Genomic DNA, 57,671 nt, shown 5'->3' on the forward strand with positions numbered 1-57,671 from the left:
TGGTTTCGCCACCTGTTGGTGCCGTCTGCTCATGGGCGACGCTGTCACGGTACCAGGCGCGTAACGTGTGGTGGGACACGCCAAGGAGCTCTCCGACTTCCTCGTACGCGCGTTGCCGTGAGCAGGACTCCAGACGGACCATCTCTAGGACTTGATGGACCGCCTTCTCCTTGAATTCGGCGGAATACTTTCTGGGCATAGTGCCAATCCTTCCTTAGCAGAGGTAGGAACTAAACCCAGGACGCTTCAGGGGGGTGTTCCTATATAGGTTGTCAACTCCGCGGGTGGGCTTGTTGGGGGTGTGAACGGCTTCTGCTTCGTCTCGTAGATGTTGTTTTGGGTACCTTGAGGAGCCGATTGGGCTTGCTGTGCAATCGGCTTGGATGGGGGTCTGGTGGCTTTAGGCTGCTGCGGCCTCCTGGATTGTGGGGATGTCTCGGTAGAGCTCGCCGTTTCGCATCATGGCGAAGAGGACGTTGAGGCGTCGGCGTGCGAGTGCGACGACTGCGGCGTTGTGTCTTTTGCCTTCTTTGCGTTTTCGTTCATAGAATTGCCGGGAACGCTCGTGGAATCTGATCGATGCAAAAGACGATTGCCATAGGGCGTTCTTTAATTTTTGTTGCCAGCGCGGTTGGGCGAATTCGACATAATGGACGTTCCTGATTGATTTGTCCGTGGTGATAGGCCTGCATAGGACGCTAGGTGCGCTGCATCGGGGAAGTCGGACATATCGCCAACGGTCATGAGGATCTGTGCTGCGCTACGTGGGCCGATGTCGGGCATGGATAAAAGAATCTCGGTTTGAGGAATGTCTTGAATGAGCTTGAGTACCTGTGCTTCTATTTCCTTGCGATGCTCTAGTTTGGCCAGTGCGTCTTTGGCGGACATTGCTACGCCAAGTTCGGCGTATTCTGCGCCGGCAATGGACACGGTCTGTCCGTGGATGGCAGCAAGCATGGCATCGATGACAGGCTCGGGATTGCGCGCTTTGTGACTGCGCGCAAAGGCTGCTAGGCGTGTTTTACCGATGCGTCGAATCTTGGTGGGGTCACCGTATTTCGCAAGTAGGTGGAGGATCCATTTTCGGTGAATCATCTGTCCGCGCAGAACATGTTCGAATGCAGGATAGGTTCCTACGAGCGCGGATCGCATCTGGTTAATCAGGCGTGTGTAGGCCCGGGCGAGATCTTCGTCAATACCGTTGAGTACTTTCAGCTGGATAAAGACTTCCTCAACGCGGTCGACACTGCGCAAGGAATCTGGAAGGTTAAGACCGGCATGGGCGATGACGTAGGCGTCGCGTACATCGGTTTTGGAGTTGCCGACGTGGATGCGAGAGAGCTGTCGCATCGCAAGCCCTGGTAGATAGCGAACATCTGCCCCCATGTCTTGGGCGACTGCGACGGTTAATCGGCCGATGTTGTTGGGTTGATCGACAATGACCAGGACCGAGGCGTTGTCGGTGAGGAATTTGCCGAAGAGCTTGCGTAGTGAGCCTTCATGCTGGTTGATGCGTTTGGATAGGACTTGCCTGCCTTGGGGATCGAGGACGCAGGCGTGGTGGAAGTATTTGCCGACGTCTACGCCAATGACGAAGTCATAGGCCATGGGTGTGTGCCTCCTAGCGATGAATGAGAAGTTGGACTATTTAAGCTTCATCACTGGGGTTGGTCGGACATACTTGGACTGGCACCCACATTACTGTGAGACCTCATACCACCTGGGCTGGGTCAGGTTCCTATTAGCAGTTTGAGTATGTCACTGTCTTCGGCGACATCACCCCCCGGATCATTTTCTTAACAGGGCGAATATAAGCCATACCGAAGCCAGTGACTAGTTCCCCTGTCCTTTCAGACGGAGGGAACGGAAGTAAACATAGCCCGCCCAATCGGGCGGACAGGTTATGAATCTTCGGTGCCCTGGGGTGGAACTGCTAACAACGTAATGGGCATCCTAAAGTGGGCAGGTAGTTCCAAGGAGAACGCGTGGTGAACACTTGGTGAACCGTGCGGGTGAATGAAAACTGGCGGCGATAGCCCGCGCGAATACCTGTTCACGGATAGACTTGTCCACCATGAACGCAGCCACCGAGCACAATGAACAGTCAACGAGCAACTACCAACCGGTCCACGCTGCCGACATTCAAGCTGCTCAGGCGAAAATTTCCTCGGTGATTGAGCCGACCCCGCTGCAGTACTGCCCGCGGCTGTCGCAGCAGTACGGCGCAGATGTGTACCTCAAGCGTGAGGATTTGCAGGACGTGCGCTCCTACAAGATTCGCGGCGCTTACTACAACATCTCTCGCCTGTCCGCTGAGCAGCGCGCAGCGGGGGTGGTCGCGGCGTCGGCTGGCAATCATGCGCAGGGCGTCGCGTACGCCTGCCGTGCGCTAGGGATCCAGGGCAAGATCTTCGTGCCCAAGCCCACACCGAAGCAGAAGCGCGATCGGATTATGGTCCACGGCGGCGACAACGTCGAGCTCGTCGTGACGGGCAATACGTTCGACGAGGCGGCGGAGGCGGCTCGTGCCGACGCCCGCGAGCGCGGGGCAACAATCATCGAGCCTTTCGACGCCCGCGATACCGTCATCGGGCAGGGCACGGTTGCCGCCGAGATCCTCGCTCAGCTGACGGGGCTTGGCCGGGAGCTGGACACCATCATGGTGCCCGTCGGCGGCGGCGGCCTGCTCGGCGGGATCGTGTCGTACGTGGCAGACATGTCGCCGCGCACGGCCGTGGTGGGGGTGGAACCGCGCGGCGCGGCGTCGCTCGCCGCAGCGCTCGAGCACGGGGGTCCGGTGACGCTGACGGACATTGACCCGTTCGTCGACGGTGCGGCGGTCAAGCGCATCGGCGCGTTCCCGTTCGAGGTGATCGAGCACAACCAAGGGCGCACGCACCTTTTGCGCGCGGACGAGGGCGCGGTGTGCACCGAGATGCTGGCGCTGTATCAAAACGAGGGCATCATCGCCGAGCCCGCGGGCGCGCTGTCGGTGGCGGGACTGGCCGGGATGAAGGTCCAGCCGGGGTCCACCGTCGTATGCGTCATCTCCGGCGGCAACAACGACGTGCTGCGTTACGCGGAGGTCATGGAGCGCTCCCTGGTGCACCGCGGGCTCAAGCACTACTTCCTGGTGAACTTCCCGCAGGAGCCGGGACAGCTGCGTACCTTCCTCACCGACATCCTCGGCCCGGACGATGACATCGTCCTGTTCGAGTACCTGAAGAAGAACAACCGCGAGACCGGCGCGGCGCTGGTCGGCCTGGAGCTCACCCGCGCGAGCGACCTGGAGCCGCTGCTGGAGCGCATGGATGACTCCGTCATCGAGTGCCGCCAGCTCACGCCCGGCACGCCTGAGTACGAGTTCATCGTCTCCAGCTAGCCGAGCAAGCCCAGTGGGCCGAGCTAGCCCAGCGGGCCAAGCGGGCGCTGCCTAGCGCTGGATGTAGGCGATGCCCCAGGGGTCCAGCACCGTCTCGTCATCGCCGACCTGCGGGTGGGTGAACGAGTACAGCAGGGTACCGCCGACCGGCACGGTGACCGGCTCGTCGCTGAAGTTCGCAGCCAGCACGACCGTTCCGTCAGCGCTACCGTCCGCCATGGTCAGCCACTTCTCGCCGTTGTCCACCTGCAGCGTGCGCAGGTCCTCGCGGTTGCAGCCGTGCTCGCGGCGCAGCTGGATCAGGCGCTTGTAGGCGTCGTGGACCTGCTGCTGCTCGTCGGTAAAGGTCCAGTTCAGCTTCGCGGACGTGTAGGTCTCCTCGTTGCCCGGGTCCGGCACTTCGTCGTGGTCCCAGCCCTGGCGGGAGAACTCGTGGAGGCGACCCTGGCGGGTGCCCTCCAGAATCTGCTCATTGGAGTGGGAGACGAAGAAGGGGAACGGGGTGTCCGCGCTGAACTCTTCGCCCATGAACAGCATCGGGGTAAACGGGGAGTGCAGCAGCACCGCAGCCTTGAGCACCTGCTGGGTCGGGGTGAGGTTTTGGCTCGGGCGGTCGCCCGCAGCGCGGTTGCCGGTCTGGTCGTGGTTGGTGGTGTAGGACACCAGGTGCCACGGAGCGACGTGGGAGAGGTCCAGCTCGCGGCCGTGCGTGCGGGCGCGGTACTGCGAGAAGGAGTTGCGGAACCGGTAGCCGTTTCGCAGCGTATCCGCGAGGATCTCGGTGGTGCCGTAGTCCGCGTAGTAGCCCTGCTTCTCTCCGGTCAGCAGCGTGTGGATCCCGTGGTGGAGGTCGTCGAGCCAGTGCCCCTCGAGCCCGTAGCCGCCGCGCTCGGGGGCGCTGATCAGGCGCGGGTCGTTCTGGTCGGACTCGCCGATCACGGTGCGAGGCACGCCGGTGTCCGCAGCGAGGTCGTCGCCGATGCGGGCGATTTCTTCCATGATGGAGAAGGCGAGGCGGTCGTCGTAGGTCTGCACCGCGTCCAGGCGCAGCCCGTCAGCGTGAAACTCGCCGAGCCACTGGCGCACCGCATCCAGGATGTAGGCGCGGACCTCGTCTGAGCCGGGGCCGGAGATGTTGATGACCTCGCCCCAGGCGGTGAGCCCGTCCGTCAGGTACGGACCGAACTCGTCGTTGTAGTTGCCCTCCGGGCCGAAGTGGTTGTACACCACGTCGAGGAGGACGGCGATGCCGCGGGTATGCGCGGCGTCGATAAGCTCCTTGAGCCCCTGCGGGCCGCCGTACGTCTCATGGATGGCAAACCAGTCGACGCCGTCGTAGCCCCAGTTTCGGGTTCCGGCGAAGGGCTGCAGCGGCATGAGTTCGATGGTGTTGACGCCCAGCTCGGCGAGGTAGTCCAGCTTCTCAATCACGCCGGCGAAGGTGCCGGAGGGGGAAAAGGTGCCCACGTGGAGCTCGTAAATCACCATGTCCTTGGTGGGGATGCCGGACCAGTTGTCATCGTTCCACGCGAAGTCGGTGCTCACGACCTCGGACGGGCCATGCACGCCCTCGGGCTGGAGGCGCGTGCGCGGATCCGGCATGGGGATGGACCACTGGGTGCCGTCGAAGAGCGAGAAGGTGTAGTGCTGACCCGGCTGCGGGGCGATGGTGGCGGGGTCGAGCGCCCACCAGCCTGCGCGCTCCGTGTCGGGCTGCATGTCGTGGTCCTCGCCGTCGACGGTCACGCGCACCTGCTGGCCCTTCGGGGCCCATACCTCAAACTGGGCCGGGGTGGTGTGGGACGCAGCATTATTCGCAGTGTTTGTGCTGTGTGATTCACTCATGTTCCCCAGCCTAAGGAGGCGACTCGAGCACTGCAATGACGTCCCCTGCCGGTAGACTTCACCCCTATGCTGAGCACCTACGAGCTGCCCGCCGCGGGCGCGCCGACCACCCACGAACTTGAAATTAAACGTTCCCGGTTCATCACCTGGGTGGGACGCGTCGAATCGGAGGACGAGGCGCGCGAGTTCATCCACGCAGCGCGCGAGGCGTTCCCGGATGCGCGCCACCACTGCTCGGCGTTCATCGTCCACGTCGACGGCGCGCAGCCCATCGAGCGCTCGTCCGACGACGGCGAGCCGTCCGGCACCGCGGGCACGCCCATGCTCGAGGTGCTCAAAGGCTCAGGCCTGGTCAACGTATGCGCCGTGGTCATCCGCTACTTCGGCGGCACCAAGCTGGGCACCGGCGGGCTCGTCAGCGCGTACACGCACGCGGTGACCGGCGCCCTCGAGGACCTGGCGCGCGCCACCCGCAACCTCCGCGAGCTCATCACCGTCAACCTGCCGCACGCCGAGGCCGGACGCATCGAGTCGGAACTGCGCAACGCGGGCATCGAGGTCGTAGACATCGCCTACGGGTCACTGGCCACGTACACGCTCGGGTTCGCCCCGGGGCAGCGCGAGCTTGTCGACGCCCACCTGGCAGCGTCCACCCAAGGCACCGTCGAGTCGAAGGAAGCCGGGCACCGGTGGGTGGAAACGACCGACTGATCCGCGGCAAACGCCGGCTGCGTGTGATCCCGCGATAGACTGTGCAGCATGACGATGCAGCCTCGCCCCAATAACCCCATCGCGCGCCGCAAGGAAGCTGTGCGCAAGTACAGCCGGAACGCCGTCCTCTGGGCCGGCGGCGGAGTGGTCGGCGGTGTCGCCCTCGGCCTCATCGCGAGCTCATGGTCGCTGCTCATCCTCGGTTTCGTCGTCGCCGTGGTCGGCGGCGTGGCCAACTGGATGAAGGTACAGAAGATCGTGAACCACAAAGACGAGTACTAAAGGCGCGGGCGAATGACCCAACCCGACGGAAGGCCCGACGGAAAGGCAGTGCGGATCGACGCCTGGCTGTGGGCCGTCCGCATCTTCAAGACCCGCACCCAGGCCGCGGAGGCCGTGCGCGCCGGGCACGTCAAGCTGAACGAGCAATCGGTGAAACCTGCCGCGCAGGTCGTGCCCGGCGACGCGGTGCGCGTGTGGAAGGACCACCGCTACCGCGACCTGGAGGTCACAGCAACCGTGCGCAAGCGCGTCGGGGCGCCCGTGGCCAAGCAGTGCTACCTCGACCACTCGCCGCCACCGCCCCCGATGGATATTTTCGCCACGATGCCCAAGCGCGAGCGGGGAGCGGGGCGCCCGACGAAGAAGGAGCGGCGCGAGACCGACCGCCTGCTGGGCCGGCGCCGCTAGTCCGCCGCGCGGAGCTGCGCCAGCCGCTTGGTCAGCCGCGCCCGGCGCACCTTCGGTCGGTTGCCGGCGTCCCACGTGCGCTCGATGTGGTCGGTGCCGTAGCGGTTGAGCAGGAGGTCGTCGACAAGCCTGACTTGCCCGGGCACGAATGTGTAGCGCAGGCCGTTGGTTACCGCCTCAAGGTCCGCCGGGTTGAGCAGCTCCGCGACCTGCGAGACCCGCTCGAGGCCGTGCGCGCGCAGCAGCTCGTTGAGGAACCGGTAGTCCGCCGCCCGCGAGAGTGGGTAGCGCGAACCGAGCAGCACCGTGAGGATGCCCGGCAGGGTCTCCGGCGCGATCTGCGCCTCCACGTCCGCCCCCTCCGCAGGTTTCACATCCGTGATCCCGGCGATCTGGTCAAACTGCTGATCGGCCAACTCGATGAGCCCGGCCGCGAGCGTGAACGCACGGTCCACCTGCGGGTCGACGTCCTCAACGGCCCGCTTGTAGCGCACATCGTGCTCGAACTCGGCCCAAGCGTGCTGGAGCACCGTGCGGATTTGCACCTCGAAGGCGGTCCCCACATACTCCTCGAGCCCCTCGGAGCTCTCCTGCACCCGCAGCACCAGGTGGTGCGAGCCGTAGCCGAATCCGCCGGCCACGCGCGTCTCCTCCGCCTTATCCACGCTGCGCAGGACCTCAAACTCCTCCGCCAGCAGCGTCTGCACCGCGGGGATCTCGGTGGAGTGCAGTACCGTAATGCGCGCCCCGATGATGTCTTTAATGTCCGTCCACGGTTCCGGGTAGACGGGTTCGCCGTCGCGCATCTTGCGCGCCTTTTCCTTCAGCGAGGGCCACGTCTTGATCCGCACGTCCACCCGGTCGAAGTTCACGGCGGCATCGCGCATCAGCTCGTGTAGCGCGTGGCGGAACGCCGTCGCCGGGTCCTCGTGCGCATTGAGCCAGTTGAAATAGGTAGAGCCGAGCCGGGCGATGGTCGCGTCGGGAACCCTCGCCTCAGCCTTCCGCGCCCCCTTGCCCGCCCGGGCGCGCTTCTCCTGCTCGTTGCTCATCAGAAGCTACAGCATACCCCGCTGCATGCTTATCGACGCCCCCACAGTCCCATCCTCACGCCCCCGCACGCACGAACAGCGCCACCGGCAGCGCGGAGAACACGTCGGCGACCTGCACAGTCCCGCGAAACTCCCGCCTGCTCAGGCGCTCGACCCACGTGCCCTCCGGCAGGTCCACCGTCGTTTCGCCCCAGCCGCCGGTCCTGGCCAGCTTGAGCGGCTCCCGGGTGGCGAGCCCAATCACCTGCGCGTCCTCGCCCTGCATACCTCGCGCCATGCCGACGAGGTGGTGCTGCGCGGGACCCAGCGCGAACACGGCCCGGTACGAGCCCTCCGAAAATACCTCCGGCCGCTCGTGGCGCAGCCGCAGCGCCTCCGCCGTGACCGCCTGCTTCGCGTGGTTGCCGCGCTCTGCCAGCGCCTCGGGGGTCGGCGGAACCTCGCCGTACAGGAACCGAGCCACGTCGAATGACTCACCGCTGCGGGCGGCGTCGTACTGTGCGAGCGTTTGCGCCCGGGCCGTGTAGTCGACGAAGGCCCTGTTGTCCGGGTCCACGAGCGCAAGTTCCACGAACTCCTGGCCTTGATACGTATCCGGAATCCCCGGCCCGACCAGCTGGAGCAGCTTGCGGCCCAGCGACACCTGGACCGCCCCGATGTGCAGCTGCCGGACGAACGCGCTCACCCGCGCGGCGGCCGGTCCGTACAGGACAGCGTCCACCCAGTCCAGCACCCGCTGTTCGTAGCGCGCATCCGGGTCCACCCAGGTGGTGTGGAGCGCCGCCTCGCGCACCGCCTTCGTGGCGTAGCCGTGCAGGCGCTCCCGCAGTGCGTCCGTCACCTCTCCGTCCTCCGGCCAGACGCCGATGATGTTCTGCAGGAGGAAGTGGCCGGTCGCGCTGTCCGGAGGCGGCACGAGCGCAACAATTTGCCGCACCAGCTCGGCGAAGTCGTTCGGCACCTCGGTGAGCTCGATGATCCGCGCGCGGGTGTCCTCGCTGCGCTTTGTGTCGTGCGTGGACAGTGACGTCATCGCGTGCGGCCACAGCCCGGCGCGCTCGTCCTGCAGCAAGTGGAACTCCGCCGCCCCGACGCCGAAGCGCCCCGGCGCGCCGCCGACTTCCTGCAGCGCCACGAGCCTGCTCGCGCGGTAGAACAGCGTGTCCTCGACGCCCTTGGCCATGACGGCGCCGCAGACTTGGGCGAAGCGGTTCTTCGCCTCGCCGGACGCGAGGAAGGCAGCCGAGATGAGGTCGAGCGCGTTGCGGCGGGAGGGGAAGCGCTTGGACATGTCCGAGATGACGCTGGAGGTGATGCGCGAGAGCGACCGGTAGTCGGCGCGGTAGACGGGCATCGCCGCGACCAGCTCGATCACTGTCGACGCCAATTGCTCATCCGAGACTTCCGCGGTCACCGCGGAGAAGTTGTCGCGGCGGATGGCGCGAACGAGCCTGCGTACCTCGGCGCCCAGCTCGGAGGAGGCGACGTCGTGCTTGAGCTGCTGCTCGCTCGCCGCGATGGCCTCCTCGTCCCAGGTCGAGCCGGATTGCTGCAGGGCGAGCATGCTTAACGTGTCCTCGGCCGAGCGGTTGAGATAGATGCCGTCGAGTTCCCGCAGCGCGTCGTACCCGGTGGTGCCGTCGACGTGCAGGCGCGGGTCGAGCGGCTCGTTGACGCCAAGGATCTTTTCCACCACGAGCCACCGGTCGTGCCCGACGAGGTCCCGCAGGCGGGAGAGGTACGCGAAGGGATTGGTCAACCCGTCGGGGTGGTCGACGCGTACGCCGTCGATAAGCTCTTCTGCGATCAACTGGCGAAGGAGCCGGTGCGTGTGCTCGAAGACAAGTGGATCTTCCTGGCGCACCCCTGCGAGCCCGTTGACGGAGAAGAAGCGGCGGTACGAGATTACGCCGTCGCGCCAGTACATCAGCTTGTACGGCTGGCGTTGGTAGACCTCGAACGGGTCGTCGTCGAGCCCGTCGTAGGAGCCCGGCGCGAGGGGAAAGTAGTTGTCGAAGTAGGCCAGGACATCTTCCCCGCCCGGGGCAGCGCCTGCGGGGAATTCATCCTCGGCCAGGTGGGTGAGGCGGAGCTGCTCCTCGTCGCCCTCCTTGCCCAGCACCGGGAGCCCGAGCTTGCCGCCGGCGCCGTTGTCCTCGTGCCAGTCAATATCAAAGTAGGTGGCAAACTCGGAGTCCGCGCCAAGCTTGAGCACGTCCCACCACCAGCGGTTGCGGTGCGGGACCTCCACGCCCACGTGGTTTGGCACGATGTCCAGCACGATGCCGAGACCGGCGTCGTGTGCTGCCCGGGCGAGCTCGCGCAGGCCCTCGATGCCACCCAGCTCCGGGTTAACCTCGGTCGGATCAATGACGTCGTAGCCGTGATTGGACTCCGGCATGGCGGTAAAGATGGGGGAGAGATAGAGGTGCGATACCCCTAGGTCGCGCAGGTAGGGGATCTGCGCCTGCGCCTCAGCAAACCCGAACGCCCGGCCCGACGGGTCGGCCCCCGGGCCGCGCAGTTGCAGGCGGTAGGTGGAAGTGATGGGTCGACGCATCGTCGTGTTGCTCCTTGAGCTGGAATGAACGGGGACACAGGGACACCCCATTCACCATAGCGAGGTGGCTAGTAAAAGCGGCGTACCTTGCGCGGACGGCACAGCAGGAGCGGGAAGCCGAGTGAGTACCGCATCAGGCGCTCCCAACCAACGACACCAGCGACGTCCCTTGGTGGTGCGTCGAAGACGAACAACTTGTTGTCATCAGCAACGTGGTACAGCAATTCGTGCTCCGGGCGCAGCACTTCCGTGAAGTGCGAGTGCAGCACGTCGAAGGTTGTCGGGTGCGTCACCCACCCCGCGGCCGTCCACCCGAGCGCTTGGACCTCAACGCCGCGCGGGAGCGAGCCTGGGGCGCCACCGAGCGCGATGGACGCGTCCCGGACCCAAAACGCCTCCTCCGGGCCGCGCTCCTCGGCGAAGCGGAGCAGGCGCGCGGCAGCGTGCTTCCACGCTTGGTGCTCCGAAAAGCCCAACATGCCCACTTGCTGGTGCGTGAGCGCGGCCGTTGCCGGGGTGTCAAACACGCACGCCAGGCCGGGCGACAGGCTGACGTACGCGGTTGAGGAGCACAGCCCGGGCGTGAGCCACGCGTACGGGCCGGTGGAATAGCGCTCGTCGCGCCGGGCGAGGCGGGGGATGAGTAAGGCGGGCAGCTCCGGAGCGCGGGGAGCCAGGGTGTCAGAAAAATGCGTCATGCACTATTAGACGCAAAAACTGCCGCCCCGGTTCCATGCGTTGCCAAAAAAGTTGAAAGTTTTTTGACGGAGGGGGAGTTGCCAGGTCAGAACGGTGGTTCGTCGTCAAGCCCGAGCACCGAAAGCAGGCGATCCGCCTGCCAGATCTGGATCTCCTGGCCCTTTTCCTGCAGTTCCTTGGCGCGCTTTTCCTTGGAGGTGACGCTGTTCCAGGCGCCGACCACCAGGATCGTCGTCTTCTTGGTCACGTTCTTGCCCACCTGGCCGCCGTGCTCGGCGATGCCGTTCCAGAGCGTGCCCTTGTCAAAGGGCTCGAATTCGCCGGTAAGCGTGACGTGCTGGCCGTACAGCGGCGAATCCGGGCTGGCGTCCACGTTCGGCTCGGGGACCTTGTCGGGCGTGGCCACAGACTGCCAGGGAGCCGGGCCGCGCTGCCCGTCGCTCGAGGCCCCCGACCCCTTGCCCGAGCCGGATTGCCCACCGCGCTTCGGCCCGGCCTGGTTACTGCCGCGCGGCGCGGCGGCAGCCTCCACGACGGCCTGCACGCCGCCGGCGACGAGCAGCTCCGCTTGCGCGGCACTCCGCGTCCCGGAGCGGTCCCGCGTCACCGGCGTGACCTTCGCCTGCTCGATGGTGCCCAGCACAAAGCCACTGTTGTGCACGAAGTTGGCCAGGGAGCCTGTGTGGTGCGCCCGGCGCGCCAGACCGAGCATGATGCCGGCGCACGCGGCCGCGTCGGCGCACGCGTCGTGGTGGTTGTCCAGGTCCACACCGAAATACTCCGAAAGCGTGGGCAGGCGGTGGTTGCGCACGTCAAGGCGCTCCGCGCGCGACTGCGCGAGCGTGCACGCGAACAGCATGGGCGGCACCGGGTGCCCCGTAGCCACGCACGCGCTGTGCAGCGCCGAGGCGTCAAACTGCGCGTTGTGCGCGACCAACGGCAGCTCGCCGACGAAGTCAATCATCGCGTCGATGCGATCAGCCACGCCGGGCGCGTCAGCTACATCATCGGCGGTAATCCCGTGGATGGCCACGTTGCCCGGCTCGAACAGCTTGCAGCTCTCCGGAGGCTGGCACAGCCACGACACGCGGTCGACCTCTTCGCCGTCCACAAACTTGACCAGCCCAATCTGGCAGATGGAGCCCCAGTTGGGGTTGGCGGTCTCCACGTCGAACCCCACGAAATCGAAGCCGGGGATCGCGCCAGAGGCTTCCGCATTATCGACGTCCGGGGCTTCGCCCCGGCGCGCCGCAGCCACCAGCGACGCGAGCGCTTCTACTTGCGACGCCTCGCCGGGCGCGAAGCGCACCACCTTGGTGTCCCCAGCCCCGAGCGTGATGGTGAGGCGGCCTTCTTGCCACCCGTCCCCGGGCTCGGTGGTCACCTTGGTGATGTCCGCGACGTCCACGCTGTGCTCGTCGGACTCGCCCGCGAGGGCGGCGGCGAGGGGCGAGGGGCGCCACACCACCTTTGAGTTGGTCACCGTTATCAGGGCGCCGTGGGCGGAAATCACGTGAACTACTCTCCAATCACAGGCAAATGCGGGTTCGCACTAGTCTACCGGGGCGGTGGGGCGTCGATAAGCACCTGCCCCTTAGTCCTCCGGCATCACCGGCGGCTCGATCTGCTTGAGCACCATGGTGGAGCGGGCGGGCACGGTCAGGGTGCCCTCGGCGTCGGCGGGATCGAAGCCGACGGGGTAGCCCAGGGGCTCGGTCGTGTCGATGAGCACCTCCCACTTGGCGCCGAACTTCTGCGGCGGGATGCGGAACTCGATGTCCTCGTAGTGGGCGTTGAACATGAGCACGAAGGAATCGTCCGTGATGCGGCGGCCGCGCGAATCGGGTTCGGAGATCGCGTCGCCGTTGAGGTAGACCATGAGCGCCTTGCCAAAGGCGAAGTCCCAGTCCTTCTGTTCCATTTGCTGCCCGTCCGGGACGAGCCAGGCGATCTCGCGGTCCAGCACGTCCTCACCCAGCGCACCACCGGAGAGGAAGCGACGGCGGCGGAAGACGGGGTGGGCCTTGCGGATGGCAATGAGGCGTTTGGTGAAGTCGTGGAGCTCGTTTGCCTCGTCCAGGCGGTCCCAGTTCATCCAGGCGATCTCGTTGTCCTGGCAGTAGACGTTGTTGTTGCCGCCTTGGGTGCGCGCAAACTCGTCGCCGTGGGCGATCATGGGCGTGCCCTGGGACAACAGGAGCGTGGTGAGGAAGTTGCGGCGCTGCTGGGCGCGGAGCTGGCGCACCTCCGGATCGTCCGTCGGGCCCTCCACGCCACAGTTCCAGGAGCGGTTGTGGCTCTCGCCGTCGCGGTTGTCCTCGCCGTTCGCGTCGTTGTGCTTCTCGTTGTAGCTCACCAAGTCATTGAGCGTGAAGCCGTCGTGCGCGGTGATGAAGTTGATCGACGCGGTCGGGCGGCGATCGTTGTGTTGGTACAGGTCCGAGGAGCCGGTGAGGCGGGACGCGAACTCGCCCAGGGTGGAGCCCTCGCCGCGCCAGAAGTCGCGCATGGTGTCGCGGTACTTGCCGTTCCACTCGCTCCACAGCGACGGGAAGTTGCCCACCTGGTAGCCGCCCTCGCCGACGTCCCACGGCTCCGCGATGAGCTTGACCTGGCTGACAACCGGGTCCTGCTGCACGAGGTCGAAGAAGGTGGCCAGGCGGTCCACATCGGAGAACTCGCGGGCAAGGGTGGAGGCGAGGTCGAAGCGGAAACCGTCGACGTGCATCTCAGTGACCCAGTAGCGGAGGCTGTCCATAATCAGCTGCAGCGAGTGCGGGTCGCGCACGTTAAAGGAGTTGCCCGTCCCCGTGTAGTCCATGTAGTGGTACTTGTCATCGTCCACCAGGCGGTAGTACGCCTCATTATCAATGCCGCGGAACGCAATCGTCGGGCCCATGTGGTTGCCCTCCGCGGTGTGGTTGTACACCACGTCCAGGATGATCTCCATGCCCGCCTCGTGGTAGGCGCGCACCAGGTGCTTGAACTCGGCCACGGCGTCGCCGGGGTTGGAGGTGGAGGCGTAGTCGTGCTCCGGGGCGAAGAAGCCGAAGGTGTTGTAGCCCCAGTAGTTGCGCAGCCCCATTTCCTTCAGGCGGTCGTCCTGGAAGAACTGGTGGATCGGCAGCAGCTCGACGGAGGTGACGCCGAGGTCCTTGAGGTATTCCACCATTGCGGGGTGTGCCATACCGGCGTAGGTGCCGCGCAGGTTTTCCGGGATGTCCGGGTGCGACTGCGTCATGCCCTTGACGTGGCACTCGTAAATCACCGTTTCCTCGTCGGGGATGCGCGGGCTGCGGTCGTCGCCCCAATCGAAGAACGGGTTGATCACGACCGAAAGCATGGTGTGACCCAAGGAGTCTTCCTCATTGCGGCCGGTGCCGGGTTCCTCAGCGTCCGGGTCGTAGGAAAACAGCGCGGAGTGGGTGTCAAAGGAGCCGTCGAATGCGCGCGCGTAGGGGTCGATGAGCAGCTTGCTCGGGTCGCAGCGCTTGCCGTCAGCCGGGTCCCACGGCCCGTGGACCCGGTAGCCATAGCGCTGGCCGGGGGCGATGCCGGGGAGGTAGCCGTGCCAGATGTGGTTGTCCATCTCTTCCAGGGGGACGCGCGTTTCGGCTCCGTCGTCGTCGATCAGGCACAGCTCGACGGCATCGGCGACACCGGAGAACAGCGCGAAGTTCGTGCCGGCTCCGTCGTAGGTGGAGCCAAGCGGGTATGCGGATCCTGGCCACACGATCGGTGCCTCGGAGGTGGTGGGTGCATCAGAAGGTGCAGAAGGTTCAGTCATGTCGCCCGATCCTAGCCAAATTTGCGCGCCCGGTCCCGGCTACGCGCCCGCCTCGCCCGCAGTGCCTCCCGCGCGCAACCCCGCCATGAGGAGCGCGACGCTTTCCTCGTGCTCGCGCGTCGCTTCCTCGGCGCCCACCACCGGCCGCTCCCCGGTGGCTTCCGCTAGCTGCGCGCCCGATTGGTACATCGTCGCCGCGCCAAGCGTCATGGTGACCAGGCCCGCCGCCGCTGAGCGAAGGACACTTGCCGGAGCGCCCTCGTTCGCGACTTCCCGCACTGCCTCCTCAAAGACGGTGGAAAGCTCCCCGCGGATGCGCGCTCCCGGCTGGCTCATTGCCGCGAGCACGACCTCGGCGCCATCGCGGATGCCCAGGACGGCCTCCCGGAGGGCGCGCGCGAGCTGTTCCGGCGCGGTCGCCTCCCCCGCGGCGTCGGCTGCAACTGGTCGCACAATCTCCGCGGCAAGGCAGGAGATGAGCTCCTGCTTGTTCTCGATGTGCCAATACAATGCCCCCGGGGCAACGCCGAGTGAAGTGGCCACGCGGCGCATTGAGACGTCCGCGAGCCCGTACTCTGCCAAAATGCGCAGCGCGGATGCGGTAATGGTGTACCGGGTCAACTGCATAATGCTCCATCGTAACTGTGGCGCCGCCTGGGCACGGAAGGTTCGTTGCCCCGATTGCTCACAGGAAGCGCCCAGAATGTTGTCACCTCAACTCGACGATTGCCCCAGCTGGGTGTTGTTAGGATGGTCGAGACAACTTACAAGTATCTCGAGCGTGCGTTCGCGCGTCCAAGAGTGATACGAACCCGGGCGGTCCGACTTCCCGGGAGATGAAGAGAGGTAATTCGTGAGGTTTTCCACCAAGACGACGAAAGCTGCTGCAGCAGGTGTCACGGCAATCGCCCTGACCTTGACACTGTCTGCGTGTGGCTCAGGGGAGGAAACCAACGGCGGCGGTCTGTCCACAGCAGCTGAGGCCGCCGGGGACAACGGGGCCGACAACACCGAGTCCGTCGACGGCGCCGCGAAGGAATCGGAAAAGAAGTCCGGGGACGACAAGGACCAGAAGGACGGACAGAAGGACCAGGACTCCAAGGGCGGGGACGCCGCGAAGAAGACCTCGGAGAAGGATGCCAAGCACTCCGGCGAGAAGGATTCCGGCTCCGACAACCAGGGCGAGAACGGCGATGTGCCCACCATTGCTAACCCGTTTGCGGACGGTGAGTACGAGCAGGTCACCCACGAGCCGATCGCCGGTGGCCAGGATGCGTCGCAGGGCGACATCGACGAGATGACCAAGGTCGTCGAGGCCGTCTCCAACCCGGAGTCGCTCGCCACCTGGACCCGCACCATCCTGGATAACTCCTGCAAGGCCGTGCGCGACCCTGCGATGGAGGAGCTTGAGCGCCAGGGCATGACCCTGGACTCCGTCGAGGAAGCGGCGCGGATGCAGGAAGATGCCGGCATGACCATGGACCTGCCGAAGTCCGAGATCTCCCTGGCGGACGTTCGTGTTGACGGCGACCGCGCCTCCGCGTCCGTGACGGCCAAGAATGATTCCGGCGAGGATACCCAGACCCAGCTCTTCCAGCGCGAGGATGGCCGCTGGAAGCTCTGCAACTAGTCAGCGCCCTTCGTTGAGTACTGCATTAGAAACACCCCAGCCCGCGTCGCGGCCCCGCATCCCGAGGTTCCCAGCCCGGATCGGGGCGGACGCGGGCCTTGTAGTGTGCGCGCTGCTGCTCGGTATCGGCGGCGGCCTCGTGTGGGGCTGGCTGCGCCCGGCGTACGTGGGCACGGCGGATGACGGGAGGCTCGCCATCGACCAGGTGGCCAGCCCGGCAAACGTGGAGTTCGCCGCGACCGGCTGGTTCAGCCTGATCACTCTGGCCATCGGCGTCGTCCTGGCCGTCGTCGCGTTGCACCAGTTCGCTTCTCGACGCACCCGTGGAGGCCTCGGCTCGCTGTGTTGGCTCATCGCCTGCGCGGTCTCCGCGGTCCTGACGGTGGCCGTTACCGGCGACGTGCTCGCCGCGGCGCTGCACCCTCTGGACCACGCGAACCTGGCCGACGGCCAGCAGATCGAGATGGTGCCTCCCGCCAAACTCGGCGCTGCATGGTTGGTCGGCCCGTTTGTCTCCTCCCTGATCTACTGGGCCTCCAACGCGTTGTCCCTCGTCGTGGAGCGGGACGAACTGCCAACTGACTGACGAACTTGCCGCGCGCAGCGGTCCCGACCCCTACACTGGAAACGTCCTGGGGCACAGCCACGCAAAGGCCGCGCCCCGTACCTCAAAGCAACGCGAGCGATGTTGGGAGTTTCCATGCTGCACGTCACCGACCTCCGGGACACCACGCCGACGACATCCGAGCTCCGTCGCGCACTACCGCGCGGCGGGACGGACGTGAACGCGGTCCTGCCCACCGTGGCGCCGATGGTGGAGGCCGTGCGCACCGGAGGAGCTGCGAAAGCCCTGGAATACGGCGAACAGTTCGACCGGATCCGCCCCGCGTCGGTGCGCGTGCCCGCCGAGGTCATTGAGCGGGCCGTCGCCGACCTTGACCCCGCGGTGCGCGACGCGCTTGAGCTGGCCATCCAGCGCATCCGCCGCGTCCACGCGGAGCAGAAGCCAGCGGCGCACACGACGCGCCTGGCGGCGTCGGCGCACGTCACCGAAAAGTTCGTTCCCATCAACCGCGTGGGCCTCTACGTCCCCGGGGGCAAGGCGGTCTACCCGTCGAGCGTGCTCATGAACGTCATCCCGGCGCAGGAGGCGGGTGCCACCTCCATGGTGGTGTGCACACCGCCCCAGGAGGAGTTCGGCGGCTGGCCGCACCCGACCACGCTCGCCGCCTGCTCCTTGCTCGGCATCACCGAGGTCTGGGCGGTCGGTGGCGCACAGGCCGTGGCGCTCATGGCGTTCGGCGACGACGCAGTCGAGCTCGAGCCGGTGGACATGGTCACCGGGCCCGGCAACATTTTCGTCGCCGCCGCCAAACGCCTGGTCAACGGCGTGGTTGGCATCGACGCAGAGGCGGGCCCCAGCGAGATCGCGGTGATCGCGGACGAGCACGCCAACGCCGAGTACGTCGCGCTGGACCTTATTTCCCAGGCGGAGCACGACGAGCAGGCGGCCAGTGTCCTCATCACTGACTCGGAAGCGTTCGCGCGCCGCGTCGACGAGCTGGTGGAGCAGCACTCCACGTCCACGCTCAATGCCGAGCGTGCCCGCAGCGCGCTGGGCGGGGCGCAATCCGGCATCGTGCTGGTGAGCGACATGGACGCCGCGGTCGCCGTGGCCGACGCCTACGCCCCGGAGCACCTCGAGGTCCACACCGCCAACGCCCGGGAGGTTGCGGAGCGCGTGACCAACGCCGGCGCGATTTTCGTCGGCCCGTACTCGCCGGTGCCGCTTGGCGACTACGCCGCCGGCTCCAACCACGTCCTGCCCACGTCCGGCACCGCGCGGTTCTCCGCGGGCCTGTCCACCCACACCTTTCTCAAGCCGGTCAACCTCATCGAGTACGACCAGGCCGCGCTGGCGGAGATCGGCCAGGCGATCATCACCCTGGCCGCCGAGGAGCAGCTGCCCGCCCACGGCGAATCCATCCGCGCACGACTCGAAGGAGGCCGCTAACCATGCAGTTTCAGGACGGCACACTCGCCGCGTCCACCGAGCTCGCCGGGCTGCCGCTGCGCGAGGAACTGCGCGGCAAGTCCGCGTACGGCGCGCCGCAGCTCAAGGTCCCGGTCGCGCTGAATACCAATGAGAACCCGTACCCGCCATCGCAGGAGCTTATCGACGCTCTCGTGCAGGAAGTTGCCGCCGTCGCCGGCAACCTCAACCGCTACCCGGACCGCGACGCGCTCGCGCTTCGTAGCGACCTCGCCGCCTACATCAGCGGCCAAACCGGCGTCCGCGTCACCCGCGACAACGTCTGGGCGGCCAACGGCTCGAACGAAATCCTCCAGCAGCTGCTGCAGGCCTTCGCCGGCCCCGGCCGCAGTGCGATGGGGTTTATCCCCAGCTACTCCATGCACCCGATTCTGTCTGCGGGCACGCAAACGGAGTTCATCGCGGTCCCGCGCGGTGAGGACTTCCGGATTGATCTTGAGGCGGCGCTGGTGGGCGTCGATAAGCATGCGCCCGACGTCATCTTTATCACCACGCCGAACAACCCGACTGGCGACGTAACGACCCTGGACGACATCGAGCGGCTCATCCAGGCCGCGCCGGGCATCGTGATCGTGGACGAGGCGTACGCCGAGTTCTCGCCGAGCGCTTCGGCGGTGACGCTGCTGGAGCGGTACCCGGAGAAGCTCGTGGTGTCGCGGACCATGTCCAAGGCCTTCGATTTTGCGGGCGGGCGGCTCGGCTACTTCGTCGCGGCGCCTGCGTTTATCCAGGCAGTGATGCTCGTGCGGCTGCCGTACCACCTCTCGGTGCTTGCGCAGGCGGCCGCGCGCGTGGCGCTTCGGTACGCGGGGCAGACCCTGGAAACCGTGGAGAAGCTCGCGCAGGAGCGCGACCGAGTCCAGGCGGGGCTGGAGGAGATGGGCTACGATGTCGTGCCGAGCGAGTCGAACTTCGTCTTCTTCGGGCCGTTTGCCAACGCGCCCGCCGCGTGGCAGGAGTTCCTCGATTGCGGCGTGCTGATTCGCGACGTCGGGGTGGCCGGCCACCTCCGCGCGACCATCGGCCTACCGCACGAAAACGACGCATTTCTCACCGCAGCGAAGGAGGTTTCCCATGACTGAGTCCCCGGTTCCAGCCACGCAGCGCATCGGCACCGCGACCCGCACGACCAGCGAGTCCGACATTACGGTGCAGATCAACCTTGACGGCACGGGCCAGGTCGAGGTTGACACCGGCCTGCCGTTTTTTGACCACATGCTCACCGCGTTTGGCACCCACGGTGCGTTCGACCTCTCCGTGCGTGCCCAGGGCGATACGCACATCGACGCCCACCACACCGTCGAGGACACCGCCATCACACTGGGCTGGGCGCTTATCGACGCCATCGGTGACAAGCGCGGCATCCGCCGGTTCGGATCGATGCTGCTGCCCATGGACGAGACCTTGGTGGAAGGTGTCGTCGACCTTTCCGGGCGGCCCTACTTTGTCATGCACGGCGAGCCCGAGCACATGGACTGGCAGGTCATCGGCGGGCACTACGCCACCGTGATCAACCGCCACTTCTTCGAGACGCTGGCGTACAACGCGCGCCTCACGCTCCACCTCAACGTGCGCTACGGGCGCGACCCGCACCACATCACGGAGGCGGAGTACAAGGCGGTGGCCCGCAGCCTGCGCCAGTCGGTGGAGCGCGACCCCCGTATCTCGGGGGTGCCGTCGACGAAGGGGGCGCTGTAGGTGTTTAACGTCGCTGCCGGAATGTGGGTTGTCGTCCTCTTCCTGCTTGCCGGGCTGCTCGCTGGGGGAGTGTGGTCGGCGTATCAACACGGCTCAAAGGCCGTCACAATCGTATTAGCTCTACTCGCTGCGCTGGCATTCGTGTTCGCGCTGTTCAACATGGCAAAGGTGGTGTGAGGTGTCCTTCTTTTCCCGTCGTCCTGTGACTACGGAAGAGATCAATTCCCTAACAAGCGTGTGGCAGGCACGCGGTCTCAAAGCGGTCTTCGTGGCCATGGCGTGCGCGTTCGGCGCGTGGGCCCTGCTCCTGCCCGTCGTTCCCACTGCCGTCCTTGACGCTGGCGGGGGCGAGACACTCGCCGGCACCACGACCGGTGTGTTCATGCTCTTTACCGTCACCACACAGGTGTTTACTCCGCGGCTGCTGCGAAAGTTCGGCTACACCACCGTGATGTCGGTCTCCGCGTTCCTCCTGGGCTTCCCCGCGGTGGGGTACCTCCTCGGGATGGGGGCGCCCGAGGTGCTCACCATTTCCGCGATCCGCGGCGTGGGCTTCGGCGCGCTGACGGTAGCTGAGGCGGCGATCGTCGCGGAGCTGGTACCCATCCGCCTGCTGGGCCGCGCGACCGGCGTGGTGGGCATCATGATTGGCCTGGCACAGATGATCGCGCTGCCCACTGGCATGGCCCTGGTCCAGCGCATCGGGTACGACGCTGTCTACTTGATTGCAGGCGGCGTCGGCCTGCTCGCGCTCGTGGCCTGCCAAGGCATCCCGCCCATCCCGCCGCCGGAGAAGGAAACGTCGGAGACGGACCACATTTACGTGCCGATCTGGCGGTTGGTGCTCGTCCCTGCGCTCGCGCTCATGTTCGTCACCACCGCATACGGTGCGATTACGAACTTCCTGCCGGCGTCGATGCGCGAGCTCGACCCCGTCGCCGGCGCAACCCTGGGCGGGCTCATGCTCGGGTTCATGAACTTCGCCTCCATGCTCTCGCGCTACTACGCGGGCCGCGTCATGGACCGCGTGGGGTATCCGGGTACCGTGATGATTCGTTTCCAAATCACCGCCGCCCTCGGCGTCTTCCTCATCGCCGTGATCCTGGTGTTCCAGCTGTCTGTGTGGTGGATGGTGCTCGCGGCGCTGCTGTACGGACTCGGCTTCGGCGCCGTGCAGAACGAGGCGCTGACCATGATGTTCTACCGGCTGCCCCGGTCCAAGACCTCGGAAGCCGCGGCGATTTGGAACGTGGCCTACGACGGTGGCACCGGGCTCGGCTCAACCTTCTACGGCATGCTGCTGACCACGATGGCGTTTTCACCCATGTTTGGCATTTCCGCGGCCGTCATCATGATCGGCCTGGTGGTGACGTTGCTGGACCGCCAGCTGGGCCGCCACCGCGTGGTTGAGGTGAACAACCTCGCCGCCCGGCTCCAGTCGGTGCAGGCACCGCGCCGCCACCGCCGCCGCGACCGGTAAGATGAGCCACCATGAACGCCACCCCTGAGCGCCCGGACCACGCGACAACGCCGAGCAGTGCCCCCAGCGTCGCCCTGCTTGATTACGGGGCGGGCAATATCCGCTCCGCGCAGCGCGCCCTCGAGCATGTCGGCGCGCAGGTGACCGTCACACAAGACCCGCACGTGGCGGTGGAGGCTGACGGCCTGCTTGTTCCTGGGGTGGGAGCGTTCGACGCGTGCATGCGCGGCATCAACCGGGTCAACGGTGGCCGCGTCATTGGCCAGCGCCTCGCCGGTTCGCGCCCGGTGTTGGGGATCTGCGTCGGCCTGCAGGTGCTGTTTGACCGCGGCGTGGAGCACGGCGTGGACACCAAGGGGCTCGGCGAGTGGCCCGGGGTGGTGGAGAAGCTCGAGGCTTCGGTGCTGCCGCATATGGGCTGGAACACCGTCGAGATCGCGGACAACAGTGAGATGTTCGCCGGTCTGGACCCGCAGACGCGCTTTTACTTCGTGCACTCCTACGGGGTGCGCGACTTCGCGCTATCCGCCGACGACTACATCGCGTACCCCAAGGTCACCTGGGCAACGCACGGCGACTGCCGGTTCGTCGCTGCGGTGGAGAACGGCCCTCTGTGGGCCACGCAGTTCCACCCGGAGAAGTCCGGAGACGCGGGCCTGGTGCTGCTGGAGAACTGGGTGAACACGCTGCGCTAAACGCGCTGCGGCGCTGCTACCATGAGTGCATGGATTTCACACTGCTGCCCGCCGTAGATGTTGTTGATGGCCAGGCCGTCCGCCTCGAGCAGGGCGAGGCCGGGACGGAGAAGAGCTACGGCGACCCGTTGGAGGCTGCCCTTCGCTGGCAGGAGCAGGGGGCGCAGTGGCTCCACTTCGTCGACCTGGACGCTGCCTTTGGGCGGGGGTCGAATCACGAGATGATGGCGGACATCGTCGGCAAGCTTGATGTGCAGGTGGAGCTGACCGGGGGGATTCGGGACGACGCTTCGCTTGAGCGCGCCCTGGCCACCGGTGCGCGTCGCGTGAACATCGGTACCGCAGCGCTGGAGAACCCGCAGTGGGCGGCCGATGTCATCGCGCGTTTTGGTGACAAGATCGCGGTGGATCTGGCGGTGCGCGAGGAAGCCGGCGAGTGGCGCACGAAGGGCAACGGCTGGACCTCGGACGGGGGCGATCTCTGGGAGGTCCTGGAGTACTTCGATGCGGCGGGGTGCGCGCGCGTTGTGCTTACCGACGTCAGCAAGGACGGCACCCTGACCGGTCCGAACATCGAACTGCTGCGGGAGGTCTCGGCGGCGAGCGACGCTGCGGTGACCGCCTCCGGTGGGATCGCCACACTCGACCACGTGCGGGAGCTGGCCAGCTACGCGGAGGAAGGCATCGACTCGGCCATCATTGGCAAGGCGCTCTACGAGCAGAAGTTCACGCTGACCGAAGCGCTCGACGCGGTGGCACACGCCACGCCCGCGGCCCAGGACTAATTGCGAGACGAAGGAGAAGGGGCACCGCACGTGAGCGAGTTGCACCAGCCCGATTCCAACACCGATGCGGCGGGGACAGGCGTCGACCTTCCCGGGTGCATGGACGCCGCGCGCGACGTGGTAGCGCAAGCTCGCGAGCTCTTCACCGCGCACCTCGGCGCGGCGCCGGCGTTGGATAAGGGGAAGGGGGACTTCGCCACCGAAGCGGACCTGGCCATCGAGGCGCTCCTGCGCCGCCGCCTCGAGTCCGAGACCGGCGTGCCCGTCTTCGGGGAGGAGCAGGGCGGGGAGCTCAACGAGCACGCGTGCTGGGTCGTGGACCCCATCGACGGCACGTCGAACTACTCGTCCGGCAACCCCAACTGCGCGATTCTGGTCTCGCTGGTGGTGCGCGGCGAGCCGGTCCTCGCGCTGACGGACATCCCGCTGATGGACATGCAGCTGAGCGCCGTCGCGGGCGGCCCGGTCATGCTCAACGGGGATGCGTTGCCACCGGTGAACAGCCGGACGGCGTCCGCGTGGCAGGTTGGCGTGGGCTCCGTCGGCTCGGACGACCGGCAGCGGTTCCCTGCCCGGATGCGCCTGGGACTTGTCGGGGCGCTCGCGGAGACGGAGCTGCGCCCCCGCATTTCCGGCTCCGTGGGGGTGGACCTGGCGTTCGTGGCGCAGGGCATCTACCAGGCGGCCGTGAGCTTCTCGCCGCACATCTGGGACAACGCGGCGGGCGTGTGCCTAGCGCGCTGCGCCGGGGCGCGCGTGACCGACGCCGTAGGCAAGCCCTGGCACATGCACTCCGTCGGTGCCCTGCTCGGCACCCCAGAGGCGCACGCTCGGACCCTGAGTACGATGAAGTCCATTGTGTAGATAGCCCTGTAGCCCTGTAGCCCTGCCCGAAAGGACGTGCCCTCCCATGCCCGTTGCAATTCGTGTGATCCCGTGCCTCGACGTGGACGAGGGTCGGGTGGTCAAGGGGGTCAACTTTGCCAACCTCCGCGACGCCGGCGATCCGGTCGAACTGGCCAAGAAGTACGGGGAGGCAGGCGCCGACGAGCTGACGTTCCTCGACGTCTCCGCGTCGAAGGAGGGCCGCGGCACCATGTTGGATGTCGTGCGCCGCACCGCGGAGCAGGTGTTCATTCCCCTCACCGTCGGCGGGGGAGTGCGCTCTGCTGACGACGTCCGCGAGCTCCTCCGCGCGGGAGCGGACAAGGTGAGCGTGAATACCGCAGCCATCGCGAACCCGTCGCTGCTGCGTGAACTCAGCGAGGAGTTCGGCGCCCAGTGCATCGTGCTGTCCGTCGATGCGCGGCGCGTCCCCGAGGGCGGCGCGGAACAGCCGTCCGGGTTCGAGGTCACCACCCATGGCGGCACGCGCTCAGCAGGTATCGACGCCGTGGAGTGGGCCCGCACCGGCCAGGACCTGGGCGTGGGTGAAATCCTCTTGAACTCCATGGACGGTGACGGCACGAAGGAGGGGTTCGACCTGGACCTGCTGCGCGCGGTGCGAGAGTCCGTGACGATCCCGGTGATCGCCTCCGGCGGCGCCGGTAAAGCGGAGCACTTCCCGCCCGCGGTCGATGCAGGTGCCGACGCGGTGCTTGCCGCATCGATCTTCCACTTTGGCGAGGTCTCCATCGCCGCGGTGAAGGACGCGCTGCGGGATGCCGGCAAGGAGGTCCGGTAAGTGGACACCCAGCACAGCGATAATCCCGCCGACTATGCGCTCGATCCGGAGATCGCGCAGCGCTTGAAGCGCAACGACGCGGGACTCGTTCCGGCAGTGGTGCAGGCGGCGGACACCCGCGAGGTGCTTATGATGGCGTGGATGGATGACCACGCGCTGGCCTACACGCTGGCCACGCGGCGCGGGACCTACTACTCGCGCTCCCGCCAAGACTACTGGATTAAGGGACTGACCAGCGGGAACGTGCAGCGCGTGACGGGGGTGCGTCTGGACTGCGACGGCGACACCCTCCTTGTCACGGTGGAACAGACCGGTGGGGCCTGCCACACGGGCGATCGCACTTGCTTTGACGCGGACCAGCTACTCTGACGCGCACGACTACTAAGGAGCACAACATGAGCCAACCGTCGAAGGGCTGGTCCCGCGCGGGCGCGATCGCGCTCGGCGTGGGCGGTGCCGCGCTGTGGGCCTTCGCACGCATGGACTGGATCCAGGTGGACTACCAGGACGACCTCTCCGGCGGAGGCAGCGTGGCCATCCGCGGGGCGGAGTGGTCCACGGAGACGACGGCGGTCGCGTTGCTGCTCATCGTCGGCATGATCGCAGGCGTTGCCCTGCGGCGCTGGGGTCGGCGCGCGGTGGGCATCGTTGGCGCGCTCGCGGGCGTCGGCGGCGCGATTTCGCCGGCGACGACGCTGCTCGGCACGATCGACCCCGAGCGGGTGCACACGCTGCTCAGCGTGGGGTCCGACACCGCGCAGACCGCGCAACAATCCCAGTCATCAGGAGCTGTGATTGCGGAATGGGCCGACATTACTGCCACGACGGTGGCACCGCTCGGGCCGATCGGCGCGCTGCTCGGTTGCCTCGTTGCGGTGGTCGGCGGCGTGCTGCTGGCGGCCAAGCCGGGACAGGATTCTGCGAAGCTGAACAAGTACGAGCAGGAGACGGTGCGCCGCGAGAAGATCCATGAGGACCTCGAGGCACGCCCGGACTCGGGTCGCGTCCTGTGGGACGCGCTGGACGCAGACATCGATCCGACCGAACAGTTAGGCCAGCCGGAGCGCCCGGAGCGCCCGGAGCGCCCGGAGCGATCAGTGCGCCGACGGGACCAGTAACCAGGGGAGATTTCGTGCGCAGCGGCCAATCCGTCTATTCTATGGACAAGAGTCAAGACTCCTGGAGGTAGTCATGTTGGCACCGCACACGGCTGACGCGCCCGACAAGGTCAACACCGTTGTCGCCAGTGTCCTGCGCGACGTTGCCAAGCGCGAATCTGTCGTTTCCTTCCAGGACATCAAGGCCCGCTCCCGCGCTATGGCGCCAACTCGGGACGCCAAAGCCGCGTTGCTGCGCCACGGGTGCGGGGTGGTTGCGGAGATTAAGCGCAACTCTCCGGTGTTCGGACCGACCGCCGCCACCTACCAGTCCATCGAGGAGGTGGCGCACGCCATCGAGCAGGGCGGGGCGCACCTCATCGCGTGTCAGACGGAGCGCCTGCGTTTCGACGGTTCCCTGGCGGACATGGCGGCCGCCAGGGAAGCGGTGGAGCTGCCCATGGTGTGCAGGGACGTGATCGTTGACCCCTACCAGATCCACGAGGCGCGCTGCTACGGCGCGGACGTGCTTCCCCTCCAGGTGGAGATCCTGGAGCAGGCGAGGCTCACCGCGCTGCTGGATCGCGCGGAGTCGCTCGGCATGGTGGTCATGGCGGAGGTGCGCACCCCAGAGGAGGCGGACCGCGCGCTTCAGGCCGGGGCGAGCGTCATCGCGGTGAACTCGTGGTCGTTTGAGACGAACTCGCTCAACCGCGACGCGTTTGCGGAAATCGCGCCGGGTCTGCCCAGCGAGGTGATCAAGATCAGCCTTGGCGGCGTCGCGACCGCGAAGGACTTGATGGCGGCTGCCGCGTGCGGGGCGGACGCGGTGCTGGCCGCCGAGGCGATCATGAACGGGGGAGACATCTTGGCGGCAACCAGGAAGCTTGCGGCAGCTGGGCAGCACCCGGCCTGCCCGTCGCGGAGGTAGCGTCGATAAGCACGAGGCCCTGTTCGAGATTCGGGGCACGCTCAGGCACACTATGTGTCGTGGAAACCTTTTACTTGGCAAATATTCCGTCGCCGCCGCAAGGCGTGTGGCACCTCGGGCCGGTGCCGATCCGCGCCTACGCCCTGTGCATCATCACCGGCATCCTCGCGGCAATGTGGCTCGGCGTGCGGCGCTACAAGGCGCGCGGCGGCGACCCGGACGTGGTGTGGGACGCGGCCATCGTGGCGATCCCGGCGGGTATCGTCGGCGGCCGTCTCTACCACGTCATTACGGACCATGAGAAATACTTCGGCCCCGGCAAGGACCCTCTGCAGGCGCTCAACATTACCGCCGGTGGCCTGGGTATTTGGGGCGCGGTCGCGCTCGGCACGCTCGCGGTGTGGGCCCTCATGCGATACCGCAAGGTGCCGTTTGCGCCGCTTGCCGACGCCCTCGCGCCCGGTGTTGTGCTCGCACAGGGCATCGGACGACTGGGGAACTGGTTCAACCAGGAGCTCTACGGCGCGGAAACGGATGTGCCGTGGGCGCTGGACATCTACTACCGGGTCGACGAGTCCGGGAAGTTCGCGCCACTGACCGGGCATTCGACCGGAGAGGTCTTGACCAGTGTGCACCCGACGTTCCTTTACGAGCTGGTCTGGAACCTGCTCGTCTGCGCGCTGCTGCTGTGGGCGGACCGCCGGTTCCGCCTCGGGCACGGCCGCGTGTTCTGGCTCTACGTGGCGGGGTACACGTTCGGTCGCTTCTTTGTAGAGCTCATGCGAAGCGACGAGGCGACGATGATTTTCGGGCAGAGAGTCAACACCTGGGTTTCTGCAATTGTGTTCTTGATCGCGGTTATCCTGTTCCTGCGCTTGCCCAAGGGACGTGAAACCGCAGCTAAGGTGCAGTCGAATAGGGGATCTGGCCCGGTCGACGGGGAAGCGCAGGAGGATACGGCGGAATGTCCGATTGTGCCCGAACGGTCATCGGAAGACGAAAAGGAGTACCGTTGGAAACCGGAAGCAGGGCCCGGCAATCGCCCCGGTCATGAAGGCTGAGGCGGAGTCGTCGCCCTGAAGAGTTCGTCAACATCCAGATAGGTTGGAGATCGTGGATAGAAGAACAAAGATCGTTTGTACGCTGGGTCCGGCTGTGGCTTCCAAGGAGGGCATCCTCGGGCTGGTCAAGGACGGCATGGACGTCGCCCGCCTGAACTTCTCGCACGGTGATTACCCTGATCACCAGAAGAACTACGACTGGGTCCGCGAGGCGACCGATGAGACCGGTCACGCCGTCGGCATCCTGGCTGACCTGCAGGGCCCGAAGATCCGCCTGGGCCGCTTCAAGGACGAAAAGACCTTCTGGGAGACCGGCGAGACCGTCCGCATCACTATTGATGATGTGCAGGGTACGCACGACCGCGTCTCCACCACCTACAAGGGCCTGGCCAACGACGCGCAGCCGGGCGACCGCCTGCTTGTGGACGATGGCAAGGTCGGCCTGGTGTGCGTCGAGGTCGACGGCAACGACGTCGTGTGCCGCGTGACCGAGGGCGGCCCGGTGTCCAACAACAAGGGTGTGTCGCTGCCCGGCATGAACATCTCTGTGCCGGCCCTGAGCGAGAAGGACAAGGCCGACCTGCGTTTCGCCCTGAACATGGGCGTGGACATGATCGCCCTGTCCTTCGTCCGCTCCCCGGCGGACGTCGACCTGGTCCACGAGATCATGGACGAGGTTGGCCGCCGCGTCCCGGTGATCGCGAAGCTGGAGAAGCCGGAAGCGGTTGACGCCATCGAGTCGATCATCCTCGCATTCGACGCCGTCATGGTTGCCCGTGGCGACCTCGGCGTGGAGATCCCGCTCGAGGAGGTCCCGGCCGTGCAGAAGCGCGTCGTCCAGATCGCCCGCGAGAACGCGAAGCCGGTCATCGTGGCAACCCAGATGTTGGACTCCATGATTGAGAACTCCCGCCCGACCCGTGCAGAGGCTTCCGACGTTGCAAACGCTGTGCTGGACGGCGCGGATGCGGTCATGCTCTCCGGTGAGACCTCCGTCGGCGTCGACCCGCACAACGTGGTCCGCACCATGAGCCGCATCGTCCGCTCCGCAGAGGGCACCGGCGAGGTGCCGAAGCTCCAGCACGTCCCGCGCACCAAGCGCGGCGTGGTGGCGTACTCGGCCAAGGACATCGCTCAGAACCTGCACGCCCGCGCGATTGTCACCTTCACCACCTCCGGTGACACCGCACGCCGCGTGGCCCGCCTGCGCCCGGACCTGCCCATTCTGGTGTTCACGCCGCACCCGCAGGTGCGCTCGCAGCTCGCCGTGTCCTGGGGCGCGGAGACCTTCCTCTGCCGCGATGTCCACTCCACGGACGAGATGATCGAGGTCGTCGACGAAATCCTGCTGGGCATGGGCCGCTACGACGAAGGCGACACCATGGTGGTTGTCGCTGGTACCCCGCCGGGAATCTCCGGCAACACCAACACCATCCACGTCCACCAGCTGGGCGAGGATACCCGCAGCCCGCGCTAAGACTTCCGCGCGAACTGCTGCCGCATCGCCCCCGGCTGACGCACTGAAACATGTGCTCAGCCGGGGGCGATGTCGCGTTTCCAGGGACGGACGTATGGTGGCAGCATGTCTAGTATCTCTGTCCGCGACGCCCACCTGCACAACCTCAACAATGTCGACGTCGACATGCCCCGGGGAAAGCTCGTGGCCGTCACGGGCGTGTCCGGGTCGGGCAAGTCCTCGCTCGCATTCGGCACTATCCACGGCGAGGGCCAGCGCCGCTACCTCGAGTCAGTCGCACCCTTCGCGCGCCGCCTCATCGGCTCCGCCGTGGACCCCCAAGTGAGCCAGGTCGAGGGCCTGCCGCCCACCGTCGCACTGCAGCAGTCCACCACCTCCGGCGGCACGCGCTCGACCGTGGGCACGATCTCCGCGCTGTCCAACAGCATCCGCCTCCTGTACTCCCGCGCGGGCGACAACCCGCACGGCCTGTACTCCGACTCTTTCTCCCCGAATACGCCGGAGGGCATGTGCCCCACCTGTCACGGCACGGGCGTGGTCCACGAGCCGACGGAGGCAACGATGGTCCCCGACCCGTCGCTGTCCATTGAGGACGGCGCGATCAAGGCGTGGCCCGGCGCGTGGGCGGGCAAGAACTTCCACGACATCCTCCAGGCACTCGGCTACGACCTGGACTCACCGTGGGAGGACCTGCCACAGGAGGACCGCGAGTGGATCCTGTTTACCGACGAGCGCCCGGTAGTCACCGTCAAGCCCCTGCGCGGGAAGGACCAGATCCAGCGCAATTACGAGGGCACCTGGCGCTCGGTGGCGAGCTACCTGCGCAAGACGCTCGCGGAGACGCAGTCCGACTCGCTGCGCAAGCGCACCCTGTCCTTCATGGAGTCGCGGACTTGCGAAACCTGCAACGGCCGCCGACTGAACCAGCGCGCCCTCGAGGTCACCTACGCAGGGTTGCCTATCGACGAGCTCGGCGCCCTCCCGCTCGACGTCGCCCACGAGCTGTTGGCTCAGCAGCATCCGGAGGACCCCAGCTCCGCCGAGGCGCTCCTGCTCAAGCAGATTCTGCCTTCACTGACCTCCGCCCTGGAGCTCGGGCTGGGTCACCTTAGCTTGGACCGACCGGCGCAAACGCTTTCCGGCGGCGAGCTGCAGCGTATCCGCCTGGCGGCACAGCTGCGCTCCGGCCTGTTCGGCGTGGCGTACGTGCTCGACGAGCCGTCCGCCGGCCTCCACCCGGCCGAGCGGGGAGCGGTGCTGGACATCTGCCGTCGCTTCATCGACGCCGGCAACTCCGTCCTCCTCGTCGAGCACGACATGGATTTAGTCGCGCAGGCCGATTGGCTTGTAGACGTCGGCCCGCTCGCCGGACAGCGCGGCGGCGACGTGGTCTACTCTGGCCCGGTTGCGGACTACGACGCTGACACCCCCACCGCCCGCGCCCTGCGCAATAGGACACTTGAGTTGAAGGCGGAGCCGACCGAGCCTGCCGGCGACCTCGTGCTCTCCGGTGTTCGCGCCCGCAGCATCGACGCGTTGGACTTCACTTTGCACCTTGGCCAGTTCACCGCGGTGGCTGGCGTCTCCGGATCCGGAAAATCCACGCTGATCAGCACCGTGCTCGCGGGGCTGCTGCGCCGCAACGCGACAATGGTGACCGACGAGGACAGCCCTGCCGAGGAGCGCGGGTGGTCCGTCGACAATGCGGATGGCCTCGAGCGCGTGAGCCGCGTCGTGCAGATTACGCAGAAGCCGATCGGACGCACGCCGCGCTCCACGCTGGCCACCTACACCGGCCTCTTCGACAACGTGCGCAAGCTCTACGCCTCCACCGACGAGGCGAAGCGCCGCAAGTGGACCGTCTCCCGATTCTCCTACAACGTGAAGCAAGGCCAGTGCCCGACCTGCGGCGGCGCGGGCAAGATCGAGGTGGAGCTCGTGTTCCTGCCGGGTTCGTACACTACCTGCCCGGACTGCGGCGGTGCCCGCTACAACGACGAGACGCTCGAGGTCCAGTGGGAGGGCCGCACAATCGCAGAGGTGCTGGAGCTGACTGTCGACGACGCCGCCACGGTCTTCGCCGACGAGCCGAAGATCCTGCGCGCGGTGGAAACGCTCCAGGCCGTCGGCCTTGGATACTTGCGGCTGGGGCAGGGCGCGCCGGAGCTCTCCGGCGGCGAGGCCCAGCGCATTAAGCTCGCCACCGAGCTGCAGCGCTCCCGCATCTCGCGCCGCGGCCACACGGTTTACATCCTGGACGAGCCGACTACCGGCCTGCACCCGGCCGACATCGCACTGCTCAACGCGGAGCTGCACAAGCTGGTTGACGCCGGGCAGACCGTCGTGGTGGTCGAGCACGATCTGTCGATGATGGCCCAGGCGGACCGCATCGTGGAGATGGGGCCGGGCGCAGGTGCCGAGGGCGGCCAAATCGTTGCGGATGCAACGCCCGCTCAGCTCGCAGGCCTGGATACGCCTACCGGTGAAGCACTGCGGTCGCGGGCGTAAAGCCGGACCACCACCACTCCCGCCATTGCTCAGTCGCCGCGTGCGCGGGCGGGATGATCGTGCCCTGCGCTGTCCGGATCTCGCTCACCGGGCTAATCCCGTGGAGTGAATTGAGGTACCACAGCGGGCGGTCGCGGCACGACTCTACGGTGAGCGCCTCCCTCCGCACGGGAACGTCCAACCAGCGGGCGCGCTCCGTCACCTGCCGCAGCGTGATGCTGGGGAGGTAGCCACCCTCTGGGGTGACAAGCGTTTCACCGTCCCACGCGACGAGCGCGCCGTTTGACGCTTCAACCATCGCGCCGGAGCTGTCGGTGATGGCGATGTCATCGGTTTGTGTATCCATGTACTCGCGCCGGTGCAAGCGAAGTGGGATGAAGTCGGGGCCCTTCACCAGTGGGTGCTTCCGCGGGTCCGGCGCGGCTGCGTAGGTGAGACTCGTGGTGTCGCGCGGCAGCGGCGCGAACCGGAGCTGCAAAATGAGTTCACCCTTGTACAAGGCGATGCGGGGGAACAGCTCGCCCTCGGAGGCCATGGCGACCATCTCCTCCACGAACCCTTCCGGGAGCGGTCCCGCGGTCTCCTCGAATCGGCTGAGGTGGAGGTCAAGGCGGTTCGCACGGCCACGAGAATGGCGCCACGAATCAGCGACGGTGTACCTGTCCACGTAGGAGCCGGGTTGCCAGCGGCGAGGACGGAAACCGTCCTCCCAGACGTACTCCGTTAACGGGAACTCCGCGAACTTTTCGGGCACTGCAACGCCTCCACTACTGCATCGGCCTTCAACTGCTTTTCATCCCACTCTGCCACGGGATCAGAATCCCAGACGATTGCCCCTCCGGCGCCCACAGTGAGCTGCTCGCCACGCTTGACCGCGGTGCGGATCACAATGTTCAGATCCGCTGTCCCGTCGAACGCAAAGTACCCGATCGTGCCGGAATAGATGCCGCGTTCGCCGGCTTCCAAGTTGTCGATGATCTCTAGGGTGCGCTCCTTCGGCGCGCCCGTCATCGATCCCCCGGGGAAGGTGGCCCGCAATAGCTCCGCCGCGGTGACTCCGGGACGCAGCCGCCCCGTCACCGTAGAGACCAACTGGTGGACCGTCGCGTACGTCTCCACGGCCATCAGACTGGGTACCTCGACCGACCCGGGCTCGCACACCCGTGACAGGTCGTTGCGCAGCAGGTCCACGATCATGAGGTTTTCCGCCCGCGTCTTCACGTCCTGCCGCAGGATCGCCGGGTCTTCCTCGCGTGCGATCGTGCCCTTGATCGGCTTGGAGGACACGATGCCCCCGCGGACGCGGAGGAACCGCTCGGGCGAGGAACAGAGGACCTCCTCCGTGCCCGTGTCCAGGTACGCAGCGTACGGCGCGGGGTTGGCGCGACGCAGCCGGCAGTACGCATCGAGACCGCTCCCGGTGATTGTGGTTTCCCACGTGTCGGTGAGGCAGACCTCGTAGGAATCGCCGCGTGCGAGCGCCTCCTTGATGTCCGCGATGCGCCCGAGGTACGTGTCTTTGTCCATCTGCCACGCCCCGGTCCCAAGTTCGATCGGTCCCGCCTCGTGCGGTCGCGGGGTGGGGGTCGCCTGGGTGGTGCGGACGGCGTGGATAAGCTGCTGCATCAAGCGTTCGGTCTCGGGTGTCTCGTGCTCGTCGACGAGCACGCAGCACTCCACCACGGCGCCATCGTGGTGGTAGACCACAAACGCGTGCGGGCGCAGCCACCAGCCCGCGCCGGGTGTGCGCGCGTAGGCGCAGTAGCCCACGAGCCCGCCAGGGATCGGCCCGACTGCCCCGCGTTGCAGCTGGGCAGAAAGCTTATCGACGCTCCCCGCACCGCCAAACACCGCAGCGAGACTCCCGGCGGAAGTGCCCATGATGGTGGTGCCGTCGCCGGTAGCGGAGTCGAGCCAAAACACCTCCGTCGCAGGCAGGGTGGAGCGCAGCGCGCGGAAGAGCGCCTCGGTGTCGAGCGCGCCCTCGAGCCGTGTGCGCGCCACGCGCCACGGACCGGGCAGGCCGAGGAAGTTACGCATGAGCGCCTCGCCGTGCTCGGTGAGGATCGACTCGGGGTGGAATTGCACACCCCAGTGGTTCAGGCCCGCGACCTTGAGCGCTTGGACCGTGCCGTCCTCGGCGCGGGCGTGGACTTCCAAACGCGGGTTGCTGGCTGCGGGATCAACGACGCACAGCGAGTGGTAGCGCACCACGTGCATGCCCTGCGGGAGCCCCGCGAAAATACCCTCGCCGGAATGGGTGAGGGTGGACAGCATGCCGTGCTGCGGTGCGGCGCGGTGGATCGGCGCACCGGCGAGGAGCCCGAGTCCCTGGTGTCCGAGGCACACCCCGAGCAGCGGAAGTTTGGCCTCCGCTGCGGCCTCGATGGCGCGCCGGGAGGCCCCGAAATCCTCGTCGCTCTCCGGGGTGCCGGGGCCGGGGGAGATGATGATATGGGAGAACTCCCCGGCGCGGATGCGCGCGGGGAGTTCCGGTGCCTCTGGGGCGTCGCAGCGGACCACCAGGGGTTCGCTGCCGGTCACCTTCGCCACGAGGTGGGCGAGGTTGTAGGTGTAGGAATCGCGGTTGTCCAGCAGCAAGATCATGGTGCGGATGATCTTACCGCTGGGGTGTGCGCCTCCTAGTTTGCGGTGGACGCGTTGTGCTCCGCGTTGACCGGGCGCGGCTCGATCTTCCAGACTTCCTCCGCGTAGTCGCGGATGGTGCGGTCGGAGGAGAAGCGGCCGGACGCGCAGATGTTGATCCAGCACATCTTCGCCCAGTGATCCGGGTCTGCGTAGTACTCGGCGGCCATGCGGTCGCGGGTGTCGCGGTAGTCCGCGAAGTCGCCGAGCGTGTAGTAGACGTCCGGGTCGTCGAAGCCGAAGCCGTCGAGCAGGGAGGTGCGAATGTCGTGGAAGGCTCCGCTGCCGTTGTCGTCCAGGGTGCCGTCGACAAGCGCATCGAGCACGCGCATCAACCCCGGGGTGTCGGCAGCGACCTGCTTCGGGTCGTAGTTGCGCTTCAGCTCGGGAAGCTGCTCCTCGCGGGCGCCGAAGATGTAGGCGTTCTCCTCGCCCACTGCCTCGGCAATCTCCACGTTGGCGCCGTCCATGGTGCCCAGGGTCAGCGCGCCATTCATCATGAACTTCATGTTCGAGGTGCCCGAGGCCTCCTTGCCGGCCGTGGAAATCTGCTCGGACACGTCGGTCGCCGGGATGATGTGCTCGGCGGGGGAGACGTTGTAGTTCTCCACGAACACGACCGTGATGTACTTCGAGGCCTCCGGGTCATTGTTCACCAGCTCGGCAATGGTGTTGATGAGCTTGATAATGCCCTTGGCCATGGTGTAGCCCGGAGCTGCCTTGGCGCCGAAGACGAAGGTGCGCTTCGGGATGTCACGCTCGCCGTCCTGCGTGATGCGGAAGTACAGGTCCAGGATGTACAGCGCGTTCATCAGCTGGCGCTTGTACTCGTGGAGGCGCTTGATCTGGGTATCAAAGACGGAGTCCGGGTCGATCTCGGCGCCTTGGCGCTCCGCGATCCACTCGGCGAAGTCGCGCTTGTTGTCGACCTTGATCTCGCGCAGCTCCTTGAGCACGGCCGGGTCGTCGGCGTAGCGGCTCAGTTCCTGCAGCTTGGACAGGTCGGTCACCCAGGCGTCGCTGCCTGCAAGGCGGTCCAGCAGCGCGGACAGGCGCGGGTTGCACATGCGCAGCCAGCGGCGCGGGGTCACACCGTTGGTCTTGTTGTTGAACCGCTCCGGGTTCATGCCGTACCAGTAGGCGAGCGTGTCACGCTTGAGAATCTCGGTGTGCAGCGCGGCCACGCCGTTGACGGAATACGACGCGTAGCAGGCGATCCACGCCATGTGGATGGAACCGTCGTGCACGGGGGAGTAGTGGTGCGCTTCCTCCGGGCCGATGCCGCGCTGTTCCATGTCGATGCGGTAGCGACGGTCAATCTCCTGCACGATTTCCCAGATGCGCCAGAACAGCTGCTTGAAGATGGACTCTTCCCAGGTCTCCAGCGCTTCCTGCAGCACGGTGTGGTTGGTGTAGGCGAAGGTGTTGGAGGTGACCTCCCACGCGTCCTCCCAGCCCATGCCGTGCTCGTCCATAAGCAGGCGCATCAGCTCGGGGATGCCCAGGACCGGGTGGGTGTCATTGAGCTGGATGGAGTTGTACTTGTGGAACTCGCTGAGGTCCTCGCCGTGGTGCTCGACGTAGTTGTCTACCAGCTCCTGCAGGGACGCGGAGACGAAGAAGTACTGCTGACGCACGCGCAGCACCTTGCCCGCGTAGCTGGAGTCGTTGGGGTAGAGCACGCGGGTGATGTCGTGGACCGCTTCGCGCTCCATGATCGCGTCGGTGAAACGCTGGTGGTTGAAGGCGTCGTAGTCGAACTCGTGCATCGGCGACGCGTCCCACAGACGCAGGGTGCCCACGTTGTCGGTGCCGTATCCGGTGATCGGCATGTCGAACGGGATGGCGCGCACGTGCATGTCATCAAACTTGATGATGCGCTGCTCCGAGCCGCGTCGCACGATGAACGGGTAGAAGGACTCCTTCCAAGCGTCCGGGTGCTCCTTCTGGAACCCGTCGACGAACTCCTGGCGGAACAGACCGTAGCGGTAGAGCAGGCCGTAGCCGGTCAGCGGGTAGTCCTGGGTGACTGCAGAGTCGAGGAAGCAGGCGGCGAGGCGGCCAAGGCCGCCGTTGCCCAGTGCCGCGTCGTGCTCAGCCTCGAGCACGTCCGACAGCTCGTGGCCGTTCTCACGCGCCACGCGCTGTGCCTCGTCGACCAGACCCAGGTTGGTCAGGTTGTTGAGCAGTGCGCGGCCCTGCAGGAACTCGGCGGAAAAGTATGCGGCCTGGCGGCCTGCGGCGTACTTGGAACGGGTGGCATTCCAGTTGTCCGCCAGCTGCTCCATCACGGCGGAGGACAAGCCGGTCCAGAACTTCTTGTTCGTGGCGTTTTCCGGCGTGCTACCGGAAAACGCGCGGACGTGGCCGCCGAGCGCGGCCTCGAGCGACGGGGCGTGTGCGGGGTTGTTCATGCTCTGCCTTCCAGGAATTTTGCAAAATGAGTTTACGTTGCCCGAGCCTACCGGCTCTTCGCGGGCGCATCAGTGGCCAGATAGGTCAGCACCGCGGCCAAACCGGCGTTGGTTGCCGCCTTGATCGTTGGCTCGTATTCGGGGAGGAACGTGGACATGTGGTTGACCGGTACGTCTTGTTCCACGCGGTCCGCCGCGACGGCCTTGTCCCACTGCTCGCGCGGGGTGCAGCCGATGAGCCAGAAGAAGTACGGCACGCCGAAGGCCTGCGGCAGCACCGGGAAGTCCTCGGAAACGGTCTTGCGCGCGGCGTTGACGGAATCGGTGCCAAAGACATCATTAAACGTGGCGCGGACCTTGTTGTACACCACCGCGTCGTTGCTCATCAGCTCGCCGTGAGCGAAGTACTCGATCGTGGGCGCCTCGGTGGAGCCGGAGGCGAGCACCTCGGCGTGGACGACGCGCTCGATCGAGGCGTAGATGCGGGCCTTGGTGCGCTCGCTGTAGAAGCGGCAGTTCAACACCAGTTCCGCGTGGCCCGGGATAATGTTGTTGGTCGTTCCCGCGTGCATGCTGGCCACGGTGACCACGGCGAAGTCGTTCGGATCCACCTCGCGGCCCACCAGTGCCTGCATGCGGGAGATGATCATCGCGGCAGTGTATGTGGGGTCGATGGAGTTGTGCGGCATCGAGCCGTGCGCGCTGCGGCCGGGGATGCGGATGCGGATGGAGTCGCAGGCAGCAAACTGCGGGCCGGACTTGGACATGACCTGCCCCGCGCGCCCGGGCATGACGTGCTGGCCGAAGCAGACTTCGGGGAAGGGGATGCGGTCCACCAATCCATCGTCCACCATCGCTTCTGCGCCTGCGCCGATCTCCTCACCAGGCTGGAACAGGGCGATAAACGTGCCCGACCACTTGTCGCGCGTGTTGTCCAGGAAGTGGCACATGCCCATCAGTGCGGCGGTATGAATGTCGTGGCCGCAGGCGTGCATGGTCCCTACTACTTCGCCGTCCTTCGTGGTGACGCGCTTGTGCGACGCGTAGGGGACGCCGGTTTGCTCGGTCACGGGCAGGCCGTCGAAGTCCGCACGGTGCAAGACCGTGCTGCCTTCGCCGTTGCGGAAGATAGCGCAGATGCCGTACTTGCCAATCGGCGCGATGACCTCGCAGTCAAGGAAGCTCAGTTCCAACAGGAGGCGTTGGTGCGTTTCCTCCTCCTGCAGCGAGAGTTCCGGGTTGGCGTGCAGCAGCTCGTAGAGCCTGCGCTGCCAGGCCGGATCGATCTCGTAGGATTCAATTATGGACGCGATATTGCTCGTGTCGCTCAAGGTTGCTCCTCCGTGTGGTCAACCCACACGCTCGATGGTTTGGGTGTATTTACCTGTTTACCACCTTGCGCGGCGCTCGAGCGATCGCGTGCGCCCCGCGTTCACCCAACCGCGGGGTTGTAGCGCAGCGCGTTGCGCGCCGGTGCGCACTCCGTCGCAATCCGGATGCCCGGGTCGATCGCGCCTTCCTCGCGCAGCCGGTACATGTTGGTCACCACACGGTCGCGAATATCAAACGGGGAGAGCGTGTTGACGTAGATCTTCGTACCGCCCTCGAACCCCGCGAGCGTGGAGATACGCCACTTGATGTTGATCCGCCACGGCATAGGCAGGTCCAGGTCCACCGGCTTGTAGTGCCACTCCTCGTTCGTCGACACCTCCGGTCCCGTCGCTGCGTGGACCGCGTGCAGCAGGTTGGACATGCCGCGGACCTCGTCCGGGGTCTGCTTCCACGGCTCGCAAGTCGGGGACTTGGAGTAGACGCTCACGGTGGGGTAGCGGTGCCCGATGCCGACGAGCACAATGGCGTGCTCGTTCTCCGCGATGACGAGGTTGTGGTAGCTGGCGTAGTTCGCGCCCCACTCGTTGTACATGTTCACGTTCTGGCGCAACTTGCTGATCTCCAGCTCGGCTTGGACCCCGCGCTCGTCGATAGCTACCAGCTGCTTGTGCAGGTGATTGAACGACGCGCCCGCGGGGGCAAGCCAGTTTTGAAACACCACCACGTAGGGCGCGTAGCGGTTCTGGTCGAGCAGGTCCGCGAGCGCGTCGATGGTGAAGGTGATGAAGCCGAAGTGTTCCTCCGGCGTGAGCGTGCCCGAGCCAGCGAGCTGTGAGTCATTCTCCGCGCCGTCAACGTAGTGCCTGCGCCCGATGATCACGTCATGCCCGCCCGCAAAATACGCGGGCACGTATGACATGAGGGTCGCCTCGTCCGGCTCGCCCTGGTGCCCGGAGGCCTTCAGCCGCGTGCGGACAATGTTGTAGATGTGCTCGCGGCCCTCGTGGTCGGCCAAGTAGCCATCCATACGCGAGCGCTGGGCCTCGGTGATCTCGTAGCCGTAGTTCTCCTTCCAGTACTGGTAGGAGACGATTTCGAAGAGGTTGGGTACGCGCCTGAATTCGGCACGTGTTTGCTCCAGCTCGTGCGGCATTTGGTTACGCAGGATGCGCCACTCCTCGCCGTTGCGCACCATCCGGGACTTCTCCGGTGGCGTGGCCAGTTGCTTCGCCTCGCAGAAGTTGCACGCGTGGGTGAAGTCGTCCCCGGAGAGCGGCTTCGGGTCGGCCGCGGGTGTGGATAGCGGCCGGTTCCCGCGCCCCGGCACGGTCCACACTTGAGTACCGGAAAACGGGTTGACCTGCTTGATCGTCCCGTCGGCCATGGTGGACAGTGCGTCGCGGTGCAAGGGCAGCGGAAAGCTCATGCGACCCAGCGTAACCCCTTGGTTAGGCTTGTCGCATGCCTCACATCCAGTTCGATGTCCTTGTCCCGCCCGCCCACGCTGGCGAAATCGGCGATGCGTTCCAGCGCGCGCTGGACATTCTCGTTCGTCGCGGCAAGCTCAGCGCCGCCTCGCTCGAGGCCCAGGGCCCAGTGCTTCTCGACGCCCCCGTGCTCGCCGTTTTCACGCGCGCCTACGAAGAAGAGCGCGGCACCGACCCCGCCGCCGACGGGGCCGAGGTGCACCGGTACCTCATCAGCGCCGAGGGCGTGGACAGCTACAACCGCCTGGCCATGGGCCTCTCGCGCATCCTTACCCCGAAGGCGGACCTGCCGCGCGACCCGGTCGCGCTTGAGCAGCAGGACTGCTTCGAGGTGCCCGCGCTCTTCCCGTGGATGGTCACGATCCTGCGCTGACCCTTCGCCGCCCCCTCGCTGATGCCTCGGCTACTCGGCGCCAGTAGCGCCGTCGTTGAGGTACGCGACCGCGATCTGCGCGCCCGCGCGGACGAGCTGCTCGCGGATATCGGCAATATCCTCCAGCTGCACAGCCAGCACGCCCCCGTCGGGCTCGCCCTCAAAGCTTCCCGCCGCCACTGCGACGGTGGGGGAGCCTGCTCCTGCCTCGCGAGCCATCTCACAGATCGCGCCGACGACCTTGCCGCTCGCGGTCTGCGAGTCGAAGCGGCCCTCTCCGGTGATCACAAGGGAGGCAGCTCCGATCAGGTCCGCTACGCCGTTCGCGTCGGCGACGGCTCGCGCGCCGGGCGTGATGTGGATGTGGCTGGCGTCGCCGTGCAGCAGCGTGGAGAGCCACGTGATGCCGATGCCCAGGCCGCCCGCGGCGCCCATCCCCGGCGTGGCGGGGTCGATCCCGGCCACCTCGCACAGGCGGGTCAGGCCCGCGTCGAGGAGCTCGACGTCCTCGGCAGACGCGCCCTTCTGCGGGCCGAACACTGCGGCTGCACCGGAGGGGCCGGTGGCCGGCGAGGTGACGTCGGTAAGCAACAGCCACTCGAGCGCGCCGGCGGGGACATTGACTTTGGCGGTGTCCAGGTCGGCGAGCTGTGTGAGGGAGCCACCGCCCGGTTTGAGCTGGTAGCCGGCCTGGTCGATGGGGTTCGCGCCGAGCGCGACGAGGATGCCGGTGCCGCCGTCGATCGTGGCGGTGCCGCCGAGGCCCAGGACGATACGCTTCGCGCCGCGCGTTTCCGCATCCGCGATGAGCACGCCGGTGCCATAGGTGTCGCCGGTGAGCGGTACCGGGTGGTCAGCGACGGCGGGGAGGCCGGAGGCTGCGGCGACGTCGATGTAGGCGGTCTCGGTGGCCGCGTCGTAGGTGTAGGTCGCCTCGGTGAGACGCCCGGCGGCGTCCGTGGTGGGGAGAGTGATGCGCTCACCAGCAAAAATGGAGGAGGTGCCCTCGCCGCCATCGGCCATGGGTGCGAGGGTGATGTCGGCGTCGCGGATGACGCTGCGGACGCCCTCGCCGAGCCACTGTGCGGCTTGTTCCGCAGTGGCGGTGCCCTTGAACGAGTCTGGTGCAATAACGATGCGCGCGGAGGGCGCTTCAACACCGTCGACGTCATTTGTGATCAAGCTCATAATTTCCCCTTTTTCCGTGCGTGCTGGGATGTTGAGGGCATTGTAGCTGGCTGCCAAGAATGAAAATTCGGCAGTTTTCTATCGCGAGACCGAAACCTACTGTAGGCTGAACCGCGATCCTGAAACCTACTGCCTAACAGGTATTGAAAGGAAAGCTCATGAGCTCGATCGAACAAGAGGTCGCTGGCTACTACGACAAGCTGCTCCAGCGCAACGCCGGTGAGCCGGAATTCCACCAGGCCGTCGCCGAAGTGCTCGACTCCCTGAAGATCGTCCTGGGCAAGGACCCGCACTACGCGGACTACGGGCTTATTGAGCGTCTGTGCGAGCCGGAGCGCCAGATCATCTTCCGCGTCCCCTGGATGGATGACAATAACGAGATCCGCGTCAACCGCGGCTTCCGCGTCCAGTTCAACTCGGCGCTTGGCCCCTACAAGGGCGGCCTGCGCTTCCACCCGTCCGTGAACCTGGGCATCATCAAGTTCCTTGGCTTCGAGCAGATCTTCAAGAACTCTCTGACCGGCCTTCCCATCGGCGGCGGCAAGGGCGGTTCCGACTTTGACCCGAAGGGCAAGTCCGAGGGCGAGGTCATGCGCTTCTGCCAGTCCTTTATGACTGAGCTGTGGCGCCACATCGGCGAGTACCGCGACGTCCCCGCCGGCGACATTGGCGTGGGCGGCCGCGAGATCGGATTCCTCTTCGGCCAATACCGCCGCCTGGCAAACCAGCACGAGTCTGGTGTCCTGACAGGGAAGGGTCTGACCTGGGGCGGCTCCCTCGTCCGCACCGAGGCAACCGGTTACGGCTGCGTGTACTTCACGCAGGAGATGATGAAGGCAAAGGGCGAGTCCCTCGACGGCGCGAAGGTCATCGTCTCCGGTTCCGGCAACGTGGCCATCTATGCAGCGCAGAAGGCACAGGAGCTCGGCGCCACGGTCGTCGGCATGTCCGACTCCTCCGGCTGGGTCGAGACCCCGAACGGCGTCGACGTTGAGCTGCTGCGTGACGTCAAGGAGGTTCGCCGCGCACGCATCAGTGACTACGCAAAGGAGACGGAGGGCGCGACCTACCACGAGGACGGCTCCATCTGGGACCTCAAGGCGGATGTTGCCCTGCCGTGCGCGACCCAGAACGAGCTGGACGGTGAGCACGCGAAGAAGCTCATCTCCAACGGCGTGAAGTACGTGGCGGAGGGCGCAAACATGCCGTCCACCGCAGAGGCAGTGGAGGTCTTCCGCGCAAAGAAGATCTCTTTCGGCCCGGGCAAGGCCGCCAACGCCGGTGGCGTGGCGACCTCGGCACTGGAGATGCAGCAGAACGCGTCGCGTGACTCCTGGACCTTCGACTACACCGACGGCCGCCTGCACCAGATCATGTCCGGCATCTTCAACGTCACGGCGAACACCGCGGAGGAGTACGACCATGCTGGCGACTACGTCATCGGTGCGAACATCGCGGGCTTTAAGAAGGTCGCAGACGCGATGCTGGCGCAGGGCGTCATCTAACCGCCGCAGTCGTTGTAGTTGTTGTTGGACACTGGTTCCGCCTTCGCTTCGCGCGGGGCGGATTCCAGTAGGCTATTGAGCTATGTATCGCGTATTTGAAGCACTGGACGAGCTTGTCAAGACTGTTGAGGGTGCATACGGCGTGCCAATGACCGCCAACTGCATGGTTCCGCGCAACGAGATGCTCACGCTTCTCGACGACATCCGGGAGTCCCTCCCCAAGGAGATCGATGATGCGCAGGACGTCCTGGATAAGCAGGACGAGATCCTTATTGGTGCCGAAAACCGCGCGGACCAGCTCGTGGGCGACGCGAAGGCGGAGGCAGACCACATCCTCGGGGACGCACAGTCCCAGTCCGAATCCATGTTGAGCGACGCGCAGGCGCAGGCCACCTCGCTGGTCGCCCGTGCCGAGCAGGACGCGGAGAGCATCACCTCGCGCGCTCAGGAGGAAGCGGACTACGCGCTCGACAGCGCCCACACCGAGGCCGAGCGCCTCGTTGAGGACGGGAAGCAGCAGTACCAGCGCTCCATCGACGAGGGCCTTGCGCAGCAGGAGCACCTCATCTCCGAGTCCGAGGTCATGCGCCGCGCCGACGAGGAGGCGCACCGCTTGGTCGAGCAGGCGCACTCCGAGTCGTCCCGACTGCGCGGCGAGTGCGACGACTACGTGGATTCCAAGCTGGCGGAGTTCGAGGAGTCGCTGTCCTCCGTCCTGCGCACTGTGTCCTCGGACCGTTCCGCGCTGCGCCGTGGCGCCGGTGCAGCCGGTACGTCGCGCGACCGCGGTGACAGCAGGGGAGACGTAAGGACGGACCATTACGAGCCTCGCGGCTACCCGCGCAGCGGCCGGAGCCAGCGAGCTGACCGCGGAAACCGTGAGTAGGATACTGGCTGTTATGGCTAAGAATCCTTTCATTGTTGATGTCGCCGACGCACTCCACGGCGACGGAATGCCAGTCACCGTCCACCTGTCCGGCCCGAGCCCGTCGAGGGTGGGGCCGGAGATGATTGCCCTCCCGGAGGGCCAGGAAGTGGACGTGGATGCGACCATCACCCCGCTCGGCTCGGGCGTGCTCGTGGACGCCAGCCTGACCGCTCAGTTCAAGGGCGAGTGCGTCCGCTGCTTGAAGACGCTGACGCCCACGAAGACACTGCAGATCTCGCAGGTGTTTGAAGGCGACGACGGCTTCATCGTCGGCGATGCAGAAGCTGAGGAGGACCAGGGCTCGGGCGATGAGATCCGCCGGATTGAGGACGAAACGGTTGACCTTGAGCAGGCGTTTGTGGACGAGGCGGGCCTGACCCTACCGTTCAACCCGGTTTGCGAGCCAGAGTGCGACGGCGACACCGAGGTCCCCGACCCGGACGGCGTGTCAGGGGAGGAAAACAACCTGGTTGACCCGCGTTGGGCCGGTTTGGAGAAGTTCCTGTGAGCCGGTCCCGCAAACACAAACTCTCCGGCGAGGAGGCCCTTGCGCAAGCCTTCGCTGCAGTGCACCACTCGCCGCTGCTCGAGCGCATCGGCGTGCAGCTTGACGACGATTACCTGCGCCTCGCCCTGACGCACCGCTCCTTTGCCAACGAGCACGGTCACCTCCCAAACAACGAGCGCCTTGAGTTCCTCGGCGACGCCGTGCTGGGGCTGTCGGTGGCCACGAAGCTGTTCGAGCTCTATCCGTCACGACCGGAGTCCGATCTGTCTCCGATGCGTGCGGCCATCGTGTCGCGCTACGGGCTGGCGGACATCGCCCGCGAGATTGACCTGGGCCCGCACATCCTGTTGGGCAAAGGCGAAGAGGCCACGGGCGGCCGGAAGAAGGACTCGATCTTGGCCGATACGACCGAGGCCCTGTTTGGCGCGATCTACCGGCAGCACGGCTTCACCGCGGCACGGGACGTCGTGCTCCGGTTGTTCGACGACAAGCTGCAGCACGCCACCGTCTCCGGCAAGCACAAGGACTGGAAGACCGAACTGCAGGAGCGCCTCGCAGAGCTGAAGGCCCCGTTGGCGGAGTACCGCGCCACCTCGGTGGGCCCCGACCACGACAAGACCTTTACTTCCGACGTCTTCGTCGGCGAGGAGTCCCGTGGCCGCGGTGTCGGCCCGAGCAAGAAGCTGGCGGAGCAAGAAGCGGCGCGCAACGCGGTCCGGTTCCTCCGCGACCACCCCGAGGCCGTGGCGGGCACCGCCAAGGAGCACTAAGTGCCCGAACTGCCAGAGGTGGAGGTGGTCCGCCGCGGGCTCGATCGCCACGTGGTCGGCCGCACGTTCACCGCGGTCGAGGTGCTGCACCCCCGCGCGGTCCGCGGGAACACCCACGACCTCGCAGCTGTCCTGCCCGGAACAACCATTACCGGCACCGGGCGGCGCGGCAAGTTCATGTGGCTCACGCTGGATTGCGCCGACGCCCTTGTCATCCACCTCCGCATGAGCGGGCAGATGCTCGTCGGCGCTCCGGGCAGCGTTGACAGCCCGCACCTGCGCATTCGGGCCCTGCTTGGCGGTTCCGGCCGCGATAGCGCAGTGGCAGGGGAGCCGCTCGAGCTGGACTTCGTGGACCAGCGCACCTTCGGGCTGTGGCAGTACGCCCCGTTTTCTGGCGATGTGCCCGAACCAGTCGCGCACATTGCCCCGGACCCGTTCGAGGACGACTTTGACGCGGTCGCAACGGCGCGCCTGATTCGCACGAAACGCTCGGCGATTAAGACGGTGTTGCTCAACCAAGAGGTGGTGAGCGGGATCGGGTCGATTTATGCCGATGAGGCGATGTGGGCGGCGGGCGTGAGGCCGTCGAAAAGCGCCCGCTCGCTGCGCCAACGCGACACCATCGCGCTGTTGGACCACGCGCGGGACGTGATGGCACGCGCCCTCGAGCAGGGCGGCACCAGTTTCGATTCCCTCTACGTCAACGTCAACGGCGCCTCGGGGTACTTCTCGCGCTCGTTAAACGCATACGGGCAAGCGGGCGCACCGTGCGCCCGTTGCGGGACCCCCATCGAACGGATGGTGGTGGGCGGGCGCTCCAGCTTCTACTGCCCCCAGTGCCAACGCGGCTAACTGCCCGCCCACGAATGTGGGGAAGCGTACATCGTCGTTGCGAGTTTCCTCATATCACCCATTAAGATTCCCGCCATGGAATCCGCAACGTCGTTTGTGAACGACTCGCTCAATGGCATCATCTGGAACGTCGTTCCTTGGCTGCTCCTGGCAGCCGGTATCTACTTCGGCCTCCGCACCATCTTTGTGCAGATCCGACTCCTGCCTGAAATGCTCAAGGCGGTCACCGAGACACCAAAGGGCAAGGACCGCGAGGGCCGCGACCTTGATGAGGAATACGGTGGCATCTCCGCGTTCAAGGCCTTCACTATCTCCGCAGCGTCCCGCGTGGGCACCGGCAACATCGCCGGCGTTGCGCTGGCCATCTCCGTCGGCGGCCCGGGCGCCGTGTTCTGGATGTGGATCATCGCCCTGGTCGGCGGCGCTACCGCGTTCGTCGAGTCCACGCTCGCGCAGCTGTGGAAGACCAAGGACGAGGACGGGAACTACCACGGCGGCCCGGCCTACTACATGACGCGCGGGCTGAACTGGAAGCCGCTGGCCGTCATCTTCGCCGTCGCGCTGTCGCTGACCTACGGTTTTGTGTACAACGCCATTCAGACCAACTCCATCGTGGAGGCAGTCGGCGGCTCGTTCAACACCGACTCCGTCGCCATGAAGTGCATCGTCGCCGCGGCGGTTGCGGCGCTGACGGCGATGATCATCTTCGGCGGCGTGACCCGCATCGCGAGCGTGACGCAGATCATCGTGCCGTTCATGGCCATCGCGTACATCCTGATCGGCCTGCTCGTGATCATCATGAACATCACCGAGGTGCCCGGGATGTTCGCCCTCATCGTCGGACACGCCCTCGGCCTCAAGCAGGTCGCCGGCGCCGGGCTGGGCGTCGCGTTCGCCCAGGGCATGCGCCGCGGTTTGTTCTCCAACGAGGCCGGCCAGGGCTCCGCGCCGAACGCGGCGGCGACCGCGACGGTGTCGCACCCGGTCAAGCAGGGCCTGGTGCAAACCCTCGGCGTGTACTTTGACACCCTCGTGGTCTGCACCATCACCGCCTTCATCGTGCTGCTCGGCCCAGCTGTTTCCTACGGCAACGATGACATCCAGGGCGCGTCGCTGACCCAGTCCGCGCTGGCGGACAGCGTCGGCGCGTGGGGCACCCACGCCGTCACCTTCATCCTGTTCTTCCTCGCCTTCTCCTCCGTGATTGGCAATTACTACTTGGCGCAGGCCAACGTGGAGTACCTCACCGACTCGAAGCTCGTCATGCTGCTCTTCCGCCTCGGCGTGATCGGCTTTGTCATCTTCGGCGCCTTCGGCTCGCTGCCGCTCGTGTGGGCGCTGGGCGACACCATGGCGGGCACCATGGCAATCATCAACATCATCGCCATCGTCCCGCTCGGCGGGGTGGCCTTCAAGCTGCTGAAGAACTACAACGAGCAGCGCGCCAAGGGCGTCGACCCGGTCTTCCACCGGGACATGGTCCCGGGGCTGAAAAACGTGGAGTACTGGGACGGCTCCGACCCGGTCACCCGCCGCAGCGCGGAGGACCTGAAGGTGGCGGATCATCCGGATCAGTAGCCGCGGCTAGTGTGGTGGCATGACTGAACAGCTTGTGAGAATGACAGCCCACGTCCATGGACACGTCCAGGGCGTGGGTTTTCGTTGGTGGACCCGGTCCCGCGCCCTGGAGCTGGGGCTGCGCGGGTACGCGAAGAACCTCGCCGACGGGCGTGTCGAGGTTGTTGCGGAGGGGGAGCGAGGGAGCGTCGAGAAGCTTTTTGCGCTGCTGAACGAGGAATCGTCGACGGCGAAGCGCCCGGGGCGCGTGGAGTTTGTCGGCGTGCAGTACGGCGAGCCGAAGGGGCTTTCCGGCTTTGAGGAACGCTAAGGACGGGCTGCGGCCCGGGCAGGTACACTGACGCCAATGCACCTGAAATCGCTGACGCTCAAAGGATTCAAGTCCTTCGCTTCAGCGACCACGATGAAATTCGAGCCCGGAATTTGCGCCGTGGTGGGGCCGAACGGCTCCGGCAAGTCGAACGTCGTGGACGCGCTCGCGTGGGTGATGGGGGAGCAGGGCGCGAAGAACCTGCGCGGCGGGAAGATGCAGGACGTGATCTTCGCCGGTGCCGGTGACCGCAAGCCGCTCGGCCGCGCGGAAGTCACCCTCACCTTTGATAACTCGGACAAGCACCTGCCCATCGAGTACACCGAGGTGGCGATTACGCGCCGCATGTTCCGCGACGGCGCGTCCGAGTACGAGATCAACGGGTCCAAGGCCCGGCTGATGGACATCCAGGAGCTGCTGTCGGATTCCGGCATCGGCCGCGAGATGCACATCATCGTCGGCCAGGGCAAGCTCTCCGAAATCCTGGAGTCGCGCCCCGAGGAGCGCCGCGCCTATATCGAGGAAGCGGCGGGGGTGCTCAAGCACCGGCGCCGCAAGGAGAAGGCGCAGCGCAAGCTCACCGGCATGCAGGCGAACCTCGACCGCCTTACCGACCTGACCGAGGAGCTGGGCAAACAGCTCAAGCCGCTGGCCCGCCAGGCTGAGGCCGCGAAGCGTGCCGCCACCGTGCAGTCCACGTTGCGCGAGGCCCGCATGTCGCTCGCTGGCCACCAGGTGGTGACGCTGCGCAGCACGCTTCTCGACGCCACCCGCGCCGCCGAACTCCTCGCCGAGCAGGTCGAGACCGCGACTGCCGCACTGGAAGAAGCGGAGCAGACGCAGGCGGAGATCGAGTTCGAGCAGGAGGAGGCGCAGCCGCAGGCGGAGCAGGCCCAGCAGGTGTGGTTCACGCTGTCCACCCTGGCGGAGCGTGCCAATGCGACAGTCCGCATCGCCTCCGAGCGCGCACAGAACGCGGGCGCGCAGGTGCCCTACGCGGGCCAAGACCCGGAGGAGCTGCTGCGCCGCGCAGCATTCGCCGACGAGGACTACGCCGAGGCGCTCGAAGCTGCGGAGGAGGCCGCCGAGAGGCTCGAGACGCTGCGCGAGGAGGTCGCGGAGAAACAGGAAGCGTTCGACGCCGCCGAGCGCGAGCACATGGCGCAGGTGCGCGCGATCGCGGACCGGCGCGAAGGTGTGGTGAGGCTGCTCGCGCAGGAGGAATCGCAGCAGAGCGCGATCACTGCGGCCGAGGAGGACGTGGCGCGGCTGACCGAGCTGCTCGAGGAGACGCGCACCCGCGCCCGCGCGGCGGAGAAGGAGGCTCGCGAGGCCGCCGAGCAGGTAGCGAACGTGGATACGCAGCGCGCCCCGCTGGACGAGGCCCATGTGCGCGCCTACACGGAGTCCGACGCCGCCGACAAGCGCCTCGAGCAACTGCGCGCCCAGCAGCGCGAGCGCGAGCGGGCCGTGTTCACTCTGGAATCGCGCATCTCCACGCTGCAGGAGCAGGCGCCGAAGCAGCCGGCAGCGGAGATCGTCAGCGAGGCGGCGCCGCTCGCGGGGCTGGTCACCGCGGAACCGGGCGTGGACCGGGCGCTGTCCGCCGCGCTCGGCCAGTACGCGGAGGCATTGGTCGGCGACGTCACCGCAGAAACGGTCGAGCGCCTCGCGGATGCGGCCCGCACCGTGGTGATCGACCGCAGCGGCGGCAGCGCGTGGCGCCTCGACGCGGAATCCCCGGTGGACTGGCTCCTCGACCACCTGCGCATCGACGCCTCGGTGCTGGGGCCGGTGACGCGTTTGCTTGTCGACGTCGCACTCACCGACGACCTCCCCACCGCCCGCCAGCTGGTGGACGACGACCCCCGGCTTCGCGCCGTTACGCGCGACGGCGTCGTTGTCGGCGAGGGTTGGGTCGCCGCCGGCACAGGTGCCACCACCTCGGTGGAAGTGAGTGCCCAGATCGAACGCGCCCGCGAGGAACTCGACGTGGCCCAGGCCCAACTCGAGGAGCTCTCGGGCACGTTGGAGGGCGCGAAGCTGGCCGCGGAGGACGCGCGCGTGACCGCCGCGAGCGCGAAGGCGGCGCTGCGCGAATACGACGCGGAGTCCGAGCGCCAGCAGCGCGACCACGAGCGGCTGGAAAAGCAGTGGCAGGCCAACAAACACGAACATGAGCGTGCTGCGCAGCGCGCCACGGAGGCAGAGGCCCGACTCGCCGCCCGCCGCGAGGACTTGGCGCAGACTCGTGACCGGCTTGCCCGCGTCAACGATGAGGACACACCCAGCGAGGAGCCGTCGTCCGCCCAGCGCGACTCGGCGCAGCAGGAACTGAACCAGGTCAAGGCGATGGAGATGGAGGCCACGCTCGCCTCCCGGTCCGCGCAGGCCGCGGCGGAGCAGCGCGCGGGGCGCGGCGACGCCCTGCGCCGGCAGGCGGAGCACGAGAAGCAGGCGAAGGCACGCCACGACGCGGCGATGCAGAAGCGTCGCGCGCAGGCGGAGCTCGCCCGCACCGTCTCCGAGCAGGGCCGCGACCTGATCGCCCGGATCCAGGACGCGTTGTCCCGTGCGGCGGAGGAGCGCGACCGGTGGCAGGGGAGCGTCGTCAAGCTGCAGGCGCGACTGCAGCAGGCCCGCAGCCAGGTCTCGGCGGCCCGGCAGCAGCTCAAGCGGCTCACCGACAGCGCGCACAATTCGGAGATTGCGCAGTCGCAGGCGCAGGTGCGTATCGACGAAGCCGAGAAGAAGATCACCGAGTCCCTCGGCGTTGCCATCCCGGACCTCCTGCGCGATTACACCCCGGGAGAGGATTTCGATGAGGCCGCCGAACAGGCGCGGCTGAAGCAAGCCGAGAAGGATCTGCGCGCGCTGGGCAAGGTGAACCCGCTGGCGCTCGAGGAGTTCAAGGCGCTCGAGGAGCGCTACTCGTTCCTGTCCACGCAGCTGGATGACGTGATCAAGGCGCGCGAGGATCTCACCGGCGTGATCAACGACGTCGACGCGCAGATCCTGCAACTTTTCACCGATGCGTGGAAAGACGTCGAGGACGAGTTCCCGCGCGTCTTCCACACCCTGTTCCCGGGCGGCGAGGCGCGGCTCGTGCTCACCGAGCCTGACGACATGCTCGCCACCGGAATTGAGATCGAGGCGCGCCCGCCGGGCAAGAAGGTTAAGCGCCTGTCCTTGCTCTCCGGCGGCGAGAAGTCGCTCACCGCGCTCGCGTTCTTGGTGGCCATCTTCCGCGCTCGCCCCAGCCCGTTCTACGTGCTGGATGAGGTCGAGGCAGCGCTTGATGACGTCAACCTTCGCCGCCTCATCGCCCTGCTCAAGGAGCTGCGGGAGGACTCGCAGCTGATCGTGATCACGCACCAGAAGCCGACCATGGATGTGGCGAACGTGCTCTACGGCGTGACCATGCGCGGCGACGGCGTGACGCGCGTCCTGTCGCAGCGAATGCAGCCTGCGGCTGACTAGCTCCGCCGCGCCTGGCACTATGGGTGCCATGGATATGGAACTAGTAATGAACTCGCCACTACTGTGGATCATCGTCGCGATCATCGTCGTTGTCCTCATCATCGTGGGCATCGTCGTGGTCGGGCGCCGCAGGAAAGAAGAAAAGACCGTCTCCTTTGAAAAGACGGAGGAGCCGAAGGAACTCACCCAGCAGGAGAAATCCGGCAATTACCAGGCCAAGGGTGGTTTCAATTTTGCGCCCGCCGCCGCCCCCGACGCACCTGCGAAGGAGCCGGTCAAGGAGCCAGTGCTTCGCGACGAGCCCGTGGCCCCAGTAGCCAAGGAAGAGCCGAAGGCTGCAGCGGCTCCCATTCCGGAGCCGGTTGAGGAGCCTGTCGCGGAGCCGGTGGAGGATCCGGTTGCGGAGCCGGTTGAGGAGCCCGCACAGAACGAGGCGCCGGTGGAAGCCGCCGACCGCGACACCAGCAATCCCAGCGACTCCAGCGACACCGACGAGACGGTCGTGCTGAACACTGACGAGCCGGAGGCCTCCGAGACCGTCGTGGCCCCGGAGGACATCGCGCCCACCGAGCAGGAGACCGAAGCCACCGAGGCCGCCGAAGCCGCTGCTGTGACCGCCGAGAGCGCCGGCGCTGCGCGTGAAGCGGGTGCTGAGCCGAGTGATGAGGTGGTCGTCGAGAAGCATGATGCCCCCGCGGAAGAGCTCGACGAGATCGAGCCTGCTGCCGGGCGCATTGGCAAGCTGCGCGGGCGCTTGTCGCGTTCGCAGAACGCGATCGGGCAGGGCTTGCTCGGGATCCTCACTGCCGGCGACCTCGACGAGGACGCGTGGGAGGAGATCGAGGACACGCTGATCATGGCGGACCTCGGCACCAATCTGACCCTGCGTGTCACCGAGAATCTGCGCGAGAAGATCGCGGAGCGCGGCGTGTCCACGGAGGCTGAGGCCCGCGCGATGCTGCGCGAGACGCTCATCGAGGCCGCGCGTCCGGACATGGACCGCTCTATCAAGGCGATGCCGAATGAGGGCAAGCCCGCCGTCATCCTGGTCGCCGGCGTGAACGGCACCGGCAAGACCACCACCACCGGCAAGCTTGCGCGCGTGCTCGTGTCCATGGGCCACTCCGTGGTGCTCGGCGCAGCCGATACGTTCCGCGCCGCCGCTGCCGACCAGCTGGAGACCTGGGGCCGCCGCGTCGGCGCCTCGACCGTGCGCGGTAAGGAGGGCGCGGACCCGGCGTCCGTCGCCTTCGACGCGGTCGCGACCGGCGTGCAGGAGGGCGCGGACGTGGTGCTCATTGACACCGCCGGCCGCCTGCACACCTCCACCGACCTCATGGACCAGCTGGGCAAGGTCAAGCGCGTGGTGGAGAAGAAGAGCAACGTCGACGAGGTGCTGCTCGTGCTCGACGCCACCGTCGGCCAGAACGGTATTGCGCAGGCGCGCGTGTTCCGCGAGGTCGTTGACATCACCGGCGTCGTCTTGACCAAGCTCGACGGTACGGCGAAGGGTGGCATCGTTTTCCAGGTCCAGGAGGAGCTCGGCGTGCCCGTCAAGCTCGTCGGCCTGGGCGAGGGCGCGGACGACCTCGCGCCGTTCGAGGTGGAAAGCTTCGTCGACGCGCTGCTGGGCTAGACCTGCTGGGCTAGACCGGCTGAGTTCTGGGCTTTCGCGCCCAGGCACTAGGCTAGAACGAGTTCATTTTTAGCAAGCGCTTTTAGCACGCTTATCGACGAAGCGAACAGGAGTACTGACGTGTTCGAGTCACTGTCCGACCGCCTCCAAGATGCCCTCGGTGGCTTGCGCGGAAAAGGCAAGCTCACCGAGGACGACATTAAGGCGACCACGCGTGAGATTCGCCTCGCCCTGCTCGAGGCGGACGTCTCCCTGACCGTCGTCAAGGCCTTTATCAAGCGGGTGAAGGAGCGCGCGCTCGGTGCGGACGTGTCCGAGGCGCTCAACCCAGCGCAGCAGGTTGTCAAGATCGTTGATGAGGAGCTCACCTCGATCCTCGGCGGGGAGACCCGCCGCCTGAACTTGGCGAAGAATCCGCCGACCGTCATCATGCTCGCGGGCCTCCAGGGCGCGGGTAAGACCACGCTCGCCGGTAAGCTGGCCAACCACCTCTCGAAGCAGGGACACACCCCGATGCTGGTGGCGTGTGACCTGCAGCGACCGGGCGCTGTCCAGCAGCTGCAGATCGTCGGCGAGCGCGCCGGCGTGCAGACCTTTGCGCCGGATCCGGGTACGTCCATCGACTCCTACGAGCACGAGATGGGGTCCTCCCACGGCGACCCGGTCGCGGTTGCGCAGCAGGGTATCGAGTACGCGAAGCAGACCAAGCACGACGTGGTCATTATCGATACCGCGGGTCGCCTGGGCATCGACGAGACGCTGATGACGCAGGCGCGCAACATCCGCGACGCGGTGAGCCCGGACGAAGTCCTCTTCGTCATCGACGCGATGATCGGCCAAGACGCGGTGAGCACCGCGCAGGCCTTCGCTGACGGCGTCGACTTCACCGGCGTGGTCCTGACCAAGCTGGACGGCGACGCCCGAGGTGGTGCCGCGCTGTCGATCCGCGAGGTGACCGGTAAGCCGATCCTGTTCGCGTCGACAGGCGAAAAGCTCGACGACTTTGATGTCTTCCACCCGGACCGCATGTCCAGCCGCATCCTCGGCATGGGCGACCTGCTCTCGCTGATCGAGCAGGCCGAGCAGACCTACAACGAGAAGGACGCCGAGGAAGCGGCGTCCAAGTTGGCTTCCGGCGAGCTTACACTCGAGGACTTCCTCAACCAGCTGCTCATGATCCGGCGCATGGGTCCGATTGGCAACCTGCTGAAGATGATGCCGGGCGGCAAGCAGATGAACCAGATGGCCGACATGGTGGACGAGAAGCAGCTCGACCGCATCCAGGCCATCATCCGCGGCATGACGCCGGCGGAGCGCGAGGACCCGAAGATCCTCAATGCTTCACGACGCAAGCGCATCGCCAAGGGCTCCGGTGTCGAGGTCTCCGACGTGAACCAGCTGGTGGAGCGCTTCTTTGAGGCGAAGAAGATGATGGGCAAGATGGCCGGCCAGTTTGGCATGGGTGGCGGCATGCCCGGTATGCCGGGGATGCCGGGTGGCCGCTCGGCAACCAAGAAGAAGCCGAAGGGCCGCAAGGGCAAGAATGGCAAGCGTAAGCCGCCGAAGCGCCGTGGTGGCGGCGGGATGCCAGGGATGCCGGGGATGCCCGCGATGCCAGGCATGGGCGGCGGCATGCCGGACATGAAGGAGCTAAAGAAGCTGCAGGAGCAGCTGCCTCCGGGGATGGACGGCATGGACCTGGACAACCTCGACTTCGGCGAAGCGATGAAGCGCATGGGGAAGAAGAAGTAACACTCGCCCCCTGCGGTGTGCGCTATATCACTGTAGGTTGTGTGGTATGGAGTTCCCATTCCACTTCCTGCGAACAAATAGCGTCGTCACGTCTCGCTTCGACCAACTGGCGAAGGTTCTCAAGGGTGTGGACGTTGACGCGCTGCGCCAGCTCCCCGATCCAGAGATGGAGGCGTTTGCGCGCGATCTTTCGCGTGGGCTGCGGCAGGAGTTTGCGCCGACTCGCCTCATCACCGCGTCGGTGAACGGTCTCGATGCCCACTCACTGAATTTCCTCTTTTTCGTGTGCTTAAAGCACCGCGTTTCGGCGTTTATCGGGGAATCGGATCTGTACATCGACGCCAGTGGCGTCTATGGTGCGACCGCCGAAATCTCGGCGGTGACAAACTCGATCGCAACAGTCTGGTGCCAGGTGAGCGAGCACACTCTGGACCGCGCGTTTGAGGATGCACTTCGAGCACCGTCCGACATGGACACCTGGGTGCAAGTGCACAACTTCGGCGATAGCACCGCCGAGTTTGGTGTCCGGATGCGCATGCACCTCCTGGACAACGGCCGTTTCACAATCGTGTGGACCGTTCGTGAGGACAACTCCGATCTTCGGACCCTGACGGTTGCGACCTACGAGGAAGCCCGCGCCGTCCTGCTCGCGTTTGCGGATCATTGCCCGACCCTCAGCGAGTACGAGTGGACCAACGTCGACTTCGTCCCGCGTCTTTATACCTGCGACCTTGTGCAACGCTCCCAGTACAGGCTGCGCCGGTTCGGGGCGATCCGCGACCTGCCGGCGGGCGTCATGGTGCGCCTGCACGACCGGCTCAATTTCTCTTTGGAATTTGGGCGGGACCGCGACGGGCAGTGGCGCGCGACGATGCGCCACGCCTTGAACGGCGGGATGACCCGCACTTTCGATACCGCCGGCGAACTTCTCGAGGTTGCGGAAGCCTACGTGAACAACGAGCTTGGGGCGTTGCTTGAGTTCTTCCCGGAGTCGTCTGACATGGGATTGCCCTCCACCCTCACTGTGACGGCGATGGAGCTTCCGGAACGCGCGGCGAGGTGGGCGAACTCGTCGATACGCGAGATGCACCGCGTGCGGGACGCGCACAACGGCGCGGCAGAGGGGGCGATGGCGGCATTCATTGCGCAGGTGAATCAGCAGGCGCCGCATTCGCTCGCGCTTGAGCAAAGCAGCGTGGAGGCGCGTGCCTTATCGACGATTTCCGTCCGCCGGCGCGGCTCGCTGCGGACTCTCGACCGGCTGGGCAACCTCGCGCAGCGCTACGGGGTGTCGCTGGTGCTTGACGGTGCACATGTGTTGGTCAACCCCTCGGGAGCCACAGCTGGAGGCGACGTGCGGTGCACACTTGAGCTGTTCGACGGCGACAGGTGCGTGAATCGGTGGGTGTCGGTGTCACCGGCTGCCTTTATGGAAGCGTTGATGGTGCACTTCAGCCATTGGCAGCTGCGACTGACCGTCGAGTCGCTCGAGCGTCCCGACCAGCGGCTGGTGCTCCTCGCCATCCCCCAGGACGCGGATCATGGCTCGTTTCTGCTGAAGGCCTTCGGGCCCGGTTGGAGCATGCGGGCCGTCGCCGGACTTTCGCAATACGAAGTCGCGGTCGTGTTCGTGAACGCCGCGGAGTCTCCGCACGACATTATTGACTCAGTGCATTGGGACTCCGTGCAGACCGCAGACTTGGCCTTGCCGCGGCGTCCGTACATGCTCGGCTCCAACTCCGGTGACTCGACGACGTTGTACAGCGACGAGGCGTTGGCAACCTACCAGGAGGCGTTTGCTGCAGCAGGCGTCGGCGACTGGATCGGAGTTACTGACAACCGTAGCCCCGAGGACTATTGCCGCGTGTTCCGCCACGATGCCCATGGCTGGTACCGGGTGGAGTGGGGGTACAACAATGGCGCCGTCGAGCGCGGGCACGTGCTCACCCGCGACCTCGACCGAGCGTACGAAGTCTTCCGGATGTACGTGGAGGACAACCGGGAGCTCATGTGCGCACTTGACTGGAACGTGGGGGACGAAGGGGCGCCAGGCGGGCAACCGTACGGGGCGCCGGAACGCCTGTACGTGCTCCGTCCAACGACCAGCGTGCTCGCACACCATCATCGGCACGTGCAGGAGTTTTTCGCGGACCAGGAGCAGTTCGAGGAACCGGACCCATCGATGGAGGGACTCGCGGGTGCGCTTGCACACCTGCTGGGGCACGACGTGAAGGCGCAGCGCGTGCTCACCATTGATGCGCAGATGGACGATCCCCAGGTGTTGAACCGTGTCGTCGACCTAGCATTTCAGCATCGCGCCCTGGTGTTTCAGGCCGACTCCGGGTTGCTGGTCAACGGAACCGGGGTGGAAATGCACGAGGTCGGCTTCGCGGGGCTTCGCAATTGCATCGGTACCCTGTGGCAGCAGGTGTGCGAGCGCACTATTGATGTGGCCTTTGAGGACGTGCTGCGTGCGCCCGACCCCATCGGCGCGTGGGTCGAGGTGTACGCCGAGGGCCCGGAAGCGATGGCCGCACGCCTTGACGCCGACGGCACGTGGACCCTCCGCTGGCGCCACGTGGACGGGGAAGATGCCGGACAGTATCGTTTCCTCACCAGCCGGGTGGCAGGCTACTCCCAGGTAAGGGAGCTGCTCCTGGCGTTTGCGGACCGGAGCCCGCTGCTCGGCTACCTCGAATGGGGCGAGGCCACGCCGGCAGACGCCCACTTTGCCACGAGCGCTCGGGAGCGCAGCGAGCTCCCTCTGCGTCGGCTCGACGCGGTGCTCAATCTGCCGGAGGGCACACTCGTGCGGCTCCACGACGGCCCAGGTGGCGCCCTGGAATACGGGCGCGCCGGCAACGGCCGATGGGTAGCCACGCTGGAAACCGCACCGTTTTCAACTGTGACCCGTGAGTTTTCCAGCGGCGCCGACCTGGTGGCGTTCGTCCACACCTACCTGACGGCGGACGACGCGCAGGCAGAAGCGCTCTTCGGCCAGGACGCCCCGGTTCGAACACGGTCGCTGTGGGACAACGAGCTCACGGAGATCTCTGCCATGATCCTCCCGCAGCGAGCCCAGGC

General features: G+C 66.2%; 47 protein-coding genes and 1 pseudogene (1 of these 48 running past the window's edge). 33 read left to right on the top strand and 15 right to left on the bottom strand.

Annotated elements, in window-relative coordinates; all coding sequences use genetic code 11:
• Both OVO38_RS04915 and OVO38_RS04920 read right to left on the bottom strand, forming a co-directional pair.
• Positions 1 to 199, bottom strand: a 199-nt coding sequence (locus tag OVO38_RS04915) for a transposase (protein WP_267207890.1), incomplete at its 3' end; no start/stop codon positions are given.
• Between the two features lie 201 nt (positions 200 to 400).
• Positions 401 to 1,608 (bottom strand): annotated as a pseudogene (locus OVO38_RS04920) (IS110 family transposase).
• 466 nt (positions 1,609 to 2,074) lie between these two features.
• Here OVO38_RS04920 and ilvA point away from each other — a divergent pair.
• Positions 2,075 to 3,382: a threonine ammonia-lyase IlvA gene (gene ilvA / locus OVO38_RS04925; RefSeq protein ID WP_095545935.1), complete on the top strand. Its 1,308-nt coding sequence runs from the start codon at positions 2,075 to 2,077 to the stop codon at positions 3,380 to 3,382.
• A gap of 51 nt (positions 3,383 to 3,433) precedes the next feature.
• Here ilvA and treZ read toward each other — a convergent pair whose 3' ends face one another.
• Complete coding sequence (gene treZ / locus OVO38_RS04930; protein ID WP_267207891.1) at positions 3,434 to 5,227, bottom strand: malto-oligosyltrehalose trehalohydrolase; 1,794 nt, start codon at positions 5,225 to 5,227, stop codon at positions 3,434 to 3,436.
• A gap of 66 nt (positions 5,228 to 5,293) precedes the next feature.
• Between treZ and OVO38_RS04935 the strand changes: the two genes are divergently transcribed.
• Genes OVO38_RS04935 through OVO38_RS04945 form a run of 3 tightly spaced genes read left to right on the top strand, consistent with a single transcriptional unit; the run spans position 5,294 to position 6,628 of the window.
• On the top strand, positions 5,294 to 5,938 hold the full coding sequence (locus OVO38_RS04935) for an IMPACT family protein (RefSeq protein ID WP_267207892.1): 645 nt from the start codon (positions 5,294 to 5,296) through the stop codon (positions 5,936 to 5,938).
• Positions 5,939 to 5,986: 48 nt separating this feature from the next.
• The gene (locus OVO38_RS04940) at positions 5,987 to 6,220 is read left to right on the top strand and encodes a hypothetical protein (protein WP_095277586.1); all 234 of its coding nucleotides are present in this window, start codon (positions 5,987 to 5,989) and stop codon (positions 6,218 to 6,220) included.
• 12 nt (positions 6,221 to 6,232) lie between these two features.
• Entirely contained in the window at positions 6,233 to 6,628 is a 396-nt protein-coding gene (locus tag OVO38_RS04945; protein ID WP_095536804.1) for an RNA-binding S4 domain-containing protein, read from the top strand.
• On the opposite strand, the gene OVO38_RS04950 is transcribed toward OVO38_RS04945, so the two are convergent.
• The 6 genes from OVO38_RS04950 to OVO38_RS04975 form a co-directional block, all read right to left on the bottom strand.
• Positions 6,625 to 7,680: a GTP pyrophosphokinase gene (locus OVO38_RS04950; protein WP_267207893.1), complete on the bottom strand. Its 1,056-nt coding sequence runs from the start codon at positions 7,678 to 7,680 to the stop codon at positions 6,625 to 6,627. The genes OVO38_RS04945 and OVO38_RS04950 overlap by 4 nt on opposite strands.
• A gap of 55 nt (positions 7,681 to 7,735) precedes the next feature.
• A complete protein-coding gene (treY, locus tag OVO38_RS04955) occupies positions 7,736 to 10,240 on the bottom strand; it encodes a malto-oligosyltrehalose synthase (protein ID WP_267207894.1) in 2,505 nt (834 codons plus the stop codon).
• A gap of 68 nt (positions 10,241 to 10,308) precedes the next feature.
• Positions 10,309 to 10,938, bottom strand: coding sequence for a hypothetical protein (locus tag OVO38_RS04960; protein ID WP_267207895.1), 630 nt, complete (start codon positions 10,936 to 10,938; stop codon positions 10,309 to 10,311).
• 86 nt (positions 10,939 to 11,024) lie between these two features.
• A complete protein-coding gene (locus OVO38_RS04965; RefSeq protein WP_267207896.1) occupies positions 11,025 to 12,452 on the bottom strand; it encodes an exonuclease domain-containing protein in 1,428 nt (475 codons plus the stop codon).
• A gap of 81 nt (positions 12,453 to 12,533) precedes the next feature.
• A complete protein-coding gene (gene glgX, locus OVO38_RS04970; RefSeq protein ID WP_095534850.1) occupies positions 12,534 to 14,726 on the bottom strand; it encodes a glycogen debranching protein GlgX in 2,193 nt (730 codons plus the stop codon).
• Between the two features lie 39 nt (positions 14,727 to 14,765).
• Positions 14,766 to 15,353, bottom strand: coding sequence for a TetR family transcriptional regulator (locus OVO38_RS04975; RefSeq protein ID WP_267207897.1), 588 nt, complete (start codon positions 15,351 to 15,353; stop codon positions 14,766 to 14,768).
• A 226-nt stretch (positions 15,354 to 15,579) separates the two neighbouring features.
• Here OVO38_RS04975 and OVO38_RS04980 point away from each other — a divergent pair, with 226 nt between their 5' ends.
• The 17 genes from OVO38_RS04980 (at position 15,580) to OVO38_RS05060 (ending at position 31,825) form a co-directional block, all read left to right on the top strand.
• On the top strand, positions 15,580 to 16,356 hold the full coding sequence (locus OVO38_RS04980; protein WP_267207898.1) for a hypothetical protein: 777 nt from the start codon (positions 15,580 to 15,582) through the stop codon (positions 16,354 to 16,356).
• 13 nt (positions 16,357 to 16,369) lie between these two features.
• Positions 16,370 to 16,942, top strand: coding sequence for a hypothetical protein (locus OVO38_RS04985; RefSeq protein ID WP_267207899.1), 573 nt, complete (start codon positions 16,370 to 16,372; stop codon positions 16,940 to 16,942).
• Positions 16,943 to 17,056: 114 nt separating this feature from the next.
• Positions 17,057 to 18,370, top strand: coding sequence for a histidinol dehydrogenase (gene hisD / locus OVO38_RS04990; protein ID WP_095555123.1), 1,314 nt, complete (start codon positions 17,057 to 17,059; stop codon positions 18,368 to 18,370).
• 2 nt (positions 18,371 to 18,372) lie between these two features.
• Entirely contained in the window at positions 18,373 to 19,491 is a 1,119-nt protein-coding gene (locus tag OVO38_RS04995; RefSeq protein WP_267207900.1) for a histidinol-phosphate transaminase, read from the top strand.
• Positions 19,484 to 20,107 (top strand): imidazoleglycerol-phosphate dehydratase HisB, encoded by a 624-nt coding sequence (gene hisB, locus OVO38_RS05000; RefSeq protein ID WP_267207901.1) that lies wholly within the window; start codon positions 19,484 to 19,486, stop codon positions 20,105 to 20,107. The genes OVO38_RS04995 and hisB overlap by 8 nt, the downstream gene beginning before the upstream one ends.
• Complete coding sequence (locus tag OVO38_RS05005) at positions 20,108 to 20,284, top strand: hypothetical protein (protein ID WP_158221631.1); 177 nt, start codon at positions 20,108 to 20,110, stop codon at positions 20,282 to 20,284.
• Between the two features lie 25 nt (positions 20,285 to 20,309).
• A complete protein-coding gene (locus OVO38_RS05010; protein WP_267207902.1) occupies positions 20,310 to 21,587 on the top strand; it encodes an MFS transporter in 1,278 nt (425 codons plus the stop codon).
• An 11-nt stretch (positions 21,588 to 21,598) separates the two neighbouring features.
• Entirely contained in the window at positions 21,599 to 22,282 is a 684-nt protein-coding gene (hisH, locus tag OVO38_RS05015) for an imidazole glycerol phosphate synthase subunit HisH (protein WP_267207903.1), read from the top strand.
• Positions 22,283 to 22,311: 29 nt separating this feature from the next.
• Positions 22,312 to 23,067: a bifunctional 1-(5-phosphoribosyl)-5-((5-phosphoribosylamino)methylideneamino)imidazole-4-carboxamide isomerase/phosphoribosylanthranilate isomerase PriA gene (priA, locus tag OVO38_RS05020; RefSeq protein WP_095277556.1), complete on the top strand. Its 756-nt coding sequence runs from the start codon at positions 22,312 to 22,314 to the stop codon at positions 23,065 to 23,067.
• 30 nt (positions 23,068 to 23,097) lie between these two features.
• A complete protein-coding gene (locus OVO38_RS05025) occupies positions 23,098 to 23,931 on the top strand; it encodes an inositol monophosphatase family protein (RefSeq protein WP_323746823.1) in 834 nt (277 codons plus the stop codon).
• 46 nt (positions 23,932 to 23,977) lie between these two features.
• Positions 23,978 to 24,751, top strand: a complete 774-nt coding sequence (gene hisF / locus OVO38_RS05030; RefSeq protein WP_095534841.1) for an imidazole glycerol phosphate synthase subunit HisF — start codon at positions 23,978 to 23,980, stop codon at positions 24,749 to 24,751.
• Positions 24,752 to 25,120 carry a phosphoribosyl-AMP cyclohydrolase gene (gene hisI, locus OVO38_RS05035; protein WP_095277551.1) on the top strand — a complete coding sequence of 123 codons (369 nt, stop codon included), beginning with the start codon at positions 24,752 to 24,754 and terminating at the stop codon, positions 25,118 to 25,120.
• A 26-nt stretch (positions 25,121 to 25,146) separates the two neighbouring features.
• Positions 25,147 to 25,869 (top strand): TIGR02234 family membrane protein, encoded by a 723-nt coding sequence (locus tag OVO38_RS05040; RefSeq protein ID WP_267207904.1) that lies wholly within the window; start codon positions 25,147 to 25,149, stop codon positions 25,867 to 25,869.
• Positions 25,870 to 25,942: 73 nt separating this feature from the next.
• A complete protein-coding gene (locus OVO38_RS05045) occupies positions 25,943 to 26,779 on the top strand; it encodes an indole-3-glycerol phosphate synthase TrpC (RefSeq protein WP_095536792.1) in 837 nt (278 codons plus the stop codon).
• Between the two features lie 59 nt (positions 26,780 to 26,838).
• Positions 26,839 to 27,840 (top strand): prolipoprotein diacylglyceryl transferase, encoded by a 1,002-nt coding sequence (gene lgt, locus OVO38_RS05050; protein ID WP_267207905.1) that lies wholly within the window; start codon positions 26,839 to 26,841, stop codon positions 27,838 to 27,840.
• A gap of 52 nt (positions 27,841 to 27,892) precedes the next feature.
• Complete coding sequence (gene pyk / locus OVO38_RS05055) at positions 27,893 to 29,317, top strand: pyruvate kinase (RefSeq protein ID WP_267207906.1); 1,425 nt, start codon at positions 27,893 to 27,895, stop codon at positions 29,315 to 29,317.
• A gap of 105 nt (positions 29,318 to 29,422) precedes the next feature.
• Positions 29,423 to 31,825 (top strand): excinuclease ABC subunit UvrA, encoded by a 2,403-nt coding sequence (locus tag OVO38_RS05060; RefSeq protein ID WP_267207907.1) that lies wholly within the window; start codon positions 29,423 to 29,425, stop codon positions 31,823 to 31,825.
• Here the strand turns inward: OVO38_RS05060 and OVO38_RS05065 are convergent.
• The 5 genes from OVO38_RS05065 to OVO38_RS05085 all read right to left on the bottom strand — a co-directional run bounded on the left by OVO38_RS05065 (position 31,794) and on the right by OVO38_RS05085 (position 39,643).
• Positions 31,794 to 32,579, bottom strand: a complete 786-nt coding sequence (locus OVO38_RS05065) for an aminotransferase class IV (RefSeq protein ID WP_267207908.1) — start codon at positions 32,577 to 32,579, stop codon at positions 31,794 to 31,796. The genes OVO38_RS05060 and OVO38_RS05065 overlap by 32 nt on opposite strands.
• Entirely contained in the window at positions 32,549 to 34,432 is a 1,884-nt protein-coding gene (pabB, locus tag OVO38_RS05070; RefSeq protein ID WP_267207909.1) for an aminodeoxychorismate synthase component I, read from the bottom strand. The genes OVO38_RS05065 and pabB overlap by 31 nt, the downstream gene beginning before the upstream one ends.
• A 35-nt stretch (positions 34,433 to 34,467) precedes the next feature.
• Complete coding sequence (locus OVO38_RS05075; RefSeq protein WP_267207910.1) at positions 34,468 to 36,885, bottom strand: glycogen/starch/alpha-glucan phosphorylase; 2,418 nt, start codon at positions 36,883 to 36,885, stop codon at positions 34,468 to 34,470.
• 47 nt (positions 36,886 to 36,932) lie between these two features.
• Positions 36,933 to 38,216, bottom strand: coding sequence for an amidohydrolase (locus tag OVO38_RS05080; protein WP_095545913.1), 1,284 nt, complete (start codon positions 38,214 to 38,216; stop codon positions 36,933 to 36,935).
• 101 nt (positions 38,217 to 38,317) lie between these two features.
• Positions 38,318 to 39,643, bottom strand: a complete 1,326-nt coding sequence (locus OVO38_RS05085) for a DUF4921 family protein (RefSeq protein ID WP_186439372.1) — start codon at positions 39,641 to 39,643, stop codon at positions 38,318 to 38,320.
• 35 nt (positions 39,644 to 39,678) lie between these two features.
• Between OVO38_RS05085 and OVO38_RS05090 the strand changes: the two genes are divergently transcribed.
• Positions 39,679 to 40,077, top strand: coding sequence for a hypothetical protein (locus OVO38_RS05090; RefSeq protein ID WP_267207911.1), 399 nt, complete (start codon positions 39,679 to 39,681; stop codon positions 40,075 to 40,077).
• Between the two features lie 30 nt (positions 40,078 to 40,107).
• Here OVO38_RS05090 and OVO38_RS05095 read toward each other — a convergent pair whose 3' ends face one another.
• Positions 40,108 to 41,265 carry a glycerate kinase gene (locus tag OVO38_RS05095; RefSeq protein ID WP_267207912.1) on the bottom strand — a complete coding sequence of 386 codons (1,158 nt, stop codon included), beginning with the start codon at positions 41,263 to 41,265 and terminating at the stop codon, positions 40,108 to 40,110.
• A gap of 158 nt (positions 41,266 to 41,423) precedes the next feature.
• Between OVO38_RS05095 and gdhA the strand changes: the two genes are divergently transcribed.
• The 11 genes from gdhA to OVO38_RS05150 all read left to right on the top strand — a co-directional run.
• The gene (gdhA, locus tag OVO38_RS05100; RefSeq protein WP_122086121.1) at positions 41,424 to 42,770 is read left to right on the top strand and encodes an NADP-specific glutamate dehydrogenase; all 1,347 of its coding nucleotides are present in this window, start codon (positions 41,424 to 41,426) and stop codon (positions 42,768 to 42,770) included.
• Between the two features lie 82 nt (positions 42,771 to 42,852).
• Positions 42,853 to 43,656: a DivIVA domain-containing protein gene (locus tag OVO38_RS05105; protein ID WP_095534830.1), complete on the top strand. Its 804-nt coding sequence runs from the start codon at positions 42,853 to 42,855 to the stop codon at positions 43,654 to 43,656.
• A 13-nt stretch (positions 43,657 to 43,669) separates the two neighbouring features.
• The gene (locus tag OVO38_RS05110) at positions 43,670 to 44,206 is read left to right on the top strand and encodes a YceD family protein (RefSeq protein WP_095553952.1); all 537 of its coding nucleotides are present in this window, start codon (positions 43,670 to 43,672) and stop codon (positions 44,204 to 44,206) included.
• On the top strand, positions 44,203 to 44,976 hold the full coding sequence (rnc, locus tag OVO38_RS05115; RefSeq protein ID WP_267207913.1) for a ribonuclease III: 774 nt from the start codon (positions 44,203 to 44,205) through the stop codon (positions 44,974 to 44,976). Before OVO38_RS05110 ends, rnc begins: the two co-directional genes overlap by 4 nt.
• Positions 44,977 to 45,831 carry a bifunctional DNA-formamidopyrimidine glycosylase/DNA-(apurinic or apyrimidinic site) lyase gene (gene mutM, locus OVO38_RS05120; RefSeq protein ID WP_095536782.1) on the top strand — a complete coding sequence of 285 codons (855 nt, stop codon included), beginning with the start codon at positions 44,977 to 44,979 and terminating at the stop codon, positions 45,829 to 45,831.
• Between the two features lie 75 nt (positions 45,832 to 45,906).
• Entirely contained in the window at positions 45,907 to 47,409 is a 1,503-nt protein-coding gene (locus OVO38_RS05125) for an alanine/glycine:cation symporter family protein (protein WP_095277505.1), read from the top strand.
• 19 nt (positions 47,410 to 47,428) lie between these two features.
• On the top strand, positions 47,429 to 47,719 hold the full coding sequence (locus OVO38_RS05130; protein ID WP_095534828.1) for an acylphosphatase: 291 nt from the start codon (positions 47,429 to 47,431) through the stop codon (positions 47,717 to 47,719).
• A 36-nt stretch (positions 47,720 to 47,755) separates the two neighbouring features.
• Positions 47,756 to 51,199, top strand: a complete 3,444-nt coding sequence (gene smc, locus OVO38_RS05135) for a chromosome segregation protein SMC (protein WP_267207914.1) — start codon at positions 47,756 to 47,758, stop codon at positions 51,197 to 51,199.
• 46 nt (positions 51,200 to 51,245) lie between these two features.
• On the top strand, positions 51,246 to 52,835 hold the full coding sequence (ftsY, locus tag OVO38_RS05140; protein WP_267207915.1) for a signal recognition particle-docking protein FtsY: 1,590 nt from the start codon (positions 51,246 to 51,248) through the stop codon (positions 52,833 to 52,835).
• Positions 52,836 to 52,955: 120 nt separating this feature from the next.
• A complete protein-coding gene (gene ffh / locus OVO38_RS05145; RefSeq protein ID WP_267207916.1) occupies positions 52,956 to 54,587 on the top strand; it encodes a signal recognition particle protein in 1,632 nt (543 codons plus the stop codon).
• Positions 54,588 to 54,633: 46 nt separating this feature from the next.
• Positions 54,634 to 57,671 carry the 5' portion of a hypothetical protein gene (locus tag OVO38_RS05150; protein ID WP_267207917.1) on the top strand. 994 nt of this gene lie beyond the right edge of the window, so only the first 3,038 of its 4,032 coding nucleotides appear in the window; it begins with the start codon at positions 54,634 to 54,636; its stop codon lies beyond the right edge, outside the window.

It is taken from the genome of Corynebacterium sp. Marseille-P8863 (genome assembly GCF_946902955.1).
Lineage (GTDB): Bacteria > Actinomycetota > Actinomycetes > Mycobacteriales > Mycobacteriaceae > Corynebacterium > Corynebacterium gottingense.

Excerpts from the sequence above, each read along its gene's own strand:
- OVO38_RS04975 (WP_267207897.1), bottom strand. The coding sequence starts at position 15,353 with ATGCAGTTGACCCGGTACACCATTACCGCATCCGCGCTGCGCATTTTG.
- ilvA (WP_095545935.1), top strand. The coding sequence starts at position 2,075 with ATGAACGCAGCCACCGAGCACAATGAACAGTCAACGAGCAACTACCAA.
- OVO38_RS04995 (WP_267207900.1), top strand. The coding sequence starts at position 18,373 with ATGCAGTTTCAGGACGGCACACTCGCCGCGTCCACCGAGCTCGCCGGG.
- priA (WP_095277556.1), top strand. The coding sequence starts at position 22,312 with ATGGATTTCACACTGCTGCCCGCCGTAGATGTTGTTGATGGCCAGGCC.
- OVO38_RS04940 (WP_095277586.1), top strand. The coding sequence starts at position 5,987 with ATGACGATGCAGCCTCGCCCCAATAACCCCATCGCGCGCCGCAAGGAA.
- OVO38_RS05130 (WP_095534828.1), top strand. The coding sequence starts at position 47,429 with ATGACTGAACAGCTTGTGAGAATGACAGCCCACGTCCATGGACACGTC.
- OVO38_RS05105 (WP_095534830.1), top strand. The coding sequence starts at position 42,853 with ATGTATCGCGTATTTGAAGCACTGGACGAGCTTGTCAAGACTGTTGAG.
- OVO38_RS05125 (WP_095277505.1), top strand. The coding sequence starts at position 45,907 with ATGGAATCCGCAACGTCGTTTGTGAACGACTCGCTCAATGGCATCATC.
- OVO38_RS05040 (WP_267207904.1), top strand. The coding sequence starts at position 25,147 with ATGAGCCAACCGTCGAAGGGCTGGTCCCGCGCGGGCGCGATCGCGCTC.
- OVO38_RS05045 (WP_095536792.1), top strand. The coding sequence starts at position 25,943 with ATGTTGGCACCGCACACGGCTGACGCGCCCGACAAGGTCAACACCGTT.
- treY (WP_267207894.1), bottom strand. The coding sequence starts at position 10,240 with ATGCGTCGACCCATCACTTCCACCTACCGCCTGCAACTGCGCGGCCCG.
- OVO38_RS04960 (WP_267207895.1), bottom strand. The coding sequence starts at position 10,938 with ATGACGCATTTTTCTGACACCCTGGCTCCCCGCGCTCCGGAGCTGCCC.
- OVO38_RS04950 (WP_267207893.1), bottom strand. The coding sequence starts at position 7,680 with ATGAGCAACGAGCAGGAGAAGCGCGCCCGGGCGGGCAAGGGGGCGCGG.
- treZ (WP_267207891.1), bottom strand. The coding sequence starts at position 5,227 with ATGAGTGAATCACACAGCACAAACACTGCGAATAATGCTGCGTCCCAC.
- OVO38_RS05075 (WP_267207910.1), bottom strand. The coding sequence starts at position 36,885 with ATGAACAACCCCGCACACGCCCCGTCGCTCGAGGCCGCGCTCGGCGGC.
- OVO38_RS04945 (WP_095536804.1), top strand. The coding sequence starts at position 6,233 with ATGACCCAACCCGACGGAAGGCCCGACGGAAAGGCAGTGCGGATCGAC.
- OVO38_RS05060 (WP_267207907.1), top strand. The coding sequence starts at position 29,423 with ATGTCTAGTATCTCTGTCCGCGACGCCCACCTGCACAACCTCAACAAT.
- hisH (WP_267207903.1), top strand. The coding sequence starts at position 21,599 with ATGAACGCCACCCCTGAGCGCCCGGACCACGCGACAACGCCGAGCAGT.
- gdhA (WP_122086121.1), top strand. The coding sequence starts at position 41,424 with ATGAGCTCGATCGAACAAGAGGTCGCTGGCTACTACGACAAGCTGCTC.
- hisB (WP_267207901.1), top strand. The coding sequence starts at position 19,484 with ATGACTGAGTCCCCGGTTCCAGCCACGCAGCGCATCGGCACCGCGACC.
- OVO38_RS04935 (WP_267207892.1), top strand. The coding sequence starts at position 5,294 with ATGCTGAGCACCTACGAGCTGCCCGCCGCGGGCGCGCCGACCACCCAC.
- hisF (WP_095534841.1), top strand. The coding sequence starts at position 23,978 with ATGCCCGTTGCAATTCGTGTGATCCCGTGCCTCGACGTGGACGAGGGT.
- OVO38_RS05090 (WP_267207911.1), top strand. The coding sequence starts at position 39,679 with ATGCCTCACATCCAGTTCGATGTCCTTGTCCCGCCCGCCCACGCTGGC.
- ftsY (WP_267207915.1), top strand. The coding sequence starts at position 51,246 with ATGAACTCGCCACTACTGTGGATCATCGTCGCGATCATCGTCGTTGTC.
- OVO38_RS05095 (WP_267207912.1), bottom strand. The coding sequence starts at position 41,265 with ATGAGCTTGATCACAAATGACGTCGACGGTGTTGAAGCGCCCTCCGCG.
- glgX (WP_095534850.1), bottom strand. The coding sequence starts at position 14,726 with ATGACTGAACCTTCTGCACCTTCTGATGCACCCACCACCTCCGAGGCA.
- OVO38_RS05110 (WP_095553952.1), top strand. The coding sequence starts at position 43,670 with ATGGCTAAGAATCCTTTCATTGTTGATGTCGCCGACGCACTCCACGGC.
- smc (WP_267207914.1), top strand. The coding sequence starts at position 47,756 with ATGCACCTGAAATCGCTGACGCTCAAAGGATTCAAGTCCTTCGCTTCA.
- pabB (WP_267207909.1), bottom strand. The coding sequence starts at position 34,432 with ATGATCTTGCTGCTGGACAACCGCGATTCCTACACCTACAACCTCGCC.
- OVO38_RS05085 (WP_186439372.1), bottom strand. The coding sequence starts at position 39,643 with ATGAGCTTTCCGCTGCCCTTGCACCGCGACGCACTGTCCACCATGGCC.
- hisD (WP_095555123.1), top strand. The coding sequence starts at position 17,057 with ATGCTGCACGTCACCGACCTCCGGGACACCACGCCGACGACATCCGAG.